This is a genomic window from Pseudomonas sp. PICF6 (assembly GCF_009831705.1).
In the GTDB taxonomy this organism is placed as follows: domain Bacteria; phylum Pseudomonadota; class Gammaproteobacteria; order Pseudomonadales; family Pseudomonadaceae; genus Aquipseudomonas; species Aquipseudomonas rhizophila.
Map to the genome: position 1 here is coordinate 362,124 of NZ_WUUD01000016.1, position 50,062 is coordinate 412,185.

Annotated in this window: 47 protein-coding genes and 2 pseudogenes; 23 read left to right on the forward strand and 26 right to left on the reverse strand. The window is 58.3% G+C overall.

The window, feature by feature from the left end:
- A partial coding sequence (locus GSM73_RS27145; RefSeq protein ID WP_256676798.1) for a right-handed parallel beta-helix repeat-containing protein occupies positions 1 to 1,300 on the reverse strand: 1,300 nt, incomplete at its 3' end.
- Between the two features lie 393 nt (positions 1,301 to 1,693).
- Between GSM73_RS27145 and GSM73_RS09370 the strand changes: the two genes are divergently transcribed.
- The 3 genes from GSM73_RS09370 (at position 1,694) to hemN (ending at position 4,998) form a co-directional block, all read left to right on the forward strand.
- Entirely contained in the window at positions 1,694 to 2,137 is a 444-nt protein-coding gene (locus GSM73_RS09370) for a CopD family copper resistance protein (RefSeq protein ID WP_047225813.1), read from the forward strand.
- 96 nt (positions 2,138 to 2,233) lie between these two features.
- Positions 2,234 to 3,613, forward strand: a complete 1,380-nt coding sequence (locus GSM73_RS09375; RefSeq protein ID WP_160892273.1) for a coproporphyrinogen III oxidase — start codon at positions 2,234 to 2,236, stop codon at positions 3,611 to 3,613.
- On the forward strand, positions 3,610 to 4,998 hold the full coding sequence (gene hemN / locus GSM73_RS09380; protein ID WP_076384477.1) for an oxygen-independent coproporphyrinogen III oxidase: 1,389 nt from the start codon (positions 3,610 to 3,612) through the stop codon (positions 4,996 to 4,998). The genes GSM73_RS09375 and hemN overlap by 4 nt, the downstream gene beginning before the upstream one ends.
- A gap of 75 nt (positions 4,999 to 5,073) precedes the next feature.
- Here the strand turns inward: hemN and GSM73_RS09385 are convergent, their stop codons facing one another.
- The 7 genes from GSM73_RS09385 to GSM73_RS09415 form a co-directional block, all read right to left on the reverse strand.
- Positions 5,074 to 7,731 carry an excinuclease ABC subunit UvrA gene (locus GSM73_RS09385; protein ID WP_160892275.1) on the reverse strand — a complete coding sequence of 886 codons (2,658 nt, stop codon included), beginning with the start codon at positions 7,729 to 7,731 and terminating at the stop codon, positions 5,074 to 5,076.
- A gap of 295 nt (positions 7,732 to 8,026) precedes the next feature.
- Positions 8,027 to 9,013, reverse strand: coding sequence for a phosphoribosyltransferase (locus GSM73_RS09390; protein WP_281459179.1), 987 nt, complete (start codon positions 9,011 to 9,013; stop codon positions 8,027 to 8,029).
- Between the two features lie 68 nt (positions 9,014 to 9,081).
- The gene (locus tag GSM73_RS09395; protein WP_160892277.1) at positions 9,082 to 10,362 is read right to left on the reverse strand and encodes a hypothetical protein; all 1,281 of its coding nucleotides are present in this window, start codon (positions 10,360 to 10,362) and stop codon (positions 9,082 to 9,084) included.
- Positions 10,363 to 10,478: 116 nt separating this feature from the next.
- Positions 10,479 to 11,855 carry an anthrax toxin-like adenylyl cyclase domain-containing protein gene (locus tag GSM73_RS09400; RefSeq protein ID WP_160892279.1) on the reverse strand — a complete coding sequence of 459 codons (1,377 nt, stop codon included), beginning with the start codon at positions 11,853 to 11,855 and terminating at the stop codon, positions 10,479 to 10,481.
- A 335-nt stretch (positions 11,856 to 12,190) separates the two neighbouring features.
- Positions 12,191 to 12,640, reverse strand: a complete 450-nt coding sequence (locus GSM73_RS09405) for a DoxX family protein (protein ID WP_218575656.1) — start codon at positions 12,638 to 12,640, stop codon at positions 12,191 to 12,193.
- 114 nt (positions 12,641 to 12,754) lie between these two features.
- Positions 12,755 to 14,314 carry a GMC family oxidoreductase gene (locus tag GSM73_RS09410; protein ID WP_223194325.1) on the reverse strand — a complete coding sequence of 520 codons (1,560 nt, stop codon included), beginning with the start codon at positions 14,312 to 14,314 and terminating at the stop codon, positions 12,755 to 12,757.
- Positions 14,315 to 14,683: 369 nt separating this feature from the next.
- Complete coding sequence (locus GSM73_RS09415) at positions 14,684 to 15,445, reverse strand: alpha/beta hydrolase (RefSeq protein ID WP_160892281.1); 762 nt, start codon at positions 15,443 to 15,445, stop codon at positions 14,684 to 14,686.
- A gap of 447 nt (positions 15,446 to 15,892) precedes the next feature.
- Here GSM73_RS09415 and GSM73_RS09420 point away from each other — a divergent pair, with 447 nt between their 5' ends.
- Positions 15,893 to 16,459 (forward strand): LuxR C-terminal-related transcriptional regulator, encoded by a 567-nt coding sequence (locus GSM73_RS09420; RefSeq protein ID WP_107322380.1) that lies wholly within the window; start codon positions 15,893 to 15,895, stop codon positions 16,457 to 16,459.
- Between the two features lie 39 nt (positions 16,460 to 16,498).
- Here GSM73_RS09420 and GSM73_RS09425 read toward each other — a convergent pair.
- Positions 16,499 to 16,693, reverse strand: a pseudogene (locus GSM73_RS09425) (Lrp/AsnC family transcriptional regulator); the annotation flags it as partial.
- A 132-nt stretch (positions 16,694 to 16,825) separates the two neighbouring features.
- Between GSM73_RS09425 and GSM73_RS09430 the strand changes: the two are divergent.
- The 3 genes and pseudogenes from GSM73_RS09430 to mdeB all read left to right on the forward strand — a co-directional run.
- Positions 16,826 to 16,963: pseudogene (locus GSM73_RS09430) on the forward strand (1-aminocyclopropane-1-carboxylate deaminase); the annotation flags it as partial.
- Positions 16,964 to 17,034: 71 nt separating this feature from the next.
- Positions 17,035 to 17,529, forward strand: coding sequence for a transketolase (locus GSM73_RS09435; RefSeq protein ID WP_306110012.1), 495 nt, complete (start codon positions 17,035 to 17,037; stop codon positions 17,527 to 17,529).
- Between the two features lie 57 nt (positions 17,530 to 17,586).
- Positions 17,587 to 20,292 (forward strand): alpha-ketoglutarate dehydrogenase, encoded by a 2,706-nt coding sequence (mdeB, locus tag GSM73_RS09440; protein ID WP_160892283.1) that lies wholly within the window; start codon positions 17,587 to 17,589, stop codon positions 20,290 to 20,292.
- 90 nt (positions 20,293 to 20,382) lie between these two features.
- On the opposite strand, the gene GSM73_RS09445 is transcribed toward mdeB, so the two are convergent.
- Positions 20,383 to 22,251 carry a hypothetical protein gene (locus tag GSM73_RS09445; protein ID WP_160892285.1) on the reverse strand — a complete coding sequence of 623 codons (1,869 nt, stop codon included), beginning with the start codon at positions 22,249 to 22,251 and terminating at the stop codon, positions 20,383 to 20,385.
- 182 nt (positions 22,252 to 22,433) lie between these two features.
- The gene (locus tag GSM73_RS09450) at positions 22,434 to 22,877 is read right to left on the reverse strand and encodes a CesT family type III secretion system chaperone (RefSeq protein WP_160892287.1); all 444 of its coding nucleotides are present in this window, start codon (positions 22,875 to 22,877) and stop codon (positions 22,434 to 22,436) included.
- A 600-nt stretch (positions 22,878 to 23,477) separates the two neighbouring features.
- On the opposite strand from GSM73_RS09450, the gene GSM73_RS09455 reads away from it, so the two are divergent.
- From GSM73_RS09455 to GSM73_RS09510, 12 genes are all read left to right on the forward strand, one after another.
- On the forward strand, positions 23,478 to 24,455 hold the full coding sequence (locus GSM73_RS09455) for a sigma 54-interacting transcriptional regulator (protein ID WP_107322385.1): 978 nt from the start codon (positions 23,478 to 23,480) through the stop codon (positions 24,453 to 24,455).
- Positions 24,456 to 24,484: 29 nt separating this feature from the next.
- Positions 24,485 to 24,841: a hypothetical protein gene (locus GSM73_RS09460; RefSeq protein WP_107322386.1), complete on the forward strand. Its 357-nt coding sequence runs from the start codon at positions 24,485 to 24,487 to the stop codon at positions 24,839 to 24,841.
- Between the two features lie 103 nt (positions 24,842 to 24,944).
- The gene (locus tag GSM73_RS09465; protein WP_160892289.1) at positions 24,945 to 25,811 is read left to right on the forward strand and encodes a hypothetical protein; all 867 of its coding nucleotides are present in this window, start codon (positions 24,945 to 24,947) and stop codon (positions 25,809 to 25,811) included.
- Between the two features lie 46 nt (positions 25,812 to 25,857).
- Entirely contained in the window at positions 25,858 to 26,214 is a 357-nt protein-coding gene (sctI, locus tag GSM73_RS09470) for a type III secretion system inner rod subunit SctI (protein ID WP_107322388.1), read from the forward strand.
- Positions 26,215 to 26,221: 7 nt separating this feature from the next.
- On the forward strand, positions 26,222 to 27,025 hold the full coding sequence (sctJ, locus tag GSM73_RS09475; RefSeq protein WP_107322389.1) for a type III secretion system inner membrane ring lipoprotein SctJ: 804 nt from the start codon (positions 26,222 to 26,224) through the stop codon (positions 27,023 to 27,025).
- Entirely contained in the window at positions 27,022 to 27,543 is a 522-nt protein-coding gene (locus tag GSM73_RS09480) for a type III secretion protein (RefSeq protein WP_256676799.1), read from the forward strand. Before sctJ ends, GSM73_RS09480 begins: the two co-directional genes overlap by 4 nt.
- Before the next feature lie 25 nt (positions 27,544 to 27,568).
- A complete protein-coding gene (gene sctL, locus GSM73_RS09485) occupies positions 27,569 to 28,147 on the forward strand; it encodes a type III secretion system stator protein SctL (protein WP_160892291.1) in 579 nt (192 codons plus the stop codon).
- A gap of 101 nt (positions 28,148 to 28,248) precedes the next feature.
- Positions 28,249 to 28,473 (forward strand): type III secretion protein, encoded by a 225-nt coding sequence (locus GSM73_RS09490; protein WP_107322391.1) that lies wholly within the window; start codon positions 28,249 to 28,251, stop codon positions 28,471 to 28,473.
- Positions 28,460 to 28,888 carry a type III secretion protein gene (locus tag GSM73_RS09495; protein ID WP_107322392.1) on the forward strand — a complete coding sequence of 143 codons (429 nt, stop codon included), beginning with the start codon at positions 28,460 to 28,462 and terminating at the stop codon, positions 28,886 to 28,888. The genes GSM73_RS09490 and GSM73_RS09495 overlap by 14 nt, the downstream gene beginning before the upstream one ends.
- A 1-nt stretch (position 28,889) precedes the next feature.
- A complete protein-coding gene (sctC, locus tag GSM73_RS09500; RefSeq protein ID WP_107322393.1) occupies positions 28,890 to 30,965 on the forward strand; it encodes a type III secretion system outer membrane ring subunit SctC in 2,076 nt (691 codons plus the stop codon).
- Positions 30,962 to 31,171 carry an HrpT family type III secretion system protein gene (gene hrpT, locus GSM73_RS09505; RefSeq protein ID WP_177513910.1) on the forward strand — a complete coding sequence of 70 codons (210 nt, stop codon included), beginning with the start codon at positions 30,962 to 30,964 and terminating at the stop codon, positions 31,169 to 31,171. The genes sctC and hrpT overlap by 4 nt, the downstream gene beginning before the upstream one ends.
- A gap of 5 nt (positions 31,172 to 31,176) precedes the next feature.
- Complete coding sequence (locus tag GSM73_RS09510) at positions 31,177 to 31,524, forward strand: type III secretion protein HrpV (RefSeq protein WP_107322394.1); 348 nt, start codon at positions 31,177 to 31,179, stop codon at positions 31,522 to 31,524.
- A gap of 93 nt (positions 31,525 to 31,617) precedes the next feature.
- On the opposite strand, the gene GSM73_RS09515 is transcribed toward GSM73_RS09510, so the two are convergent.
- From GSM73_RS09515 to sctW, 14 genes are all read right to left on the reverse strand, one after another.
- Positions 31,618 to 32,922: a hypothetical protein gene (locus GSM73_RS09515; protein WP_178129670.1), complete on the reverse strand. Its 1,305-nt coding sequence runs from the start codon at positions 32,920 to 32,922 to the stop codon at positions 31,618 to 31,620.
- Positions 32,923 to 33,026: 104 nt separating this feature from the next.
- Positions 33,027 to 33,905, reverse strand: a complete 879-nt coding sequence (locus GSM73_RS09520) for a CesT family type III secretion system chaperone (protein WP_160892293.1) — start codon at positions 33,903 to 33,905, stop codon at positions 33,027 to 33,029.
- Between the two features lie 142 nt (positions 33,906 to 34,047).
- Positions 34,048 to 35,124: a type III secretion system export apparatus subunit SctU gene (gene sctU / locus GSM73_RS09525; RefSeq protein WP_107322396.1), complete on the reverse strand. Its 1,077-nt coding sequence runs from the start codon at positions 35,122 to 35,124 to the stop codon at positions 34,048 to 34,050.
- Positions 35,121 to 35,915 (reverse strand): type III secretion system export apparatus subunit SctT, encoded by a 795-nt coding sequence (gene sctT / locus GSM73_RS09530; RefSeq protein ID WP_107322397.1) that lies wholly within the window; start codon positions 35,913 to 35,915, stop codon positions 35,121 to 35,123. Before sctT ends, sctU begins: the two co-directional genes overlap by 4 nt.
- On the reverse strand, positions 35,915 to 36,181 hold the full coding sequence (gene sctS / locus GSM73_RS09535) for a type III secretion system export apparatus subunit SctS (protein WP_107322398.1): 267 nt from the start codon (positions 36,179 to 36,181) through the stop codon (positions 35,915 to 35,917). The genes sctT and sctS overlap by 1 nt, the downstream gene beginning before the upstream one ends.
- A gap of 7 nt (positions 36,182 to 36,188) precedes the next feature.
- Positions 36,189 to 36,842 (reverse strand): type III secretion system export apparatus subunit SctR, encoded by a 654-nt coding sequence (gene sctR / locus GSM73_RS09540; RefSeq protein ID WP_107322399.1) that lies wholly within the window; start codon positions 36,840 to 36,842, stop codon positions 36,189 to 36,191.
- Entirely contained in the window at positions 36,839 to 37,219 is a 381-nt protein-coding gene (locus GSM73_RS09545; protein ID WP_107322400.1) for a FliM/FliN family flagellar motor switch protein, read from the reverse strand. Before GSM73_RS09545 ends, sctR begins: the two co-directional genes overlap by 4 nt.
- Complete coding sequence (locus GSM73_RS09550) at positions 37,209 to 37,931, reverse strand: type III secretion system protein (RefSeq protein WP_160892295.1); 723 nt, start codon at positions 37,929 to 37,931, stop codon at positions 37,209 to 37,211. Before GSM73_RS09550 ends, GSM73_RS09545 begins: the two co-directional genes overlap by 11 nt.
- A complete protein-coding gene (locus tag GSM73_RS09555; protein ID WP_160892297.1) occupies positions 37,928 to 38,488 on the reverse strand; it encodes a type III secretion system HrpP C-terminal domain-containing protein in 561 nt (186 codons plus the stop codon). Before GSM73_RS09555 ends, GSM73_RS09550 begins: the two co-directional genes overlap by 4 nt.
- 7 nt (positions 38,489 to 38,495) lie before the next feature.
- Positions 38,496 to 38,939, reverse strand: a complete 444-nt coding sequence (locus GSM73_RS09560) for a type III secretion protein (protein ID WP_107322403.1) — start codon at positions 38,937 to 38,939, stop codon at positions 38,496 to 38,498.
- A gap of 2 nt (positions 38,940 to 38,941) precedes the next feature.
- Positions 38,942 to 40,291: a FliI/YscN family ATPase gene (locus tag GSM73_RS09565; RefSeq protein WP_107322404.1), complete on the reverse strand. Its 1,350-nt coding sequence runs from the start codon at positions 40,289 to 40,291 to the stop codon at positions 38,942 to 38,944.
- Positions 40,288 to 41,247 carry an FHA domain-containing protein gene (locus tag GSM73_RS09570; protein ID WP_160892299.1) on the reverse strand — a complete coding sequence of 320 codons (960 nt, stop codon included), beginning with the start codon at positions 41,245 to 41,247 and terminating at the stop codon, positions 40,288 to 40,290. The genes GSM73_RS09565 and GSM73_RS09570 overlap by 4 nt, the downstream gene beginning before the upstream one ends.
- A gap of 17 nt (positions 41,248 to 41,264) precedes the next feature.
- Positions 41,265 to 43,364, reverse strand: a complete 2,100-nt coding sequence (gene sctV, locus GSM73_RS09575; protein ID WP_107322405.1) for a type III secretion system export apparatus subunit SctV — start codon at positions 43,362 to 43,364, stop codon at positions 41,265 to 41,267.
- The gene (gene sctW, locus GSM73_RS09580; RefSeq protein ID WP_160892301.1) at positions 43,364 to 44,476 is read right to left on the reverse strand and encodes a type III secretion system gatekeeper subunit SctW; all 1,113 of its coding nucleotides are present in this window, start codon (positions 44,474 to 44,476) and stop codon (positions 43,364 to 43,366) included. Before sctW ends, sctV begins: the two co-directional genes overlap by 1 nt.
- A 246-nt stretch (positions 44,477 to 44,722) precedes the next feature.
- Here sctW and GSM73_RS09585 point away from each other — a divergent pair, with 246 nt between their 5' ends.
- The 4 genes from GSM73_RS09585 to GSM73_RS09600 all read left to right on the forward strand — a co-directional run bounded on the left by GSM73_RS09585 (position 44,723) and on the right by GSM73_RS09600 (position 48,022).
- Positions 44,723 to 45,259, forward strand: coding sequence for an RNA polymerase sigma factor (locus GSM73_RS09585; RefSeq protein ID WP_025213859.1), 537 nt, complete (start codon positions 44,723 to 44,725; stop codon positions 45,257 to 45,259).
- A 97-nt stretch (positions 45,260 to 45,356) separates the two neighbouring features.
- On the forward strand, positions 45,357 to 45,716 hold the full coding sequence (locus GSM73_RS09590) for a hypothetical protein (protein ID WP_107322407.1): 360 nt from the start codon (positions 45,357 to 45,359) through the stop codon (positions 45,714 to 45,716).
- A gap of 119 nt (positions 45,717 to 45,835) precedes the next feature.
- Entirely contained in the window at positions 45,836 to 46,630 is a 795-nt protein-coding gene (locus GSM73_RS09595) for a lytic transglycosylase domain-containing protein (protein WP_160892303.1), read from the forward strand.
- 54 nt (positions 46,631 to 46,684) lie between these two features.
- A complete protein-coding gene (locus GSM73_RS09600; protein ID WP_160892305.1) occupies positions 46,685 to 48,022 on the forward strand; it encodes a hypothetical protein in 1,338 nt (445 codons plus the stop codon).
- 544 nt (positions 48,023 to 48,566) lie between these two features.
- Here GSM73_RS09600 and GSM73_RS09605 read toward each other — a convergent pair.
- On the reverse strand, positions 48,567 to 49,565 hold the full coding sequence (locus GSM73_RS09605; RefSeq protein WP_160892307.1) for an F-box protein: 999 nt from the start codon (positions 49,563 to 49,565) through the stop codon (positions 48,567 to 48,569).
- Positions 49,566 to 50,062 lie beyond the last annotated feature (497 nt).

Below are 50,062 nucleotides of genomic sequence, written 5' to 3' on the forward strand. Positions count from 1 at the left end.
CGGTGCCGCCAGTCAGTCTGTCGATGCCCGCGCCACCCACCAGGATGTCGTCACCCGCGCCGCCATTGATGGTGTCATTGCCGGCACCGCCGTAGAAAATCTCGTTGGCGGCGCTGCCCAGCAAGGTGTCGTTGCCGGCGGTACCTTGCACGGTGGTCACCGGTACCGTGGCGCTGACATAGCTGCCGTCGCCATAGACCAGCGTTGCGCCCTTACTGGTGTGACTGATGGTGTTGGCGATGATCGCATTGCGGTCGGTGCCGTCTTCGTTGCGTTCGGCAACGCCGTAGGTCGACAGGTCGCTGCCGCTGATGATGTTGCCCTGGATCAGGTTGTCGCTGCCGTTGAAGTAGCGACCGGACACGCCCAGGGTGTCGTCGTAGGACTGGATGATGATTTCCGGTACCGGATTGCCCAGGGAGTTGTTGTTGAGGGTGTTGTCGATGACTTCAACGTGGTTGCTGCCGTAGATGCGGATCCCGGCGCTGGCGTTGTCGTGGATGTCGACGCCGCTGACGGTGACGTCGCTGGACAGCTTGATCAGTACGCCTTCGCCGCCGTTGCCATACACCTCGCCGCCGGTGATGGTGATGTTGCTGGGGGAGGGGATGTCCTCGCTGCCGCGCTGCACCACGATACCGTTGCCGCCGTTGTTGTAGGCAACGTTATTGGTGAGGGTGAAGTCGTGGGTGCTGGTGACAACGTTGAAACCATGGCGGTCATTGTCGTAGGCGACGTTGTTTTCAAAGGTGCTGTCACTGAGGAAGTCAGCAACAAAACCGTCCAGGCCGTTGCCGTGGGACACGCTGTTCTTGATGACCATGTTGACGGTCTGCTCGTGGGGGTCGAAGCCGTACCCGGAGCAATCCTTGATCTCGACGCTGTCGAGGGTGACGTTGGAGTCGTAGCCTTCTTCGCCGGGAATGTAGCCGTTGAACCAGCCGTCGATCTTGCCTGTGGTGTTGTCGCGATTGCCGTCGATGGTGAGATGGCTGACGCCGAAATCGTGGGTTTCTTCACCGTAGGCCGAGCGGATGATGCCGGTGATCTTGGTGTCGGAGCCGTCGGCCACCTTGACGGTGGTTTCGCCCATGCCGTCGCCGTACAAATAGACGTTGCTCTTGAGCATCAGGCAACCGTCGGAGGGTTCCTCGCCGGCCGAAACGATGTAAGTCCCGGTCGGCATGTACACCTGCCCGCCGCCTGCGGCAGCCGCCGCATCAATGGCACTTTGTATTGCCGCCGTGTCGTCGGTGATGCCATCTCCTTTGGCGCCAAAATTTTGTACGTTGAAAATCATGAGCTTATCTCCGTATCGGGCTGGAACCACGGTAGAAGCCAATATTCCATCGGCGGCCACCGTGTTATGACCCGCAGGAGCGCAAAAGTTGTGACCGCATATCGGCTGAGCGTCAAAAAAACGAACGGACTGATCAACGGTCGGAACGACTTCAGCAACAGATAACGTTCTGTTGACGCTTTTTGGGTTGCACAACCCTTGTGGGAGCGAGCCTGCTCGCGATAGCGGTGTGTCAGTCGATGGGATGCAAGCCGAACCGACGCTATCGCGAGCAGGCTCGCTCCCACAGGTGCGGTATCGGATTTCCTTGATTGGCATCAACCCCCAATCCGAAGCCGCGGGATAACCTCGACTAAACCATCGCCCGATGATTCAGGGGCGACCGAGGAGCCCATGAGCTATCCGCTATTCCTGACATTGCACCTGTTTGCCGCGCTGGTTTTCATTGGCACGGTGTTCTTCGAGGTGCTGTTCCTGGAGAGCATCCGCAAACAGCTGCCCGCCAAAGTCATGGTGCTGCTGGAACAGGGCATCAGCCGGCGTGCCCGGCAGTTGATGCCCTGGGTGTTGCTGACGCTGTTCGGTGCCGGCGCTGCCATGGTCTGGCTGCGGTACTGGCCGACGCTTTCCGCGCCATGGGAGTCTTCTTTCGGGTTGCTGCTGGGCCTGAAAATAGCCTTGGCGGGCAGCGTACTCGGGCATTTCCTCTGGGCCATGTGGCTGTTCAGAAGCGCCCGCATGAACGCCCGTTACGTGCAGATCATCCATACCAGCGTGTTCATTCATCTGCTGGCAATCGTGCTGTTGGCCAAGGGGATGTTTTACCTGACCTGGTGAGCGGTTGCGGGACGTATGCAAGGCGCTTGATACAGGTCAAGGCGACCCACCGGGACAAGTCCGACACTGTGCCTGCGCAGCCATTCGGAGATTGTCATGTTTGACCTGTTCCACACCCCCGGTGATAGAGCCCCGCGCCGTACCCCGGCGGTGGCTGATGTCGATTGCCCGGTCGGTACGCGCAAATTCCATACGGGGGTTGGCTCGCTCGATCTGCTTCGGGAGTTGCGCGACAGCCGCCATAAACGGCGGCCGCTGTCCCTGGCGGTGCATCTGCCTTCGCGCTTGCGTTTGTCATCGTGTTCGCCCCTGGCGAGCGTGTGCCGGTGTGGCGAGATCGAGGGCTATCTGCAACACCTGACCTATGAAATCGGACTGGTCGGTTGTCACTTGGGCGCAGGGCGTCGGGTCGAGGCGTTCTGCCTGACTGGCGGTACGCCGGTGATCGCCCATTTGCAGCGGCTGATGGATGACCTGCGCAAACGTTTCGAGTTCTGTGAATACGACAGCGCCGAACACAGCATCGAGGTCGACCTGCATCACACCGACTGGTCCACCATGGGGCTGATTCGCGACCAAGGGTTCACCCACGTCAGCATCGGTGTGCCAGACATTGGCCTGGACAGCGATTTGTCCGTGGATTGCTATCAGAACCCGGCACCGATTCATTCGCTGATCGATGCCGCGCGCACCTTCGGTTTCCGTTCCATCAACATCGATCTCGGTTATGGCCATTCCTGGCAAACGCCCCACAGCTTCGCGCGCAAACTGGCCACGCTGATCGAACTGGAGCCCGACCGGCTGCATGTGTTCGACTACGCCCATGCGCCGTATCGCTATCGTTCGAAAAAACACCAAGCGGCGGATGCCTTCAGCAGCCAGGCCGATACAGACACCATGCGCCAAATCTGTTGCGAGCAACTGACCGGGGCGGGGTATCACTACATCGGGCTGGGGCAGTTCGTCAGGGCGGACGATGACCTGGCCGTCGCACAAGAACACGGGCGCCTGCATCGCAATTGCCAGGGTTTCACCCGACGCGGTTGCTGTGACCACCTGGGTTTCGGCCTGTCGGCCATCACCCAGATCGAACACTTGTACGTGCAGAACACCGATGACCTGCTGGAGTACTGCCAGCAGCTGGACGCCGGGCAGTTGCCTGTGTGTCGCGGCTGGCGCTGTGAAGCGCAGGACCTGCTCAGGGCCGCGGTGACCGAGCAACTTGCCTGCGACCTGGAGCTGGATATCCCGGCCATGGAAGCGCGTTTCGGCGTGGTGTTGCGCGATTATTTCGCGTCCATCTGGCCGCAGTTGGAGGTATTGCGCAGCCAGGGTTTGATCGAATTGACCAGCCGTTTTATCGGCATCTTGCCCGCCGGGCGCCTGAGTGTGGATGCGATCTGCAATCTGTTCGATCCAGTTCCCGACGACGCAGGCACTTTGACCGGCCCCTTTGACAGGTTGACCCCATCATGAATGCTGTATCCGCTTTCAATCGCGCCCTGGTCGAGAAGTACGACCGTCCGGGGCCGCGCTATACCTCCTATCCGACGGCCCCGCAGTTCCATCAGGCCTTTGCCATGGATGAGTACCGCCAGGCCGCCGAGCTGAGCAACCAGGCCCCGGTGCCCAAACCCTTGTCGGTCTACATCCATATTCCGTTCTGCCAGAGCCTTTGCTACTACTGCGCGTGCAACAAAATCATTACTCGCAAGACTCATCGCGCCGCTGAATACCTGACTTACCTCAAGCGTGAGATCGGCCTGCAGGCGGCGTTGTTCGACCGTTCGCGCAAACTGACGCAACTGCACCTGGGCGGTGGCACGCCGACCTATCTGACCCATGAGCAACTGGCCGATCTGATGGAGTGCCTGCACCAGGCGTTCGACATGGACGACAGTGACGCCCATGAGTTTTCCATCGAGGTCGATCCGCGGACCATCGATGCCCAACAGATCCAGGGGCTGCGCCAGCTGGGGTTCAATCGCCTGAGCTTCGGCGTCCAGGATTTCGATGCCCAGGTGCAAGCCGCGGTCAATCGGGTGCAGAGCGAGGCCCAGGTCGTCGAGTTGGTGGAGGCGGCCCGGCTGGCGCGTTTCAAGTCCGTCAGTGTCGATCTGATCTACGGCTTGCCGCTGCAAACCATCGCCAGTTTCGATGTGACCCTGAGCAAGATCATCGCCCTGCGTCCTGACCGGATCGCCGCCTACAGCTATGCGCATCTGCCGCAACGGGTGCGGGCGCAACGGATGATCCGACCCGAAGACATGCCGCCGCCGGAGCGCAAGCTGGAGTTGCTGGAACTGACCATCAATCGTCTGACCGAAGCCGGTTATGTCTACATCGGCATGGACCATTTCGCCTTGCCGGACGACGAGTTGGTGCGCGCTCGGGTCCAGGGCACGCTGCAACGCAACTTCCAGGGGTATTCCACCCATGCCGATTGCGATTTGATCGGCCTGGGTGTGTCTTCGATCGGTAAGGTCGGTGACAGCTATGGTCAGAACGTCAAGGAGCTTTCTCAGTACTACGCTCGCCTGGATCAAGGCCTGCTGCCGGTGCAGCGCGGCTATCGCCTGAGCGACGATGACCGGTTGCGCCGCGAGGTCATCAGCGAGTTGATGTGCCATGGACGGATCGATTTCACCCGGGTCCAGATCAGTCACGGTGTGGGTTTCAACGAGTACTTTGCCGATGCCCTGGTCCGGCTTCAGGAGCTGGTGCGCGACGGACTGCTGGAGATCCACCCCGACTCGCTGGTGCTGCTGCCCCAGGGGCAATTGATGATGCGCAACGTGGCCATGGCTTTCGACGCGTACTTGGGCGTCGACCAGACGGTCCAGTATTCGCGTACGGTTTGACGAGCGCTCCCGCTGGCTGCGCAGCCAGCGGGGATAACCCCCTCGCCGCAGGGCGTGCGCCAGGCAGGTTGCCCTTCAACCTCCAGGCTGCAGCACCCTGCCCAGAAAGGCCGCCGTTCGACTTTCCTGGCATTTCGCGACCTTCGCCGGAGCCCCGCATACCACGACTTTCCCGCCCTGGCTCCCAGCGCCCGGGCCGATGTCGATGACCCAATCACTCTGCGCCACCACGCGCATGTCATGCTCCACCACAACCACGCTGTGGCCTTCATCCACCAGGCGATTCAACTGCACCAGCAAGCGATCCACGTCCTGGGGATGCAAGCCGTTGGTTGGCTCATCCAGCACGTACAAAGTGGCGCCCCGGGCTTTGCGCTGCAGCTCGGTGGCCAGTTTGATGCGCTGGGCCTCGCCGCCGGACAGTTCCGTGGCCGGTTGGCCCAGGCGCAGATAACCCAGCCCGATATCCTGCAGCACTTGCAGTGAGCGCTTCGCCGACGCCTGCTCGGCAAACACCTCCAGTGCCTGATTCACGGTCAGTTGCAAAACCTGAGCGATGTTCAGCCCCTGCCAGTTCACTTCAAGGGTCTGGGGGTTGTAGCGATCTCCGTGGCACGTGGGGCAGGGTGCATACACGCTGGGCATGAACAACAGCTCGACGCTGACGAAGCCCTCGCCCTCGCAGGTTTCGCAACGGCCTTTGGCGACATTGAAGGAGAACTGTCCGGCATCGAAACCCAGTTCCTGCGCCTGAGGCGTGGCGGCGAACAATTTACGTACGTGATCGAACAGCCCGGTGTAGGTGGCGAGGTTGGAGCGCGGGGTGCGGCCGATGGGTTTCTGGTCCACCTGGACCAGCCGCTTGACCGACTCGAGTCCGGCGGTGACGTGGCCACCGCTGGTTTGCAGCGGTTCATCTTCCAGGCTTTGTTCGTCGGCTTCGGCGTTGTGGCTGGCCTGGCCCAGATGGCCACCCACCAGGTCCAGCAGGGCCTGGCTGACGAGGCTGGATTTACCCGAGCCGGAAATGCCGGTCACGGCGCTGAAGCAACCCAAGGGAAAGGCGGCGCTGAGGTTATCCAGATTGTTGCGGGTGATGCCTTCCAGGCGTAGCCAATCCTTGGGTGTTCGAGGCGTGCGCCCCGCAGCGCTGTCCTGGGCAAACAGGTAGGCGCGGGTGCGTGACTCCGGCACCTGCCGCAGGCCCGCGGGCGGGCCGCTGTAGAGGATTTTTCCGCCTTGTTCCCCCGCGTCGGGGCCGACGTCGATGAGCCAGTCGGCGCGGCGCATGGTGTCCAGGTCGTGTTCGACCACAAACACCGAATTACCCGAGGCCTTGAGGCGTTGCAGGGCCTGGAACAGCGCTTCGCTGTCGGCCGGGTGCAGGCCAGCGGAGGGTTCGTCCAACACGTAGATCACGCCGAACAACTGGGAGTTGAGCTGGGTTGCCAGGCGCAGGCGTTGCAGCTCGCCGGAAGACAGCGTCGGTGTGCTGCGCTCCAGCGCCAGGTAGCCGAGACCCAGGTCGATCAAGGTGACGATGCGCTCCAGCAATTCGGTGGCGATGCGTTGGGCGGCCAGGCGTTTTTCCAGGGACAGATTGTGGGTGTGGCGTGCATCAGGCCCACCGGCGTGGGGATTCTCACCCCGGGCGGCGCGTTGCTCGCGGGCCTCGCGGGTTTGCTGGTGGGTGAGGGTTGTTCCCGGTTCCTCGGCTTGTGCCAGATAATCGGGGGCGGCAACGCCCTTGAGCACATCGGCCAGTTCCAGCAACGGCAGGTGGGACAGTTCGGCAATGTCCAGGCCGGCAAAGGTCACCGTCAGTGCCTGGCGCTTGAGGCGTTTACCTTCGCACACCGGGCAAGGGCTGGCGCGCATGTATTGCGCCACGCGTTTGCGCATCTGGGCGCTTTGGGAGTGCATGAACGTGTGCAGCAGGTAGCGTCGGGCGCCGCTGAACGTGCCTTGATAGCTGGGCTCGAGTTTGCGCTTGAGGGCTGCGCGGGTCTGGGCCGGGGTGAGCCCGGCGTACACCGGGACAGTGGGGGTCTCTTCGGTGAAGAGAATCCAGTCACGCTGTTTTTTGGGCAGGTCGCGCCAAGGAACGTCGACGTCATAACCCAGGGTTACCAGGATGTCTCGCAGGTTCTGCCCCTGCCAGGCCATGGGCCAGGCCGCCACGGCGCGTTCGCGGATGGTCAACGAAGGGTCCGGCACCATGGACGCTTCGGTCACTTCATAGACCCGGCCCAGGCCGTGGCACTGCTGGCAGGCCCCCTGAGGCGTGTTGGGCGAGAAATCCTCGGCGTACAGCATCGGTTGGTCGGCCGGGTAGCTACCCGCTCGGGAGTAGAGCATGCGGATCAGGCTCGACAAGGTGGTGACGCTGCCCACCGAGGATCGCGCGCTGGGCGTGCCGCGCTGCTGTTGCAAGGCCACCGCTGGCGGCAGACCTTCGATACTGTCCACGTCCGGCACGCCCACCTGGTCGATCAGGCGCCGGGCATAAGGCGCGACTGACTCGAAATAACGGCGCTGGGCTTCGGCATAAAGCGTGGAAAAGGCCAGCGACGACTTGCCCGACCCCGACACGCCAGTGAATACCACCAGGGCATCGCGAGGGATGTCGACGTCGACATTCTTGAGGTTGTGCTCGCGGGCGCCACGCACCCGGACGAAACCGGTGTCTTCAGGCAATGGCGAAGCGGAGGCGGGACCGGAGCGTGGGGGCATGGAGCGTTCCTTGTTTGCGTCTGTTCAACGCGTGGAGGCTTTCTGGCGAAACGGCGTCACTCGGAGAGTGGAACCTGAGTCACAGCACTGATATTTATGCGACCGGGTTCGTCGATTCTCGTGCAATAAAAATTTTCTCCGAAGCGAAGAGATGAGAAAAGCTTCGCAATTGTCATGGAAACGGACCCCGGATGCCTCGATCAAAGCTGTTCACTGCTCTGTTTGTTGCGCTGCTGTGGATGATAACCAGCGTGGCCCGCAGTGATAACCAGCGGCGTGTTCGCCATTTTCGCGTTCAGGATGGCGCCCCAGGCGTACCGTGTTTCCAATCTGCCGCGCCGATCAATCTTCCCCGGCCGCACCCGGCATCCCACCAGATGACCCGCAGCAAAGGCGCTTGCTGCGCGATCAGGATCGCTTGTGTCGGGTCGCTTTCAACGAAGTGCGTGCACCCCAATTGTACGCATGCCCGGGCTTTGTAGAGGGCAACCTGTTCTGGGCTGTCGTTGCACGAGCGGGTATCTCTCATGATCAGCGGTGTCCCGCCATGGCCGTGCTGGCTTAGCCAGGCTTGAGTACGAACGCGATCCATCTCCGGGCGCCCGGTGATAATCGCCTTCACCCGCCCCAGAGGTGGCAGCTGCTTGAAGGGCTCGAGGCGGTCGCGTTCGCCAAGCGCCGCACTCAAGTCCGCCGCATAACGTTGGAGCGGGATATCTGGAAGCAGTATTCCGTCGAGGTCGATGGCGTACACGTCGTAATCATGGTCATGGGCCATCCTGCCGGTACGCCCGCCACCGGTGTCGATCCAGCGATCGCGATAGGCGCAGGTAAGGGCTTGGCGCTCCCAAGGGAACTGCAAGAAATACCCTCGCCCGTCCAGCCCGTAATCGGGGCGTATACCGCTTAGGTCGTCAAAGCCGACAGTGAAAACCCTCACGATCAATCCCCTGCGCTGCAAGAATGCCAGGCAGTCCTTCAGGGTGTGCCCGGTGCCAGCGATGTCTTCACAGAGCAACACCTTGCTGCCTGGAGGAGGAAGGGGGATCGACGAGTCCCAAATCACGCTCCGATCGACCCGGTAATAGCGCAAAAAGGCCGGTTCAACGCCCGTGGCATGCGAGACCATCAGCGCTAAGGGGCCTCCACCTCGCAATATACCGATGATGCTACTGAACGCTTCTTCGAGAAGCGTAGGCTGTATCGACGCGACCAAGCGATCCATCTGCTCATACGAGATAGGCAGCACGGGTTTGAGCACGTGCGATTTCTGGACAGACACTGTTTTATCCGGTGATGAAAGCGAGTCGTTCGGTGGGTGCTTGATGGCCCTACGGAGCCGTCACAGGGCTATGGGGTTGGCACAGGGTTCGATGTCCAGTCGTTTGACTCACCACCGTCGGCGTCTATTAAGGAAAGTCTGAAGGACAGATCGCGATACTCGCCCAGGGAGTGTCGCGCTTCTTCGGAGAGATCCGAGAACGCCGCTTCGCCGTGCTTGTCGACCAGCTCCAAAATCGCGTCGAGCGCCGCACGGGTCTTTGGGCTGAGCGCTTGATAAGCCTCGGCACCGGCCTTGATCGCTGGATCATCGGGTTCGCCGGGTTCGACGCGACTCAGTCTGGTATCGGAAGCCCGATTGACTGTTTCCAATGACATGTCGGTCAGCGCCAACGAATCCAGGCTGCTTCGCTTAGGACGCGAAGCGCCGATTCCAGCGGTCCGCTGCGGCGGTAATGTGTCGAGTTTGCGCCGGGTATCTTGTTCCTGCTGATCGACTTTTTCTTGTTTGGACTTAAGGGCTTTACGTGCCATGCCGATAGGGGTGTAAAGCGCACTCAAGGCGGCCATTGCTTTCGCCTCCAGTGGACCTTTGCCCTGACGAAGGGCCATCTGATGGCGCGCGGATAGGGCAGAACGTTCTAAAAATTTGGCATCATTTATCGCGCTTCTCCATAGCTCAGGTTCTGATTTTTTTCCCGCGGCAGGCAATTGCTGGTTTTCCTGCACGAGACGTTGGTATTGCTTGCGAACGTCTTGTTTATCCAGTTTTTGACCAACGAACTGTTCATCGATTTTCTCAATCTGCTCTCGAGCATATTCGCTCAGCCTGGGCAGGTCCTGTTTACGGGATTCAACACCCGGCTTCGACAAAAGAAGGTTGAGTTTTTTTGATTTTTCCTTTGCCTCATGATGAGGTTCAGTCGAACGGTTGGCTTCCTTCGACCGTTCCATGAGCACGACGGTTTCGGTGGGACCCGATGCGTAGGATTTATGTTTGAGTTCAAAAATGTCGTAGCGCTGCTGCTCATTCTTTCTTGCATGCACGAGCAATTCACCCGGACTGGTATTGCCTTGACTTAGCAATAGCTTGAATGTTGCCTCGTTGTGCTCAGTTGAGTAGAGGTTCAGCGTCCCATCGGCAATGGCGTTGGCAGCCATATGGGTAATGGCCGACTGAATCATGTCCGGGGAGGTCTCCTTAAAAGCATCAAGGGTCTCTTTACTCAAACGTGCGGGTGAAAGTTTATCGACGTGCTCGGTTTGAGCCGAAGTTTTGGCAGACTCGATGGCTTGCCCATGCCGCAAGCGACCAGGGAACACGGGAGAGCTGCTTGCACCCGGTATCATTTGCTTTCTCTCCTCATGCGCTTATGCAAATTGGTTCGGTCAAATGAGTGGCCAATAGTGTTATGCCGGTTCCCACGTCAGCTGGATAAATTTGCACCGTATAAGTCGGCGAGGATTTACCCGGTCAATCCACCGGACTGAATTCGCCGCTGCTCGGCAACCACTTTCAATAAATCCAGATCAGACTGGGAAATATGACTGCCACGCCGGCTGCCTTGGCCGGACGCTATACTCCCGCGACGAGTCTCGGGGGGCGAAAGAGTCGACGACTGACTACTGAGCTTGCGCTCGATTTCTTGACTGCGGTTGGCGACGTTAGTCTTTAATTCGTCATCAAACCAACGCCTGTTTCCGACCAGCACATAGCTTGTATGACCGCTTGCGTGAGCATCACGCGCCTCCTCCAGGAAATCGTTTAACTTGACCTTGTCCGGTATGACTGCAATGGCGCCAAATTCGCCCAGTGCTTGCGGAGCAATGACGGTAGCTGGAAGGTTACTGTGCATGTTTGTACTTGGGTTGCCTTCGTCCGAGCCATGATGAACCAGGTTCCAGTCTGATGGATCATCAACATTCAGATGTGTTTTCAACTCGCCGCGTAATGAGTGGTTGATGTCGTCAATGACTCGTTCCTCGAGGCGGGTGACATAATCAACAGTCGGGGCGGCACCCGCCGTCTCTTTGACGGCGACATTTTCATATTTCGATCGAATGTGGGCGATACCAAGATCGGTGGGCTGCTCGTTTGGCGCAGCTGGTTTTGCCGAGCCTCGTCGTTGACTCTGTTGCGGGACGTCATCCCATTGCGGCATCAAAAACAGCAAGTCGTAGTCGGCGGTGAAGGGAAGAGCAGGCTTGCCGTGAGGTTTAACGTTCGGTGCCAGCACTTCAACAGCCTGACCGTCTATGGCTATTCGATAGGTGCCGTTTGCGGTTTTATCAGCAGTGAAGTTAAACGTGGTCCCATCCTCCCTGGTACTTGCGAACGCAGGCGGAACAAGCGGTCTTATCAAATTGTGTTGCTTCAGGTAGTCCATGCGTGCTGCTGGCAGTTCCAAAGGCACCTTAACCGCGTGGCCGCTCTCCACGCACCGCTCGATTTGCAGATTCGCTTTTTCCATATCGGCCGGTGTCGTGCTGCCTTTTCCACTGAGCTGCTGATTTGCCGGAATAAAACCGAACAGCGGGCCGACCATGGAACTCTTCCCTTTTATATTAAGCCCCTTGGTGGGATAGCCCATCCCTATCAGCTGTGCGTTGTGTGGATCAACAGGGCGGAAAGCGATAATGCATCGATGCTTCCGAGCGATGTCATGGAGCTGGTGCAAGTGCTGCGCACAGATGCCTGTTTGCTGGCTGACTTTATCGATATCGTCGCGGACGACCTCAGTCAGCGGGCGGGCAGAAACTGCTGTGGTATGCCCGGCCTTAGGGGCTTTATCGGCGTTAAAGCTGAACGTTTGGTTCCATTGCACCGGGCCTAAGCTACTCATTCCATCCGCTTCCAGAATTTAGTTCTCGAGTAGGTGGCGATTTCAGGCATGTCGGTTCCGCACGCCTCGGGCATTTGCTCCTGGAGGTTAGGGCCGGCCGAGTGGAATACCGCCTAACGCATTCATGATCATCTGCTTGTCGCCTTCATAGTTATGCGGCGTGATGCTTCTGGTCCCGGAAACCGTGGGTGATGGCACCGAAAAAAACGCGCCCCGAAGGCGCGCGTTAAAAATTGGCTGGATGCGGCAACCAAAGGAGCTGATGACTGGACTTGCGCGGCTGTTTGATCGGCAGGTCAATGCAATCGCACGCGTGCACCATAAATCTCTGGTGTTCAGAAACGTGATATTCGCCCTTTGCTTTCAACCAATGGCAGCAGGGAACGGACGGCATCGCTGCGCAGGTAAAGCGAAGCCCAGGCCGCAATGCCCAATAGCCCACTGATGATCTGCGAGGCGGAGCCCAATTCACCCAGGCGCAAATGGGTGCAAATGGCACCACCCAGGAATCCTGTCACCAGTATTGCGCCCAACACGGCGGTTCTCGGAATCACATAGAGCACGGTGCAAACCAGGATGATGCTGCCAATGACAGAGGAGAGGTGATCGGGGAATCCGGTCAGCTCCATGTTTTTTGCGAGAACTTGGGGCACGAAAATATTCACACCGGCGTCGGCAAGTAATGCCAACACCACCAGAGCGCCCAGGACTCTGCCCGTCCAGTGCGCGACGCTGGTTTTTTTCTGCATATCTGAAATCATGATTAGGACCGTGGTAAAACTCATTGGGTGGGTTGACGCACACGCGTTAATTCAAGCAAGGCCCGGTTCTCCCGCAGGGTTCGGCGCAGCCCTCGGCGAGTGGCCGGCTCGAACACAGTCACCGGCGCCTGCTGACGCTCAAAGCTCGTAAGTGGTCCATATAGCCTCCACGGCCCGCTCACCGATCACGACGCACGGAGCCATCGTATTGCCGCTCGTGACATGCGGCATGATGGAGGCATCGGCAATGCGCAGGCCCTGGACTCCATAGACTCGCAGTTGACCATCGACCACGGACATCGCGTCCTGGCCCATTTTTGCCGTACCGCATTGGTGCCAGTAAGTAACGGCAGCGTTGCGAGCGTAATGTTCGAGCGATTGGGTGTTGAGTTTTCCAGGCAGGCTTTCACGTTTGACCAAGCCCTTGAAGGGCGCCTGCGCGCCCAGTTCCTGGACAAATCGGATGTTTTCCAGCGCGTTGCGCCGGTCGGTCGGATGCGACAGCGTGTTGGGTTCAATGATGGGGGCATCGGTCACATTCGGGCCGCTGAGCTTGACCCGGCCGCGACTTTCCGGATGGGCAAGGCCAGCGAACATTGTCCAGCCATGTGCGGGAACGCCGAGTGAGGCGTTCTCTGCGCTGGGCACTGGAAATTCAACTTGGCAGTGGAACATATCGGGGAGATGCAAAGCGCTTTCGCTGCTCCAGTAGAGCGTCGCCTCCGAGCCGCCGTAACCCACCGGCTGTGGAGCCGCGTATTCGAAAATAACGGCAAAGGACACGTGGTCCTGATGATTGGCGCCAACGCCGGGGAGATGCTGGACGAGCGGAATACCATGGCGCTGCAGTTCCTCCTCCGGCCCCACGCCTGATTGCATCAGGACCTTGGGGGTGTTGACCGCCCCCAACGAAAGAATGACTTCGTGATCGGCGTAAAAGCACTCGATCTGCCCATCTTTTATGGTTTGTACGCCGATGGCGCGTTGGTCCCTGAAGAGCACGCGACTGACAAGCGTATCAGTCAGGACCGTGAGGTTGGGCTGACCACAGCGTGGAGCGACGTAGGCGCGGTAAATGGAATTACGCCGGCCGTCCTTGACGATGAGGTCGTTCAAGGCTGCACCTCCGCGGCCTTCCATCATGGCGCCGTTCGGGTTCTCGAAAGCCGGTATACCCATGCCGGCAGCCGCACTGATCATGGCGTTGGCAATCGGTTGGGCGTCTCGCACAGGCGCGACATGAACCGGTCCGCCCTTGCCGCGACGCACCGGATCGCAGGTGCCCTGATAGTCTTCCACGCGTTGATAAATTTTCAGGACCGACGCGTAGTTCCACGCCGGGTCGCCACTGAGTGCGGCGAAGTCTTCCCAGTCGTTTTTATGGCCGCGGGCCCACAGCATGACATTGACGCTGGACCCGCCCCCCAAGCCGCGGCCCATATTCAATGGGATTTTCCGGTCGTTGAGATGAGGGTTCGCGGCGCCCACGAAGTTCCAGTCGCGCTCGGTGCCCAGGTTCAGCGGCCAATTCCCCGGTTCCAGCACGTGGGGGTGGTCATCGCTGCCTCCCGCCTCGATGAGCAACACTTCCACCTCGGGATTCTCGGCCAGTCGTCCGGCCACGACGGAGCCGGCGGTTCCCGCGCCACAGACGATGAAATCGAAATGGTGTTTATTCCGTGCGCAATTCATAGGCATGAGCGAGGTTCCTTGGTCGGGGTGGTATCGCTCGCCAGGTTCAAGCGTAGATCGAGGTGCAAAATCATTGCTGGGGAGAACATGCGGTGAATCTCGCTAGGGTATTGATAGGGGAAGCCGGGCACGATGACGGGTCAATCGACTGCCGTTTTGTTTGCTGGGCAATGAGTGACGGCAGGGGGGCAAAAGGTTCCAACGGATGTTTGCCGGCGGCTGGGTAGCAGGAGGCGAAGCTCAATCTCGCCAGATGTGATGACTGCTGCGAGGGAAGTGCGTTGCGTCCGAGCTTCCGCCACCCTGTCCTGAGACCGGTGGCAATCCATCCTGACGCAGCACTTCCCTCGATCCCGGCGCAGAAGAGGCCTGAAATTATTGGCTCTTCTGAACAGCCTGGATGATGACTTTTGCAACATCTGCCGGGCGTGACTGTTGCGGCACGTGGCTGGCGTCGATTTCGGTGACCTTGGCACCGATCTTCTTGGCGAAAGCTCGCTGCAGATCAGGCTGGATCATCCGGTCTTCCTTGGCCACGACGTACCAGGATGGCTTGCCTTTCCAGGCGGCGGCGCTGGTTTTGTCATCGAATGCCGAGGCGCGGATCGGCCCTTGCGTCGCGGCCATTACCGCGGTTTGCTCTGCGGAAAGATCCTGGGCAAAACCGGTGGCCATGCCCTCGGCGGTCATGTACAAGAAACCGTTTTTGTCGGCGGCGATGTCTTTCACGCCGGACGGAGCAGGGTAGTCCTTGCCCAGGTCTTTACTGGCTTGACCGGCATCCGGAGCGAACGCGGCGACGTACACCAGGCTGCGTACTTTCTTGTCGGTGCCAGCCTCGCTGATGACGGTACCGCCCCAGGAGTGGCCGACCAATACGACATCGTTCTCCTGGTTGTTCAGGACACGCTGCGTGGCGGCGACATCGTCAGCCAGCGAGGTCAGCGGGTTTTGTACCACGGTGACCTTGATGCCTTCCGCCTGCAGCAGCGGGACGACCTTGCCCCAATCGGATCCGTCGGCGAAAGCGCCATGGACGATGACGACAGCAGGTTGCTGCGCCGCGGCATGGACCGCGCCGCCGAACAATGAACAGGTCATGGCGAGTGTGAGGGCAAGGGCCTTGGGTTTGAACATGATGCGATCTCCTGTGTGGGGTGAGCGCAGTTTCAGCAATACTCGGCGGCTGAGGTATCGGTCATTTATCCGAGGCGGTGAATAATGTTCAATCGAATGCCCGGAGGAAACGACATGTCGGCAGGTGGCGCGGCTGCGACCCTCAAAGCCCTGACGCTGGGGTGGATTGGAGGCTAAGTCGAATAAGTCTTTTGTTTCAATCGCTTGGCAGCATCGTTGGTTTCGGCAGGTTCACGTGCGCGCGGGTGGAATAAAGCTTGGGCAGGCGCCAAGTTATTTTTATTGCGTGACTTCTAATTTATTTGCAATAAAAATCGTTTTTATGATCATTGGCAAAATATTGTTTCGTATTTTATTGAAAAGATGCAACACGCTTTTTATTGAATCTACCTAAGATTAAGCAGCGGACCTGTCGAACAAGCTGAATAAAATAACCAGGAGCTGAGCATGATGGACCTGAACGGTTTTAGTTGCCTGTCAAGCAATGCCGAGAGCCACGTCATGGCGGCTCATCATGTCTGGCTCATTCCTGGAGCACTTCCAGACGACGGTTTTGAAAAGAACGCGGGGGTGCCTCATTGGACATCGCGCGCCTGTGGCCAGGCTGTTGGGTGCTCGTTGGCAGCTCAGGGGGCGGTGCAGTCTTATGAGCGGCTCGATGGCCGCGGCTACGTCCGCGGCTTCGAAGGTGATGCAGTGCAGGTCCGCTATCGGCTGCGGGTTGCAACACTGACCTTGCAAGCATTGCGCAGCCAGCCACCGCGGCAACCCGGCTTGAGCGAGAAGGGCAGGCGCGCCATGGCCGTCTCCAGAGCAAGCAGCAGCCCACTCTCCGAACGTGAAACACAAATCTTGCGCTGCATCAGTGAGGGCGGCAGCAACAAGGAAGTGGCGCGTCAGCTTGGCATCAGCCCGAGTACGGTGCGCACTCACGTCGAAAGCATGTTCCGCAAACTGCAATGCACCACTCGTGCAGCGGCCACACTCAAGGCGCTGAGCCTGGGGTTGATCTGATTCAGAGCGAAGACGGCATCTGGCGCATCCCCATGAATTGTCCAACCGCGCGACGATGCCCCTGATCAGCCCTGCCTGCTTGAGCCGTTCGACACGTCTCAGGCACGCCGGGGCGCTCAATTTCACTGTGTCGGTCAGTGCGACGTTGGAGATGGGTGCATCGCGCTGCAAGGGTTTGAGAATCGCGCAGTCGGTGCGATCAGGCTGCACGGGGCAGGGCACGGGAGGTATCAGGTTTTCGTTGTTTTTTTATTGTGCTGGTGATGACTGGAGAGCAATAACACCACGAAAATACTGGTCAGATCGAAATAATGTTTTTTAATCGGCGATCAACTTGCAACACATGTTTTAGATTTTTTTCTTACTATTTATTCATCGAAGTCGCTGCACGCACTTGGATATCCAACTCGTAGCGAGTTCCCTGAGGGGGCAAAAGTGCTTTACGCGCATTTGGGTGGAGTGTCTGCCCTCAATGCCTATAGTTTCCTGTTCCGTAACGGTTGAGATGTATCGGCGCACGACAATCGAGGAGCGAGCCTGGCGACAGGTTCGCTCTCCAGGATCAGGTCGTGCAAATGGGTGCAGATTATCGGGGAGTGAGTGCAATGGATGCGATGTCGCAAGCAGCAGCCTGGATCAAGGAGCCTTCGGCGGATGTCGGGGTGGTTATTGTCATCAGCGCGTCGTTACCCAAATACATCATTGATCAGGTGCATGTCGCAATAGACGACTGGGACCAGGTTGCCTATCTGGCGGTCCAGCGTCCGGCAGAGTTGATGCTCGACTGGCTGCAGTCAGGGGCGAAGCCGATGCAGTCGGTAACAACTTCTCGCTGTCAGGCCAAGCAGCTACTCAGTCCAGTGTGTCCAAATTGCTTTTTGTTGGATGTCGAAGTCGAAGCAGTCCCAGGCCTCGCCTGGCTGGGGTCGGTCTGTGGTCACAAGCTGCGAGTCCTTGAGTTGAGCATCGACGGACCGTCCAGCACGGACATGGACCAACAGGTCGAGCGGATTCTGTCGGCAGCTCAAACCCTGGCCCGGTGCCTGCTGCAAGAGCGATGCGTGCTCTAGCCTAGGGCGTCATCGGTACGCCTTCGAAACACTCCCTGAACCACGCAGGAGTAGTTCATGAACTCGTTCGTCCTTAAAAACACCTTGCCAGGCCAGGCCGAGGAAGATGCGCAGGAGCTCGCCGAGTGGCACGATGCCTTGCTTTCGGTCATCGCCCACCGCGGGGAAGCCCAAGCGGGGCGGGTGCTCGACCTGCTCGTCGCTGTCGCTGGTCGCGCTGATTTAGGCTGGCGGCCCCGCTTGGGTACACCCTACATCAACAGCATAAGCGTCGAGCAACAACCCGCGTTTCCAGGAGACCTGGCCACCGAAGAGCGCCTGGCGTCGATCATTCGCTGGAATGCTTTGGCAATGGTGGCTCGGGCCAATCAGGTGTATGGAGAACTGGGCGGACACATTGCCAGTTATGCCAGTGCAGCGGATCTATTCGAGGTCGGCTTCAATCATTTCTTCAAGGCGCGCAACGAAAACTCCGCTGGCGATCTGGTGTTCTATCAGGCGCACTCGGCGCCCGGTGTGTATGCCCGGGCCTACCTTGAGGGGCGCCTTGATGAAACAGACTTGCAGCATTATCGGCAGGAGATCGGTGCTCGCGCAAAAGGCGCCAGGGGCTTGTCCAGCTATCCGCATCCCTGGCTGATGCCGGACTTCTGGCAGTTCCCGACCGGTTCCATGGGGATCGGCCCGATCAGTTCGATCTACCAGGCTCGCTTCATGCGCTATCTGGACCATCGCGGCCTGAAGAACACCCGCGGCCGGACGGTCTGGGGCGTATTCGGCGACGGCGAAATGGATGAGCCAGAAAGCATGTCGGCGCTCACACTCGCCGCGCGTGAAAGGCTCGACAACCTGGTCTGGGTGGTCAATTGCAATCTGCAGCGCCTCGATGGTCCAGTGCGAGGCAACGGCCGAATCATCGACGAGCTGGAGGCGTTATTTGCAGGCGCCGGCTGGAACGTCATTAAGTTGGTCTGGGGCTCGGATTGGGATTCGCTATTTGCGCGCGACCACGACGGCGCCCTGGTTGAGGCATTGTCGAATACTGTCGATGGTCAGTTTCAAACGTTTGCCGCCAAGGACGGGCGTTTTAATCGCGAGCATTTTTTCGGACAGAGCGAAGCGCTGGCGCAATTGGCTCGAGGCATGACCGACGAGGATATTGATCGCCTCAAGCGCGGCGGTCACGACATGGTGAAAATTTTTGCCGCTTATCACCGGGCCGCGCTCGAAGACACAAAGCCGACGGTGATTCTCGCGCAGACGAAAAAGGGTTTTGGCATGGGGGAGGCCGGGCAGGGCAAGATGACCGGGCACCAGCAGAAGAAGCTCGACAGTGAAGCGCTCCTCGCTTTCCGCAATCGCTTCAATCTACCACTGACCGACGACCAGGCGACCTCCCTGGCGTTCTTCAAGCCCGACGCCGACAGCGCGGAGATGCGTTACCTCCATGAGCGCCGTCGGGCGCTGGGTGGCTACCTGCCGACACGGCACTCGTCGTGTGACGACGATAGGGTTGCCGTGCCCGAGATCGATCGTTACGCCAGTTTCGCCATCAATGCCGGAAATAAGGAAATGTCCACGACCATGGCCTTCGTGCGCATGCTCAACGGGCTGCTGCGAGACACCACGCTGGGTCCACGCATTGTGCCGATCGTGGCGGATGAGGCGCGCACATTCGGCATGGCCAGCCTGTTCAAGCAGATCGGTATCTACTCCAGCGTAGGACAACGCTACGAGCCAGAAGACATTGGGTCTATCCTCAGCTATCGCGAAGCGCAGAATGGCCAGATTCTCGAAGAAGGCATCAGCGAGGCCGGGGCAATCAGCTCCTGGGTGGCCGCCGCCACGAGCTATTCGGTGCATGGGTTGCCGATGTTGCCGTTTTATATCTATTACTCGATGTTCGGCTTCCAGCGCATTGGCGATCTGATTTGGGCGGCGGCCGATCAACGTGCTCGCGGCTTTCTTCTCGGCGCAACCGCCGGTCGCACGACGCTGGGCGGCGAAGGCCTGCAGCATCAGGACGGCAGCAGCCATTTGATGGCCGCGACTGTACCCAACTGCCGCGCCTATGATCCGGCGTTCGCCGGTGAGTTTGCGGTGATCCTGGATCACGGCATGCGCCAGATGCTGGAGCGCCAGGTCGACGAGTTCTACTACGTCACCTTGATGAATGAAAACTACCCGCAGCCCGACCTTCCAGGTGGTGTTGAGCAAGACATTCTCAAAGGCATGTATCTGTTTGCCCGGAACGAATTGCAAGACCCTCGTGGCAGCGTCCAATTGCTCGGATCTGGCACTATCCTGCGCGAAGTGATCGCGGCCGCCGAACTGCTCGCCAACGACTGGAACGTTGACAGTCAGGTCTGGAGCGTCACCAGTTTCACCGAACTGGCACGGGACGCGCGCGAGGTCGAGCGCCACAATCGACTGCATCCTCAACAGCTTGGGCGCAGAAGCCATCTACAGGCGTCGCTCAATAATGCGACGCCCGTCGTCGCCTGTAGCGATTACGTCCGGGCCGTGCCAGCGCTGATAGCCAGCTACATTGAAGCTCGCTACACGGTGCTCGGCACCGATGGTTTCGGCCGAAGCGATACCCGCGCTCAACTGCGTCGATTCTTCGAAGTGGATCGTCATCAGATCGTTCTGAGCGCCCTGACCGCGCTGGTTCAAGCACAGACACTGGCGCCGCAGGTGTGCGTCGAAGCGATTGCCCGGTACGCCATCGATGTGGATTGCCTGGCGCCGTGGGAGGTGTGAACAGGGGGGCGTCGATAGCACTTCAGCCTGCAGCACTGATGATATGTCTGCAGGCTGGAGTGTTCAGCTATCCGGATGCTATCGAGCCGCTCACTTCTGCGGCACAGCCTCAGGTGGTTGTGGGTCCGCCACGTCATCCGCGTTGTTCCCCACGCGAGCGGTAACCTGCTTGATTGCAAGCTCGGTGAGTTCGGTCGGCGCCTGGGATGCTATTTGCAACCCTCCTCGGATACGGTGAAAGGTGTTTTCCGCGGTTCTGCCCCAGGTTCCCGGCATGGAACCGTGCGGTAGATCGGCCCGATCGGGCGAGCGGATGTTCTGCATTGCCGTTTGTGTGCGTGGGAAGTTGGACGTGGGTACTTGAGCGGGGGCGCCCGGTCCGGGCAGCTCTTGCGTTTTTCGCTCCTTTTCAAGCGCCGCCAGACGAGCCTCGGTTTCAGCACCCGCCTGAAAGCTCGCATAGGCCGGAATAAGGAGAGCAGGCGAGCCCAATGCGGCCAAAAGCACCTGGCCAAACTGCTGCGCCGGCGTGTCTGAGCCAAAGGCCCGTGCCGCTGAGCTGACGCCCATGGCGCTGCCCAACCCGGCAAGTGAGCCGTAGGTTTTACTGAACAGGCTTTGACGAACCTCAGGATTGCTCGGGTCGCTGGCCAACACCGCGTCCGAAGCCGCTTTTGCCAGGCGATTGGCCAAAGGTTTGTCGACTTCCTTGAAGGTGTGGGTCGGCAATTCACGTCCGCGTCGATCAGCAACGGTGCTGCGCAGTTGCGCGCCCGATTGCACGCCGCCCATGATCAAGCCACCCGCCATGGAGGCCAGCGTGCGGGGACCAAACTGCTCCACTGGGATATGCGGCTGGGCTAACCCTATCCCTTGCCGGATGCCTTGTGCCAGGCCAAACGCGCCGAAGGCTTCAGCCTCGCCAATGCCGGTTCCATTCTTGTTGGCTTGCTGGGCGTTGAGATGGCGACCGCGCAGTTCATCAACCTCCTGCATGGCGGCGTCTTTTTGCTCTGCGGTCAGGGGCTTGAGCTCGCCATCGACAATAGCCCGGGGATTCGGGTTTGGAATGACCTCTGACGCTTTCACCGGTTTAAGCGCCCACCCCCCCATCATCTCTTGACTCATGGGCTTGAGCAGGTTGGTGCCTACTTCATGTGCCGCCGCCATCACGGGCGCGGTAGCGAATGCCTGGGCCTTCAGGTCCGGGACCGCAGACTCTACGACCGCGCGCGCAAAGCCGAACGCCAGGCCCGATGCGAGCATTTGTGGCACGGCGCCCGCGACGACCGCCTTGGCAGTCGCCCCCCAGCCGTCGTTGTGCTGATGGAGCTGCTGAAGCTTGGCGGGAAGTTTGGCGTTATCCAGCGCATCTTTGAATTCGCCATCGACTGAGGTGTGCTCGACCAAGTCACTGAGCATCGTGCTGATACGTTCCCAGTCCTCTGACGGTTGCTTCAATTGCTTCAGCGCGCTGACCGTTGCGTCCGCTTTGGTCAAGGCCGTTTTCAACGCGTCGGGTATCAGGTTCACGGTCTGTTGGGCATGAAGCGCGAAGGCGTTTTCGCTACGTTCTATGTGCTGTCGGTCGGCAGCCGACAGCTGTGGATCGGTCAATGCCTGTTCGTAGAGAGCGACGTGTGCGCCAAGCAAATCAGTTTGTGCGCGCACTGCCTGTGTCAGCACCGTTTGGTAAGCCTCCAGATCCGGTGGTTGTTGTGGATCCTCAGTCAGCTTTTCCAACTCATGGATCAGCGTCTGTTGCGCTTGCTTGGCATCGGCCAGTAAGCGTCCGGTCATGGATTCGGGCGCTTTCCCATTGGCTTTCGCAAATAGCTTGTCATTTATGTCAGCGTAGGCAGTACCGGGGTGCTCCTGCAGATATCTACCTTCCAGAACCATGCGCTGCTTGGCTACCGCGGCGTCAAAGCCGGACCGCCCCAATTGGGGAGCCAACAACGCGGCCTCCCTGGCTAGCGCGGGGGAGGGCTGTCCTGGTTGTGGCGACTGATGAGCTTGGGGGGCTGGGTTGTTGACGGGCGCGCGAGGGCGCATGGGCGTCAATGCGATATCTGTCCGCGGTGTGGACTGTGATCGTGTTGGGGTGAAGGGAAAAAAATTTCCTGCCGGTAGCGTCGGACCTAGCATAAACCCCCCAGACTCGTGCGCGCTGAAGGTGCGCGTTTTGCGCCCTCATCGAGAAAGTAGCTGTGCTGCCATGATTGCGCATACTCAGCGATATGCCCCAGCAACTGCACGAACTGTGGTGCGCCGATCTGGGTCAGCTCAACTGTGCAACTGAACTGTACTTGGCCCGTGTCGTCGTTGTGTGAAAAGCAACAGGGACGGTCTGCGCTGAATAAATGAAAATTGACATTCATAAGCTGAAGCAGGACGGCATCTCTGCGTCGATTCGGTAACGGGCCGAAGTCTGCGTGAATCATGACGGTATCGGCTAAGTTGGCAAAACTGAAGGCAATGCCTTTCACGTTTAGCTGAACCCGATCTAAATCAATCGCAGCCACAGGGATCTGAGAAAGCTGACAGATATCTGTAACAAATCGATGGTAGCGCTCATTACTCATTTTTTTATTCTCTGAGCTGTTAGAAGGTGAAACAGTTGTTCTTTTTATTGCGTCGAACTGTCTCAAGTACTGAGTGGCGCATGCCGTCGACCAGGTTCCATGTTTTTTTAAAAAATAACGTCAAACGTAAAATGTTTATCGAACTTTCTCGAGGGCTCCGGTCAAACCCCGTTGTATCCAAACTGTGAAGTAATACCATTAAAATGAGCGTCGGCGATTGACAGGGTTTGGGCGAGCGGTATTCTCTGCCGCCCTAAAGCACCAGTTGTTTAATGGCTTTCAAGAAGAAGCACTGACAACGACCAGAGAAAACGGGTCGGTACGATAGTGCCAAGTGGCCATTCAAATTGTTTCAAAAAATATCACTTACGCTCGATGGAATAACTGATCGCAGCGCGCGTCACACACGCACTTTTGGATCTGCCGTGGCATTTGATCAATAAATAGACTGTAGGCGCTATGCGCGTGCAGTCGTCAGGCTTGGTGTAACGGGTCTGTCCGACCTGCGATCATCACTAATGATCGCGCAGCTTATGGCCATGCTTCGCCTCGTGCTTGCAGCGGGAGGGCGTATGAAGTAGTGCCGATCACGGGGTTTATATGGGTGTGTGCGATTACTTTTACTGCGGACCTGACAACATTGCCGAAGCGCCTGATATCAAGGTCATCGCCCAAAGTACTTCACTGCTTGGCGTCGACCTGTTGCTTTCTGGAGAGACGGGGACCGGCAAGGACACCCTGGCTCAGCGCATTCATTCAATGTCTGGGCGCAAGGGTGCGTTTGTCGCGATGAACTGTGCGGCAATCCCGGAATCATTGGCTGAAAGTGAATTGTTTGGTGTGGTCAACGGTGCGTTCACCGGGGCTAATCGCTCGCGAAAGGGCTACATCGAGGCTGCGCAGGGCGGGACTTTATACCTCGACGAAATCGATAGCATGCCGCTCAGTTTGCAGGCCAAGTTGCTGCGGGTCCTTGAGGTGCGAGCGATTGAGCGCTTGGGCTCTACCACGGTCATTCCGTTGGATATTTGTGTGATTGCATCGGCTCAGCGGCCCTTGGCCGAGTTGGTGGAGCGGGGCGAGTTCAGGCGCGATCTGTATTTTCGGCTCAACGTGCTGACGATCCAGTTGCCAGCGCTACGTGACCGTCGCGAAGACATCGTTCCGCTGTTTTCCCAGTTCGTGACCGCAGCTGCGCAAGATCTGGGGTGCGAGCCTCAGGCTATATCGCCCGAACTCATGCAAGCGCTCTTGGGTCATCCCTGGCCGGGCAATATCCGCGAGTTGAAATCAGCGGCCAAGCGATTTGTTCTTGGCTTGCCGTCGATAACCCTGAACTCAAGCACGGAGATCGAGGGGCGCACGCTCAAGGCACAAATGCGGGCTATCGAACGGATCCTTATTCAGGAAGCCCTCAAGCGTCACGGGCACTCGATTGATGCTGTGAGTGTGGAATTGGGCATACCCCGTAGAACGCTCTATCACCGGATCAAGTCGCTGGACGTATTTGGCAAAGCGTCTTCGCTTGAAAAAAATCTGGAACCTGATTTAAAGAACTTTCCACCCACTATTACCTAGCGAGCCCGCTAGAGTATGAGGAGTTTATTATGCCAGGTATCTCGAGCAACCCTTTTAGCACCATCACCAATACGCTGGGTAGTGCGGCAAACATGGGTGTCAACGCATTTGCCGGTGCCAAGCAAGAAGCTAATAGCGTTAAAGCCAACGCTGCTACGCAAGGTCAGTTGAGTCAAGCAGCTTCAGGGGGTGAATCAATGAGCGCCCAGCTGGACGTTATGAAGCGCAACGATAAGGAACAGGCCGGATTGATTAAGTTGCAAGGTGATGCGGCTTTGCAAACGATGAGGCTAAATACAGCGAGCGCTATCGATTCCGCTCGCTCCGACGCAGCGAGCAAGTCTATTTCCAATATGGCTGGGCAGGCTAAGGCCATCAGTTACTAAAGATCCATCCTCCCTCCTTCCTCCCCCCCCCTTTTTATTGTTGTGGTGATCAAAGGGGGGGTAACATTCAGCGAGAACCTTAAAGTTTATGAGTAATATAAGCATGGCAGTACCGCTTGTCGGCGGGTTAGGTATCACTAGTATTTCTCAACCTAAACATGCCGACTCATCAAAAGTCTCACCTTCTTTATCGGGTGTCGTGACGGAGCTTGCTAACTCCCTGATGCCCGGTGGAAAAGTTGATCTTAGTAGTCCATTGGGAAAGATGGTGCATGACAAACTTTCCGAAAATAAGGGGATGGGGCTTATGGGGTTGGCAGCAAACCCTCAAGAGACCCTGAAAAATGCCATGATGGACATTGTTAAAGATAAGATGGGGAGCAACTTTATCGCCAATGCTGGAAGCAGGGACAGTCAGGACCTTATGGGGCAAGTTGTGAGTGGGTTGGGGCAATCTGCGCTGAATAACGCTCTACAGCCCAAAGGTGACGGCACTACCTTTTCCAAGGAAGACAAGCCGTTGCTTCAGCAAGTGGCTGATTATATGGATAAGAACAAAGCCGCCTTCGGAGCGCCAGATTCTGGGTCATGGAGCAAAGAACTGGATGAAGACAATTATCTGTCCAAGGGCGAAACCGCCAAATTCAAACAGGCACTCGAGCAAGTCTCTCAACATATGACAGGCGGGTCCAATAGAACCGATTATCCGGGTAGTGAAAGGATGATGGGAGGCGGACAAGGTGGTTTCGGCAGCAGCCCTGCGCTATCGACTGGTGGCGCGAGTGAGATAGACCAATTGCGCCAGATGTTAAATAGCAACGAAGGCATGGAGGCTTTTCAACAAGGGTTGCAGTTGGGGTTGGGAATCGCTTCCGGCACGCCACCTGGCCTTGCGATGAATCAAGGCGAGCATACGGCTTCCCAGGCTGCTCGGAACGTCCTTGACGTGATGCGCGCCAGCGTAACGTAGTCCTCAGTTCAATAGTCCATCGTCCACGTCCTACAGGAGAAATCAGGTGACCATTTCCAACGTGAATTCATTCAGGAGCGCTGCACCTGAGCATGAGCTGGAGATGGTTTCCGCTCCTGCTCAAGCTGATGTCGACTTATTCGATAGTGCGATGCGCAGCAATCGAGAACCTGGCGGTATGGCGAGTAACCTGATGAGCGCAGTATCGGATCGTCTCACTGGTCAAGCCGAGCTGGCGCATCAGGCTGAACGCGCGATCAAGTCCGCCTCGGAGTCAACGGATCCGATGGATATGCTCAAAATGAATGGCGCCCTTTCCGAGTATGCATTGCAAACGGCGCTCACCACCAAGGTCGTCAGTAAAGGCGCACAAGTGCTGGATAAACTGACTAATCTGCAATAGGTTCTTCGTGAAAGTATCCGGCTTATTAACGGTTCTGGCTTTTCTGGCGCTCGCCGGATGCAGCGACGACACCGTCTTGTTCAGCGGCATGACTGAGCAGCATTCCAACTCAGTAATCGCCAAGTTGGCTCAGGAACATATAGCGGCCCGTAAGCAGATGGAAAAAGCCGGCGTTACCGTAATCGTCGCCAATAGTGATGTGAACCGTGCGGTGAGGGTGCTTGATGCTGCCGGTCTACCTAATCAGACACGGACCAGTCTTGGCGAGATATTCAAAAAGGAAGGGGTCATCTCCACACCGCTGGAAGAGCGGGCTCGCTACATTTATGCGCTGTCGCAAGAATTGGAGTCGACGCTGTCCCAGATTGACGGGGTCATCGTGGCTCGTGTGCATGTCGTCTTGCCGGAGCGCATCGCACCGGGCGAGCCGGTTCAGCCGGCTTCCGCCTCGGTGTTCATCAAGTATGCGGCGTCGACGCTGGATCCGGACAGTGTGCGCGGGCGTATTCAACAGATGGTTGCCAGCAGCATTCCAGGGATGAGTCAGGACAGCAGCTCCGCAAAGAAATTTTCGATTGTATTCGTGCCATCGGTGGAGTTTCAGGACCCGGAGCATCTTGTGCCTTTCGGACCGTTTCTGATTGACAGCGAGGATGCCGGCTTCTGGTGGGTGATGGTCATTGCCTTGCCGCTGTGCCTGGTGTCCATGGCGGGGGGCGCAGTCCTGATGTTGCGTCCAGACTGGCGCCAGGCTTTGTTTGCACGCTTGCGCGCCAGGCGTAGGCCAACCGGCTTGCCCGCACAGCTATGACCGATGAGCAATGGGTCGGGTGGTGGTGCTGCACGTGGCGCTGGATGCACCCAAAGTGGAAGTCCAGCGTGTGGGAGCAATGGGGGAGTGATTTTGATGTTGGCATGGGCGTCTGGCGCAGCCGACACGACGCGTTGCTGGCCTTGCTGGGCATCGCTCCTTCGGCTCCGCCCGAGCCGGACCCCAACGTTATCGAATGGCTGTCTTTGACAGATGCACAAAGGTTGCAGGCTTTGGCTCTGGTGCGCGCAATCTGTTTTGCCACGCCAAATGATCAGTTGTCCGACGCGCAGTGGTTCTGGTGTCGGGGTATCGCCAAGGCGCTACGCCCTGGGCTGTGGTTGACTGATGAGGTCACGGACCCACGCGCAATGCTGGCCGGCTGGCTGGGCGAGCGATGTTGGTCGCGCTTGCGCCTGTTGTGGGCGCCCGACGAGACACTCGAGCCCGCTTTTAACCTTCCCACGCGCAAACTCGATGCGCTGTGGCGTTCTGTGTTGTGGAGGGTTTGGGCATGACGGGTACACAGGTTAAAGGTCGGAAATGCTGATTCGCCGAAATTTGTCCTTGGGCGATCGCGAGGTGAAGCGCGAGTTGGTCGTCCGTCGAGAGCAGTTTGCTGACTACCGGACAGCCGTCGATGTGATGTCGCGAGCACGGGCCGAAGCGGATGCGATATTGCTGGAGGCCGGACGCCGGCAGCAGGAATACCTGGATCGAGCGTTAGCTGAATTCTGGGGGCAGGCCAGTTTTTTCTTGGAGGCGCTGGAGGCTGAGCGCCAACAATGCAGGAACAGTGTGATAGAGGTTTGCCGGGAGCTATTGAACGTCATCATAGGCCGGCTGTTTGATGAGTGCCCGCCCGAGGTGCGTGCCAGCATTCTGCTGGAACATCTGGCGGCCAGCCAGGTATACCCGGCGGTTAGCGCCACTTTGAAGTGCCATCCCGAGCGTTATGGCGAGGTGCAGGCTTGGCTTGCAGCCAACAACGCTTCCGTTCTGTGGCAACTAAGAGACGACATTACGATGCCGATCCAGTCCATTCGCCTGAGCACCGACACCGGCGAGTACGACATTGATTGGACCGGCTTGCGGCGTTCGTTTCAGGTCGCAGATGCATGACATTCGACATATCACCGCATGTTTGACGTCGACCATTTTCTTGGAACCTCAAAGATAATTGTCGCCACTCATATTGCGTAAATTCCCTGGGAGATGCACGCATGATCAATTCCAAGTCCCTTCTAAATCAATTGGAAAACAACTTCTCCAATGCAATTGGAAACTATGATGACGCCGCGATGAACGCTGCTGAAAGTGCCGATGTGGAAGACATGAGGGCGTTCGTTCAAGCGACCCAGTCGCTGTCCACCGCGGCCACTGTCATGAGCGAAGGTATGCGCGCTCATCACGGCATGAACAAAGCGATCATCGATGGAATTCAGTGAGTTCAGCGCGCGACTGAATCTGTGGCTCGATGAACCTTCGGCCGCGCATCTGGACTGCTGGGTTGACGATGCAAATGTGCAGCTTGCCCGGGTAGAAGGTGGGATCCGCTGTAGCATCGACGTGCTGGATCCGTTTGACGCCAGCGCTCCTGATCGATTGATGGGCATCCTGGGGCAGGGCGGTGCGAGTGTCGCGTGCCGTTGCCCGGGGGCGTTGGGTACCGACCCGCAAAGCCAGTGTCTGGTGCTGTTGCACTGGATGCCCCCGCCCAGCTCGGTCGAGGCCTTACTGGGGGTGCTACAGACTCTGGCAAACCAGCGCGCCGCCATGCTTAGCCTGATGCACAAAACCTTATTTGATTCGTCTACGGCCGAGTCCCGTCTAGCAACTACTAATTGGCGCACTGGAGTGTGATATGCGTAAGGCCTACCGGTGGATACCGTGGCTGTTATTGGGACTGAGCGCCCCGGCGTTCGCGGCGATACCGCCAGCGTGGAAACAAACGGCCTATGCGTTCGACGCGCAACAGACCGAGCTTTCAAGCGTTCTTGAAGCATTTGCCCGAGAGTTTGGCGTTAACCTTGAGATGGACCCCGTTGAAGGCATCGTTGAGGGGCGTATCCGCGCGGATAGCCCGCAGGCGTTTCTTGATCGATTGGGCCAGCAGCATCAGTTCCAGTGGTTCGTCTACAACAACACCCTCTACGTCAGCGCCGCCCGTGACCAGATAACCGAGCGAATCGAGGTGTCCCCGGACGCCGTTGATGACCTCAAGGGCGCATTGACTGAACTCGGTTTGCTCGATTCACGATTTGGCTGGGGAGTCCTGCCGGATGAGGGCGTGGTGTTGGTCAGCGGACCTGCGCGGTATGTTCAGTTCATTCGCGACTACAGCAGCAATGTCGACAAACCTGAGGAAAGGCAGGACGTCGTGGTGTTGCCGTTGCGTTATGCGAACGCCGCCGATCGCACCATCAGTTACCGGGACGAACAGCTGACCGTTTCAGGGGTAGCCACGATTCTCAAGGAGTTGCTGGACAGTGGCCCGCGGGGCGGGTCAGGGAGTGTTTTCAACGGGCTGCAAGGCGCGGCGCTGGGAACTGGTACAAGCGGCGGAAGCAGTTTTGCAGGTACTCCGAGCTTGCTGAGCGGTTTGGCCGACGATCAGTTGCAGCAAACGTTGGATAGTGTGGCTACCGGCTTCGGGGCACAAAGCAAGGGGCGCTCCGCTGGCAGGTCGCGAATACGGGTCGCCGCCGACGTACGCAACAACGCGGTGCTTATCTACGACTCACCCAAGCGCAGGGCCTTGTACGAGAACCTGGTCAGGCAGCTTGATGTGCCGCGCAACCTGATCGAAATCGATGCGGTGATCTACGATATCGACCGCGACGAGTTGAACGAGTTGTCCAGCAACTGGAATGTCTGGGCCGGAGGGACCAACGTCAGAGGGTCCTTGCTTGAATCAGGCAGCTCCACGCTGTCGGCCGAAAACGCCGGACGGTTCGCCCTGGCGGTCCGTACGCTGGAAGCCAAGGGGGCGGCGACAGTGATCAGCAATCCTTCGATCCTCACTTTGGAGAACCAGCCCGCTGTCATCGATTTCAGCCGGACCGAGTTCCTCACCGCGACGGGGGAGCGTGTTGCCGATATCCAGCCGATTACTGCCGGTACCAGCCTGCAAGTGGTTCCGCGCTCGATGCAACACAATGGCAAGACGCAGGTGCAGTTGATCCTCGATATCGAAGACGGACAAGTCGAAGCATCGCTGCTTGATGACACCAAACCCAGCGTGCGTAACGGCAGTGTCAGCACTCAGGCGGTCATCGCCGAGCGGGGATCGTTGGTCGTTGGTGGTTTTCATTCTCTGCAATCGAGCGACAAGGTAAGCAAAATCCCTTGGCTCAGTGACATTCCGCTCATTGGCAAATTGCTGTTCACGTCCAGTAGCCGCAGCACCAACAAGATAGAGCGCTTGTTCATTCTTACGCCTCGGTTGGTGGGCAACCAGGTTGACCCGGCCCGGTATGTAGAAACCGGTAACCCGGAAGATATCGATTCCGCCGCCCGGCGAATCGACGGTCGCCATGGCGATGGGCAACCCACTCGCGTTGATATTCAGCGCGCGTTCACTCAGTTGTTGAGTGATGTGCAACCGACTGGCTTTACCCCGAGTAACGAGCCTTTATTCATGCCGGCCACTTTATGCGCGACGCAACAGGGCCTGGTCATCGACGCCGATCGCAGCCAGTGGTATGGGCGCAACGCCTGGAGTATTGGCGTGGTGGTCGCGCGCAATACTGGTGATAAACCGCTGCGTATTGATGAAAGCAGTTGTGGCGGGCGCTGGGTGCTGGGTGTCAGTGCATGGCCTCGCGCTTGGTTGCAGCCTGGGGAACAAAGCGAAGTCTATGTCGCGGTGCGTAATCCCCAGTCGCTCAAGAGCAACGTGACCCTTCGCGACTCATTACTCAAGGAGGCAACCCGATGACCAAGATGAACTGGGCTGCGTTCGGCCTTCTGTGTGTGATGCTCTCCGGTTGCTCGACGACCTCGGGCGGCTGTTCGGGACAGTCTTGCGACCGTCCCGACTCCAATAATCGGGAGCTGGTGATCTGGTGGCCAGCGGACATGCGTACTGGCCTGGAAAATCCGCAGGACACCGCGGACTATACTGTCGTGCCACTGCGGGATTGAGCACCATGATACAAGTCTCGGGGAAAGCGGAGTTCTACGAACGGGTGGCTGCTGGGCAAACAGCGGTATGGCCGGTAGCAGCGGGTGTTTCTTTCGTGAGCCGGCATGAGCACCATGATTGGGGTATAGCGTTGCACATCGACAGTCGCGCGCTGCAGCCCCAGCAATTGCGTGAGGCGCTGGAACGGCGCTTCACGCAATCCTACCTGTTCCCTGACTATTTTCTGTTTCTCGATGCCCACCGCGATTTCGTCGTCTGGCATGCGGTGCCGTCATCCTCCCATGGTCGCGCGGTGCTCGATAATATCTGCCAACATCAGTTGCTGTTGGCAGGTTTGAGCCCCTTGGACTGACCTGCGATCAAATGCGCCAGTAATGTTTACTGGCGCATTTTCCCTTCCTTTTGCAATCCCTGAACTGTTGGCCGCGCTGCGTTACGTTGCGGCTCAAGCTGGTTGTTGCCCGGCAGCAGCCGTCGCCGCTTGTTTGTCGACAGCCTTGCGCACACTCGCGTGGGATTGGAACGTTTGATTGACCGTGCGATAGGCCAAGCCCATCGCCGCTGCGGTCCCCATATTCCCGAGAAAGCCGGAGAGGGCGGGCGGAACCTTGTCACGCAATGCTTCGCCGGTGGCCATATTGATTGCGCCAGCCAGGCTGGCCCAGGCGACTCGGGCGGGGGATTGGTCCAAGACCCGGCCATAATCCTTGAGCGGCAGGTTCGGCTTCAACTCTTGGTTGGTGCCCACCTGACGCGTGTCGAAATGCCGCTGCAGATGGTTGTCGAGGGTCGCGACAACGGTGTTGAATGCCGCGCGCGTGCCGGCGAGGGACTGAATGGAAGAGGCCAGTGCTTCGCCCAATAGCGGTTGCTGATCCGGCCCGAGCAGTGCCGGACTCGTCAATGTCTGGCCCGGTGGCAAGACCTGTTCACTGATGGAGTCGAGCATGAAACCCATGCTCAAGGTCATGGCGCCGTAGGCCCAGCCGAGCGTCGGCATATTATCCTCGTCGACCCCGTAGGTCTTGGTGTTGTCCTGGGGGGCGGTCATGCTGAAGGTGGCCTGCATGGTTTCGCGAGAAAGGGCATAAATCACGTCGCGTAGCTGAGTGGCCAAAACCCTCGCACTCAGCGCACCGTCACCACGCGCGGCGCCCATGGCGCCCATGCCCAGATAAAGCGCTTCAGCGACGATCTGGTTGCGTGTGATGTTGCGCGAATCGCGCTTCATCTGCAGGCGCAGCGTGTCTTGCTTATCGGGCGTCAGAGCGTTCCATTTCGCTTCGCTAAGGGCGAAGTGTCCACGTACCGCATCGCTGGAGTCGGCGGCGAGACGATCCAGGCGCGGTTGGCGTACGTAGAGCTGGGTGGCAATGTTCGTCAATGAGACAGCGGCCTGCAAAGTCAGCATTGCCCCCGGGCTTTTTTTCGCCAGCCCCTCGTTGAGCGCACTGTAGGCATGCATGAACGCCAACTCGCGAAGATAGGTAGGCGCTCCGCAGTTGACCATCTGTTGAACCGTATGGCCCGCAGCGGCAAGCGTTGTGCGAAAGGAAGGCAAATTAGCCGCGCTGTCGCTCAACGCGAGCTTTGCTCCGCGCTCGACCTTGTTGCCCAGGGCCACGCCGTGTTCCTTGGCGCTTTCCCAGAGCGCGCCCGTGGCTCTGCCGGCCGGCGCCAGATAGTCGCGATGGAAGGCCTGGCTCAGTCCTGTCACATGTGCGCGGGCGCGCGAAGTGAAGCCAGGCAAGTGAGCGGGTGCCTCGCCGCGCTCCACAGCATTAATATCAGCGGTGGGATGTCGATGCCGCAGCTCGATTTGCGGTTCTGGCAGGATACGTCCCAGGTTAGGTGTTATCGGGTCCATGCAATATTCCTTGCTGGGCGAATGGCCGAGGTCTGCATGAAGCTCTCGGCCAGTTGACCGAAGTCCAGCAGCCATTCGGCAAATGCCTGACCGTCCAGCCCCGTGCTATTCCAGCGCGCCTGTAAGGCGCTGCCGTGTGGCGCGAGGACCACGGCAGATTGGGTCAGCATCATCAGGTGCAGGTTGGCCAGTAGCGCGCGTTCGCGTTGCGTCGCCGTGTTCAGCGAAGTCGCCAGCGGCGTACTGATCAGCAGATGTTGGCGATCACTGTCAGCGATCACTTCATAGGCACGCCCGTTGGCCTGAATCACGCCGACGGTCAATATCTGCTCGAAGGGCGGGGCGGCGATGTCCAAGTGCTGCAGCGCAGCGATCAGTAATGGACGATGCCATTCCCGATTCATCGCTGCCTGCGCCTGTTGCTCCGCGTGCTCACCTTGCCTCGGTGCCGTGGTGACCGGTCGAGGTGCGCCGCTTTGGTTGCCTTGAAGTGCGGTGGCGCCCGCCACGAGGCTCTCGGCGACGGACAAGAGATGGCTCAGTTCATCGGCAAGCATTTCACGCTGATGTTGCGGCTGCGAGATAAGGCGCAGCACGAGCACGGCGTCACCGCTGTCGTTCAGGCTCACACTGCTACTGCTCATTGCCGATATGGCGCAATTGGACCGCAGCAGCAACTCGCTCCAAACCTCAACCGGTAAACCGTTGGGGCGTGGCAGAAGACCCAGCACCACCCACTGCTGCACAGGCGACGTCTGCCAGAGCGACAATTGCAAGGTCAGCCCCGGCAATGGCAGTTGGGCGCTACGGGAGAACGCTCGCGCCTGCACAGAGGGAATGCCGAGCCGCTCAGCGGCCTCCAACAACCATGTGTTCGTTTGCTCTGAGAGCGGGATTGATCCCGGAGATTGGGAGCGCGAGCTCGACGAATGCATGGGGAAAACTTCCAGAAGTTTTGACCGCCATTAAAGCGCGCAGGTATTAAAGTTTTATGACTGGGATGATGGGTCAGTGGGTTTCCAGCTGGATGATTTCTTCTGTGACTTCATCAAGCTGGCGAATGACTTGGTAGATATGGGCGACCTCCAGCAAGGTTTCGCGCGGTATATGGCGACCTGTGCGAACGATGTACAACGCGCGCGCCAGCCAGACACATTGGACCACCGGGATCTTGGCGTTCTGGGCGCGCTTGATCAGCGCCAGAGCATCATCGTCTTGTCCTTTGCAATGAATCAGCGGCAAAGGCGTCTGGCCTGGTCGGTAGTACAGTGCCACGGCGTAGTGGGTCGGGTTGACCAACAACAAGTCGGCGTCCTCCACCGGTCGGGGGGCGGTGCTGGGTTCGGAGTTGAGCAGTTCGTGCGCCAGCTGACGACGATGGCCTTTGACGTGCGGATCGCCTTCGGACTGCTTGTATTCCTGCTTGATGTCTTCGTGGCTCATGCGCAGTTTCTTGGCGTGAAAGTATTTTTGCAGGGCAAAGTCGACCATGCCGATCACCAGCAGCAGGCCCAAAGTGTTGCGCAAGATGCTCTGAAATACCTCCAGCAACGAGCGCCAGTAGGTGACGAGATCGGTGTCGGCCAACAGCACCAGCTTGCCCAGGATGGGCATGATCGAGACATACAGAATGACCGCAATGGCCAGCGCTTTGAGGACGCTCAGCAGCAGGTTCATCAGATTCTGTTTAGAGAACATCTGCTTGATCTGGCCGATTGGATTGAGCTTGCCGAGATCGACCTTCAGGGCCTTCGGCGCAAAGAGGAAGCCGATCTGCATCCAGGTGCCGGCCAGACGTATCAGAATCGCCACGCCGACGCTGGCGACGATGAAGGAAACAAGTGTCCACAGCGCTGTGCCGCTGAGCTCAATGGCAGTACTGGCGAAGGGGTCGTTCAGTCGTCGCAAGGGTAATTCGGTGAGGTGCTGCAGGCGTGTCATGCTTTCCTCGGCCATGCCCAGACAGACTTCGCTGACCACCATCAGCACCAGCAGTTTGGCCAGGTCCTGGCTCTGCCCAACCTGGCCTTTTTCCCTCGCGTCGCGTTCTTTCTTCGGCGTCGCCTTTTCGGTTTTTTCGCTCACGGGACTTTTACCAACAGGTTCAGCAGAAATTTCAAATCGAACCAGCGATCGAGTTCGGCGTTGCCCAGATCCAGGAGTGTGGGCAGATACACCAGCAGAAACAGCAATCCGATGACGCTCTTGGCCGGCATCGCCAGAATCGAAACATTCAGTTGCTGGGCATAAAGACCGACGATGGCGAAAGCGGCCTCAATCAGCAGCAACAGGCCTATGAACGGCGCCGCGTAAAGCAATGCGTGCTGCATGGTCCTGTTCAGCTCGCCAAGCAGTATGTCCAGCCCCTCTACCGTCATGTTCGGCATCCAAGCGGTGGGCGGCCAAATGATGTAGCTGTCCCAGATGACCTGGGTAATCAGCGAGAGGCCGCCGGACAGGATGACTAGCATGATCAGCACTTCCTGCAGCAACTCGCCCAGTGGCGTCGCGTCGGGCCCCAGGGAAGGGTTGATCTGGCCGCCGCTGAGAGCGCCGCGCTGGCTGTCGAGCAAGGCGCCTACCGTTGCGAACATCCAGAACGGCATATACAGCAGCAACCCCAACAGCACGCCCAGGACCATTTCCTTGAGCAACAAACCGCCGATCATCAGCCAGTTCTCATGTTGCCCAGACAACACCCGACCGATGCTCGGCGCTGGAACCATCGCAACCGCGCAGGTCACGGCGTAACGCAGCGGCCCCTTGAGGTATTTGAAGCAAAACGCTGGCACCAGCATCATGCACGGCAGAATCCTGGCCATGGCTAAAGCGATACCGAGCATCAGTTCGAACAAATACTCGGCATTGAATGGCATCAAACGGCGCCTCCGGTGCGCGCGATCAGGTCGAACGCCATGTTGATGAACAGGATCAATTCAACGCCGATCCAGCGGCCGGTCGCCGCCAGGGTCACGCCCACGGCGACCAGTTTGATACCAAAGGGCAGGGTCTGGTCCTGGATCTGCATCAAGGCTTGCACGAGAGACGTCAACACGCCTACCAGCACCGCGACCAGCAGCGGTGGTGCGGTAAGAATCACCACCAGGTACATGCCCTGTTTGAACAACTCCAGCGCTTCCACGGCAGCCTCACAGATAGGAATAGAACAGACTGTCGAGTAACCGCGTCCAGCCCTGGACAAGGACGAACAGCAGCAATTTGAGCGGCAGCGAAATGGTCATCGGCGAGACCATTTGCATGCCAAGCGCAAGCAGCAGGTTGGACACGATCAGATCAATGACGATGAACGGAATGTAAATCAGAAAACCGATCTCGAACCCGGCCTGCAGCTCCGACAATACGAAGGCTGGAATCGCCAGCAGCAGATCCTTGCTGCTGGCTTTTTCGGCCAGTTCCGCAGGCCACATACGGTGGGTGTTGTCGACCAGATGCGCCAGGACGTCCGGATCGGTGTTACGGCTCATGAAGTTTTGCAGCGGGGCGATGACCGTGTTCACGCTGGCTTGAAGTTGTTCGGTAGTGCCTATCTGCAAAGGATTTTCAGCCACCCGTTGCTGGATTTCATAAGCCACCGGAGCCATCACGAACATCGTCGCCGCCAGGGCAATGCCATACAACGCCATATTGGGCGGAACCTGTTGCACGCCGATGGCATTGCGCGTTATCAGCAACACCATGGAGATTTTCAGAAATGCGGTGCAGACAATCAAAAACAACGGGATCAGCGAGAGCGCCCCCAGAAACAGCGCGAGCATGATCGGGTTCATGCCATCCAGAATCATTGATCAAATACCAAGCGAGTGATTTGCATGCCCAAGCGTCCATCCACGTCTACCAGCTCACCGTAGGCGACCACCCGCTCTTCATGGCACAACGTCGCTGCGCCCGGCGCCATGCCCGTGACATCCACCACGGAACCGGCCGCCAGGCGGCCGAGCGCTTCGAGGCTCAGCTTCACTTCGCCGCACCGTACGGTCAACGCCAGGGTCACACCGGCCAAGGGCGATGGCGGCTGCGGCGCAGCGTCTTGCGGGAGGGCGTCGTCTGGCTGCGCCGGATCGAGCCGTTCCTGCTGGTCGTCGTTCGCTTCCCGGGCCGCCAAGTCATCGTTACTGTCGAACTCGTACAACGGTTCTTCATCCTGCAGTTCATTGCTCATGAATGGAGCCTTCTTCGTGAATCAGCCTGAGCTGTAAGTGATCATTCCGGTCTTCGCTACAAACCGCCCACCGCTGGTTGCCCAGTTGCAGGTTTCCCCGACCTTGAACGTCGAAGACCGCCTCGGCAGGCAACAACACATCACCTGGACGTAATGAGCGCAGCTGATTGACCAGCAAATCCATGCGCCCAACGATGACCGGATGAGCCAGGACCCAACGCTCAGGCACGGTTTGCTCGATAAATCGCCACGGTGCGTCATTCAGTATCTGCAGCAGCGATTCGGCGCCGAGGCTTAGCGTTCCGTAGGTTTTCTCGCCATTGCGCTCAATGAGCACGCGACAATCCCAGCGGTCATCCAGTACCGGTTCCTCGGCGAGTGGCGCCAACGGTGCGAGCAGGTCGGACAGCACCGGCGCCAGCTGTTGATTGATCAACTGCCAATACCACGCTTGTGGCAGCTCGACGGTGAGAACGGGTACTTCACCGCACAGACTCAGCAGGGCATCGGCGTTCGATAACAGCAGGGGGCCGTGTCGGCTGGACAAGCCTATCCAGCGCTCATCGGCAATGGCGCCGCAGGGTGTCAGCGGACCGAGCGTCATGCGTATCTTTTCAGCTCCGCTGGTGAACTCCAGGAAACGGCCGCGCCCCAAGGTCAGGGAGGCCATTGCGGCCGTGCTCGACAGGCGTCGCAGGCTGAGTTTTTTCATGCAGGCCCCGTCGGCTGTAATCTCAGCTCGACGTCATGGTCCAGCGCCTCGGCGAACGCTTGCTGGCAGGCGCCATGGTGCTTGGTCAATCGCTCCAGGACGTCTGCGCGTTCCAGACCAAGCTCGATGTCCCAATGGCTGTCTCGTTTCTGGGCACGAATCTGGACCTTGCCCAGATTGGGCATGAGCAGGGTGGCGCTGAAAGGACGATTGCCCTGTTGCGGCAACTGCAGCGCCAGTTCATCAATCAACTGTGTCGGTATGCCGTCGAGCGGCGCGAACATCGAGAACGGGCTCGCACCATTGCCCGAGCTGCCCTGGTCGTCCGAGTAGGCGGGCGGCGGTGGCACAAGCATCTGCATGAACAACATCGCGTCGGCGTCCAGCGGCCTGGCGCCGTCGTTGGCAGACCTGACCTCGACCGGACGGTTGCGCTGGACCTCGGTGCCTTTGCTCGACGGCGCCGAGGATGCCGCAGCAGTGGGTTTTGCTGTAGGCGCGGCAGGTGCCTGTGGAGTAGGGCGTTGGGGTGGCGTGTGCTTGATGGGGCTAGTCATGTCTCACTTATTCCTCACTGAGTGTCTCGCTCATGCAGGCAAGTTTTTCCACCGCGCGTTGCCGTGCCTTGACGTCCAGCTGTGCTTGTTGCAACGACTGTTCCTGCGCTTCGATGTGCAAGCGCAACTGGCTGACGTCCTGGCGGATCTGGGCGAGGCGATCAAGCATGCGTCGCTCCTTTTCGTGCCAGCGGTCGATATCAGCCAGTTCCAGAGTGGTTTGCAGGTGGGTATCGGCTAACGATCGCCGCTGGCGCTTCTGATTGGTACGCTCCTGGTTCATTGAGCTTTCGCTGACCAGCAGTTGCTCGCGCAACCTCGCCACCTCTCGTGCAAGGCGCGCACGGGCACGTTCGGCACTGGCCTGGCGGTGCTGACGCAAAGGGCCGAGCAGGCCGATGACGCGCTCCAGCGCCTGGCGCTCCGGGTCCGTATCGAGATCTTCGTCCAAGGTCAGTCCACCAGTTGCGAGGTAATGTGATTGAGTTGGGCGAGTGTTTCTTCAAGCGCTACCGGCCCGCGCAGGTCCTGGCGAAGGAAGCGGTTGATGCTGTCGTTCAGTTGTACCGCCAGATCAGTGACCGGGTCGGCGCCGGCCTGGTATTCACCCAGGCGCAGGAGCATTTCCACCTGCTTGTAGGCCGCCATCAACTGGCGCAGACGATTATTGGCCTGGACATGCTCGCGGCTGGTGACGTTGCCCAGGATCCGGCTGATGCTCGCGGACACGTCAATGGCCGGATAGTGTCCACGCTCGGCCAACTTGCGCGACAGCACAATGTGCCCGTCGAGCAACGACCTGACTTCGTCGGCGACAGGGTCGTTCATCGAGTCGGCCTCGATCAGCACGGTGTAGATGGCGGTGATAGAGCCGTTCTCGCTCATGCCGGCGCGCTCGACCAGTTGCGGCAGCAGGGTGTAGACCGAGGGGGGCAGGCCGCCGCGTCCGATCGGTTCCCCGGCGGCGATGCCGATTTCGCGTTGAGCACGGGCAAAACGGGTGAGCGAGTCAATCAGCAAGAGCACTTTCATGCCGCGCTGACGGTAGGCTTCGGCGATAGCGGTAGCGGTGAAAGCGGCGCGCGCACGCTCCATGCTGGAGCGATCCGAGGTGGCACAGATCAGGACCGAACGTTGGCGTAGTTCATCATCCAGTTCATGGTCGAGGAACTCGCGTAGTTCGCGTCCCCGTTCGCCGATCAGGCCGAAAACGATGACGTCGCAATCCATATTCCTGGCCATCTCCGCCAGCAGCGTGGTCTTGCCGCAGCCCGCTCCGGCGAACAATCCGACACGCTGCCCTTCGCCCAATAGGATGGCGCTGTCGATGGCGCGAATACCGGTGGGCAGCGGGTTGCTGATGCGTGGTTTTTGCATCGGCGGGAGGGCATCGGCAATCACCGCCGTGGTGCTGCGACAGTCATGGACATCGGCAAAAGCGCCGAGGCCGTCGCCCAGCAACGGTCGACCAAAACCATCGAGCACGCTCCCGAGCAACTGATCATCCACCCCTATGCGATGAGCTATTCCAAGTGGTTGGATACGGGCCCCGACTTGAATGCCGGCAGGGGTGCCCAGGGCGCTGAGCAGCGTGCATTGGTCGGTAAAGCCGACGATCTCCGCCAGCATTGAGCTGCCGTCCGCCTTGCTGACCTCGCAAAGATCGCCAATCTTGGCCGCAGGCACCTGGCACTCGAGCAGGATCCCGCTCACCGCCGAAACCTTGCCGCTGATCCGCACCGCCGAACAACTGGTCAGCCGCGCGCGCTGTTGTCGAGCCCATTGTTCAAGCGCATCGGTCACCAGCTCACCTCGATATGCTGGTCACCATCGAAGATGATTTTGTGCTCTTCTATCCGCGTCAGACGCAGCCCCTGCACCACATCGCCAACATAAATTTGCAGGCCGTCGGCGGTCACCAGGTGAGCGTTGTTGCCAGCGATAATTTGCACCAGGGTGAACGGCAAGCTGGTCCCGACGATGCCGACTTGATCGACTATCGGGACCGTGGTGGGGTAGCGCTCTTTGAAACTCTTGAGCATTCGCTGATAGACCTCCAGCGCTTCCTCCTTGAGGTTGCCTTTGAGCACCAACCCTTCCTCAAGCTCCTCGACGGTGACCTCCGTGAGCAGGCGTTCTGCCAATTGAGTGGTCAGGAGCCGGCGGACCTGTTCGCGATTTTTCAGATGTGTGCTGCCGGAGGATGAGGAAGGCCCGGTAGCAGGGGAAGGTTGCGCCGGGCTTTGAGGCGCCTTGGCGGCGGTAACCTTGACGGCGCTCGGCGGGGCTTCGGACTGGCTAAGGCCCCAGGCGCCACCGACCAGGCCTACGACCACGCCTGCGATCACCGCCGATACCAGCTTCAAGGATGGCACGCCTGGCATCGATTTACGCGTGGGAGACGCTGACGACTGAGGCGGCTGGCCGTTGGCATCCGCAGGCGTGACCAGAGCCGGTACGTCAGGCCAGGGCTCTTCGGCGGATGCCAGGCACAGCCAGACGTTTGCGATGGCGAACGGTTGGTTCGGCGTCAATGTCATAGCGTTTGACGCACGCCCTTCGTCGTCGTTGATCGGCATCTGTTCGGCAGCCAGGTTCCAGCCTTCCTCGGTTCTGCTCAACCGACAGTGGAGCGAGGCGATGCCCGGGTCGTACAGCGCCAGATCATGGTCGTCGTTGGCGCCGATCACCCATTGGTCACCGACCAACGGCAATGCCGCGCCCTGGTGCAGCCCATTCAATACACGTAGTTCAAACATCGCGAAGGCACTCGACATCAAGCCGCATAGTCGTCTTCCAAGGGCAGGAATTCATTTTCCAGGTCGAAACGGCCGAGGACCTTCACCTCGGAGGCATTGGTGATCTCGGCAAAGGAGAGCACCGGAACGTGATGGAACTCGTCCTGCAATAACGTCCGTAGCGGAGCGCGCAGATCCTGGGCGACCAACATCACCGCGCGTTCTGACGAGCGCTGCGGGAAAGCCATGCGCAATTGTTGAACCAGCATCAGGCTGGATTCGCTGTTCAGGGCAAAGAACGTCTCGGTTTGCGTCTGACGCAGGCTGTCACGCAGGATGCCTTCGCTCTCAGGGGTGAATAGCCAGACGAGTAACCCCTCCTGGCTGCAATACTGGTTGTAGATCAGCGACTTGAGGGCGATACGTACATAATCGGTGAGGGCCAGGACATCGCGCTCATGTTGCCCATGTTCGATCAAGGTTTCGGCGATCACCCGGATACCGCGCAGCGGCACGCATTCGGAAGCCAACCGCTGCAGCACCTGAGAAAAACGCGCGAGAGGCATGACGCGCTGCAGCTCCTGCGCCAGTTCCGGTTGTTCTGTTTCCAGCCAACCGAGGATCGCTTTGGTTTCCTGCAGCCCGATGAATTGCGGCCCGCAAATCTGTAGCGCGCGCTCCATGCGTTCGATAATCAGCGTACTGGGGCTGATGGGCTGCGTATTACTGTTGTTCAACAGCTCCGCATCGGTGGGTACCCAGATCCATTGGCTTTCCTGCCGTTCCGAACTGCCTTTGCTGTATTGCTGGTCGTTCTCAATGGCCTGTGAGGAGCCATCGATAGCCACCAAGGTCTCGCTGAACGTGGCCCTGAGTACGGGGACCTCATACACCGTAAAGCGGAATTCATCCGGCTCCAGATGCGCCTGGTATTCGATGATGAACGAGGGCAGCGTCAGCCCGAAGTTCACCACTAGGCGATTGCGCCGTTGACGAATTTCGCTGACCAGGGCTTCGATCCGCTCAAGACTCTGGCTGGGATGAAATTGCAGGACAAACTGGCGGCTGGGCAGGAACATTCGCAGGTCTTCCTGTCCGTTATTTTCCGGGGTTGTTGGGGCCGCTTGATCTTGATTGCCCTTGGGCTTGGCGCGATTGATCTGCAACAGGCCGCCGCCACAACAGATGATGGCGATCGTGACGAACACCATGGTCGGCATCCCGGGCATGGCGGCGAAGCCGAGCATCGCCGCCGAGGCGATGATCCAGGCCTTGGGCTGGCTGGTGATCTGTTCGGCAATTTCACGGCCGATATTGGCCGGCCCGGCGGCATCTTCGTTCGGCACGCGAGTGATGATCATGCCGGCCGTCACGGAGATCAGCAGCGCGGGGATCTGTGCAATGAGGCCGTCGCCGATGGTCAGTACCGAATACAGCTGCACTGCATCGCCGGCAGTCATGCCGTGTTGTATGACTCCAATGGTGATACCGCCAATCATGTTGATCGCGACGATGATCAGGCTGGCGATTGCGTCGCCGTTGACGAACTTCATTGCTCCGTCCATTGCGCCAAACAGCTGGCTCTCCTTGCCAAGCTCCGAGCGCCTGCGCTTGGCCTCGTGGACGCTGATGAGGTTGGCACGTAAGTCGCTGTCGATCGACATCTGTTTGCCGGGCATGGCGTCAAGCGTGAAGCGTGCGCCTACCTCGGCCACCCGTTCCGACCCCTTGGTGATGACCATGAAATTGACCACCGTCAAAATCATGAAAATCACCATGCCGACCGCCAGGTTGCCGCCCACCACGAATTGTCCGAACGCTTCCACGATGTGGCCGGCGTCCTGGTCCAGCAGAATCAGGCGTGTCGTGGCAATCGACAGCGCCAGGCGAAACATGGTTGTGATCAGCAGCACCGAAGGGAACGTCGAGAAGGCGAGTGGGCGGGGCAACTGCATGGCCAACATGATCAGCAGACAGGAGATGCAGATGTTCACCGCGATCAGAATGTCTACCAGCCAGGTGGGTATCGGGGTAATCATCATGAACACAATGGCCAGCACGATAAACGCACCGACGACTTCTGAGCGGCGCATCGCCGCGAGTGCCAAACGGTTTAGCAGGTCGATAATCAGATTCATCAGGCCGAGTTCCCCTTGAGCTGGTTTTGCTCTTGCTGAGTGAGTTCGGCCATCAGCAACAACAGGTTCCCCAAAGCATTCTGCCGGGACTTGAGGTCTTGCCACAGCAAGATAGGCAGCTGTTGGAGCATCGGGCGCAGGCCGTTGAGAAACGACAACTGATGCTTGAGTTGCGCGCCGCCGATAAATTGCGTGAGTTGCAAGGTTTCCTGCAGGTTCATGCCCTTGCCCGAGAGTACGAGCAGGTGTTTGAGAAACGTCGGTGCGCTGACCTGCAGTTGCGGGTTCTTGTCACGCATGCGCCCGAGCAGGTGTTCGCAGCTTTTAAGCAGCGTCGATACATGCTTGGCGGTATTCACGCCATGCATCAAGGTGCGTAATTGCTGGCGAGGACTCGATGGATTGACTGAGGCAAGGTCGTCGGCAATGGCACGACGCAGGTCGCGCAAGGTCGGCTCGAACTGCGCTTCGCCATCCTCCTGACCCAGTAGCGTGTCGATGAGGCTGGATATGGTGGGCTGGCCTACGACGCCGTTGTAATACAATTCCCGCAGATTCTTGCGTCGCTGCGAGTCCAGCCCCGATCTGGAAAAGGCCCGGGCAGTATTGATACCCGCGCGGGCTCTGTTGCCATGGCGCTGCCGGAGTGCGCTGGCGTGATCCGACAGCACCTGGTGCTCATCCCGGGCACCTTCGTGATGCGCTTGTTTCATGGCTGCTTGCAGCATGACGTGCGCTTTGGCCGGGTCCCCGCCAGCGAAGGCGAGCACCCGGCCAAGCAGCGACTCATCAGAGCGTTGACGTTTCAGGGTCTGGCGCAGGGTACGCACTGCTTCATCCAGCCTTTTGTCATTACTGCCCATCAGCATCTGATAAAGCTCACCGAGCTTCATCGCCTTTGATTGCAAGACGGTACCGCCGATGACCAGCTCACGCTGGCTGAGCTCTTTGCTTTGTTGGATCAATGCCGAGGTGAATCGCGCCACCTGGTGCGGCGTGGTGCCCTGATCTTTTGCGATGTGCGACGCCGTCTGCGTAGCGGATAACGCTGGGCGGGCGCTTGCCGGATTGACCGAATGAATCGCGACTGGGGTGAAACCGGGGATTTTCATGGGACGGCATCGATGCAAAGAGTCATGCGCAATGAGTGGCGCAAACCCACCATCGGGTTCCTGAACTCAGAGCTTTCGCGCGGGCGTGCATAAATGCGCGACGACTTCGATCGGTTTATGCAAAAGATTGCACGAACAGAAAAAAACTTAAAAAAATCTTCATGAATAACAGTGCCTTAGATCGCGCAAACGGTTGGCACGCATATCGCTCTTACAGCCGGACTTACCGCCAAATGGTTATTGTCCATGTGTGTAATCAACTCGATCACTTATCCGGCTCCGGCTTCTCTCCTTCGTCAGCTCGACCGCAGGATGGTGCAGAAGGTGCGGTTGTTTATCAGGGCAAAGGTCGCGAACCCTGATGATGCGGAGGATCTGCTCCAGGCAACCTTCCTCGAAGCGCTACGTAACGAGCACAAGTTTCGGCACGACTCGCTGCTGCTGACCTGGCTCTGCGGCATTGCCTTCAACCTCATTCGCAGTCATTTCAGGCGCCTCTACAACCAGCCGTTTCATGACGACCTGCAAGAGTGCGGTGTATTGGAAATGGCCGACAGTCGCGATGTTGTGTCCGAGGTCAGTGGCTTGCGTCAGCTGGTGCGAGTCTTTCGTGCGATGGAAACCTTGCCGCCGAATATGGAGGAGGTGATTCGGGTCGCGATGGAAATGGAAGGTAATTACCTGGAGACCGCCGCTCGGCTGGATATACCGGTTGGCACGGTGCGTTCGCGTTTGTCGCGGGCCCGCGAGCAACTCAAGCGGCGAGTCTCCAGCGAGTACTGAGCCCAAGCGAATCTGCGCCACGGCGACAAGAACAGGGAACCTCTTTCGCCTCTGGCTCCACGCATTATTTAGATCCCATCTTCAAGGAGTGCCCGGTATGCGAATTTGCATCGCTTACAGCCAAGGGCCTGATGACAATTCGAAGGCCGGACAAGTTATTGCACGGATTGCGAACTGGACATTCGAGACATCATCGGTAAGCGCCGGGAATGTGCAGGCGAACCTGGCTTCCAGCCGAACATTACTGGTATTCAGGCCAACCAGCATTGAGCTGGTATTGCAGGAAACGACCAGAGCGCTCGTCGAAAAATCACCTTCAGCCAAACGTCAGTTTGATCGACTGATGAGGCGATTATTCGATACCGGCGCTGTTTCGCAGCCCACACATCAAACCGCTTTGCCTGAGCACTACGCCTTCGAACCGATCGCCACCATGTCAGCGAACCTGGAGCATTGATTTTGAGCCTGTCTATCTCTCCCATTCGTAGCTCCACCCCCGACACGCTCCTTGCGCCTGAAAACCACAATGAGCGGTTTAGACGGCACGTCGGTTCAAATCCCGAAGTGGCTGGCGATATGTTCGCGGCTCGCCCCGAGCGGCCGATCAATTTCGGCCCGCCGCCGGAGGTGCCTAACGGGCCTGTGCCTGCACAGAAGAGTGATACCGAGCAAACTGAGCTGATGATGCAACTGATGGAAGTCATCATGAAGGCCATCATGCAGTGGCTCCACGCCTTGATGAATCAACAGGAAGGGGGCGGGGGAGGTGGGATTGCCCAACCGGGGCATCCCCCCCACAACACGTTGATGGCGCAACCGGGCGGTTCTGCTGCGCCTGGCGGTGGAGTCAACAATGCCCAGGCCGGTGGCGTGGCAGGCAGTCCGGCCTTGAGCGGTCAGGGTGGGTTGCACTTGCCCGCGCAATTGGAGCCGTATCGCCAGGATATCGTGGATGCCTCCAATGCTACGGGTGTTCCAGGCAACGTGATAGCAGGGCAGATCTGGGCGGAGTCCAGAGGCAACCTGAATTCCAGCAGCACCAATGTCAACGGCAAGACCGACGCTGGCTTGATGCAAGTCAACGCCGACACGTTCGCTCAATTGAAGAGGGACAATCCGGCGCTGCTTGGCAATGCCGACGTCAACAACCCCCGGGACAACATCATGGCGGGTGCCCTCTATTTGCGCGATCAGACCAATGCTTTCGGTGGCGACATCAGCGCAGGACTGCGCGCCTATAACTCCGGCCCCGACAAGGTGAATCGCAACGATTTGGCGGATACCGGAGGGGTAGGGGATCCCGGTTATCCGGCCAACGTATTGAAGTTCGCCGAGATCATTGGAAGCGGCAGAGGTCAACTGCCTGGCTGATAGACACGTCGCGTTTGCGCAGAACATAAACCCGCATGTAAGGAGTAGCACCTCATGGGTATCAATAGAGCCGAATCGCCCGTGTCACTGCGCACACTAGAGAGCCGTCATGTTGACGATGCGCGATCAACGCACCTGGAGCGAACAGGGGACGTATCGTCTGTTGATGGAGACAACTCTCCAGAGCTGATCGCGCTGAAGGACAAACTTGACGGCCTGTTCGAACCCCATCGGACGGCTGAGAACCATGAGGCCATCAATGCCTTGATTCATGATCGGGCCGTTGAATTGAAGGAAATGGGAGAGACGCCGGAGACGGTCGAAGCGTTGCTCGACAAAGCGGCGCGCATGGATCGTGTAACGGCTCCGGTGCAAGGTGGGGTGGCTTCCGTACCCTTTGCGGCGGCCTCGGTTGTTTTGGACAAGGCGCCCAAGGTGACGGCTCATGTTGCCGATAATCCAGCCTTGACCGGCTTTGTGGCGGGCGCTTTTTCCGGTGCGGTGGATGCAGTAGGCGGTGGTCTGCTGGCGAGAGCCACGCACGACACTTATTGGCTAAAGCCGCCGCCGGAAACCCTGGAGCCGGTGATGCAACAAGCGCTGACCAGCAAAAAGGAGGAAACCAGGGTGAGTAACGCTGGGGAATGTGCGCTGTCCTGGCAGACTTTCAGTGCTCGCAATGCTGTGCGCTTGGTGGTAGCGGGTGCCATGAATGCCACAGTCGGACCGAAGGCTGCCTCGGCGGTTGATACGGCTATCACCTCAGCGGGAAGTTTGGCTGCCGGCGCAGGTTATGCCCATCTTATGAATAAAAACGACTTGCAGGCCCATCGTGCCGGGCCCGCCTATCTTTTAGGTCGTACCGACTGGAAGACTCAATATCAAGCGCTGAAAGAAAGTACACCACTGAGCCCGTTGGCAAACGGCGCCAAACGTATGGCCAAGCTTCCCCTGAGCTTGTTGACCGATGTGACACCGGCTTTGAGTGGCGCGGTATCCTTTTCAAGTCTGGTCTCCAACGCAGGCGTACTGGGTGGCGGTTTCGCTTTGACATCGCTGGCTCGCGATGCGGCCAAAGACCTGGCAACCCAGAAAGGTCTGGGGCCAGGAGAGGTCGCTGTGGTAGACCACACGGTTAACCTCGCCATGTCGGCACTTACTTTTGGTTCTTATGGGGTGGCCAGTGTTGCAACCGAGCCCCTCAGCGATGCGGCCGTAAAAGTATTGCAAGAGGATGTTCCCGCCAAAGCGCAGGAAGTTGCTGATGCAACTCTCGAGACCGGCAAGGCGCTGGCGCGAGACGCTGTCACTACGGCGAGAGAAATAACGGACCGCGTGCTGGAGCATCGCAGACTCAGAGAGGGGGGCGGTGCGACGGAGAATCCCGTCTGATTCACGCGTCTCGGATGATGTCGGTAGGCGTAGTCAGGTGCTGCTGATTGGATAAACACTGAGGCTACCAACTATAAAAATACAAAAAACGGGAAGAGCAAATGGCATCATGCGTCTTATTCAAGGGCGGCAGAGAAATCGAATTGAATGAGGAACCTTTCAACTAATAGGCACCACTCATTTAGTGCGATGTCATCGCGAAGACTACGTTTCATCACTCATTAATAAAGGGGGTGGCATATGAAAAAAGCAACTTTTAAAGCTGTTGGTTCGGTTAAAGCCTACCTGGTATTGGCTATCTCGGCTGCTGGGTTCGCTTCTCAAACCGTAATGGCAGGTGGTATTAGTCCAGGCTGGTAAATATCCAGTTTCTAGTGCTATGAGTATGCGCTTGGCATTCATGCCAAGCGCTTTTTTTTGCCGCAGCAAAATGGCGGGGCATTTTTAAAGCTGTAAATATCTGGCTAAATGCAAGGCGTCAGGGTGATAGGCACCATCCTGTATTTTTAGCCTCAGATGCCCATTATGCGATCCTATCTACCTATCAAGCCCAGCGTTGAAGCTTATTCAGTCTGGTCATAAGCTCATCCTGCTCTGAGGCACGCAGCGAGGCAACTGCTCGGGTCGCGGAAGATAACGGGTTGATCATAGGAATTGAAGGTGTGTAGTTCGTTGCATATAAGTTTTCCATTGCGCTTATATGTTGCTCGAGCGCGGCGCCTCGATCTTCCTCGGGTAGATGTTGCAACCCATGCAGGTTCATATTTCTCAAGGTCCAGGCCATCTGGTCTTTTGTTGTTCTCATTCCCATGGGCTGGGCCGATGTGACGACTTCACGCAACTTGCTTGATGCAGCCAAGCCTGTAGTGGCCAAGACCGGCGCGCGTGTGAAGTTCAACAACGACGCCATTGCGCCCGCGAGTTTCATGCTTTGCCGGGGTGAGGTATCAATTAATGATAGAGTCTGCTCGATCGTTTTTTTCAAATGCTCAACGTCTCGAGTACCCTCGCTTAACTCTGAAAGTTGGCGTTGCAAATAGGTTGCCAGGTGGCGACTCAGTTCTTGATGATCTGCAGAGTGGAGGGATGAGGCTAATAACCTTAAGGCATCGTCTATTGCCTGGGGGGCAGCGCGTCCATGACCAGCATTGAACTGGCGGAACAATTTCTGCAATTGGTCATGCTCCCGGCCGGCGTTGGGTAAGGTCTGGTGATAAGCACGCGCTGTCCTGGCGAGCGCAGCCTTGTCTTTTGCAGGCAAATGACTGGCCACCTCCAAAAGCATATCTTGCGGAATATTGCTCCAAGGGCTGGACCCGAGTGAGTGGCCTGTAGATGAATGATTAAACTGAATACCCGTCAAGAGTGACTCGCGTGGATGGTTTGCAGGGGCATCCGATCGTGCCGGCGCTGTTTGCCTTCCGGTAGGTTGCACATCGTGTGGACGGGCGGCTGGGCCGGCGGCAGGAGCCTCTGGCGGTAATGGATCGATCGAGGTGGCGTCGCTATGATACTTGCGCACGCCGGAAATACAGTTGCCCATTGTGATTACTCCCTGTGTATCAAATCCAATGAGTGGTTCCAGATTCTCTGCGAGTTCCCAAACCGATCACAGCTACAGCAACTGTTATGTAAGGACAGGGACCGCGGGAATTTCGCAGAATGTAACGATGAAGGGAACTCACCGCAAACAAGTAGCCACTCACAGCCACGTGATTCGCCTGAACCCAGGCGTTATCTTTAATGTTGTTACTTTTACCGTTGGTTACATTGCGCCTCTGCCACCGGGAAAAATCTCAACCTGATTCATATTTGATTTTTAATAGGTTCAATGAGAGGAAAGCAAATGTCAGCTCGAATTCCAGGCGGGGTATATTTCCCACCGGTGAGGCATATCGACGCTCATACTGAAACCCATGTGAATCAGCAGGAAGCTAGTTCGAGGGAGCCTCACGACGCTGCCTCACCGCCGTCCAGGCGCTTTGAGCGCGGCCGTATCAGTCCTTTTCCTGTGGGAGAGTCCAGCGTTCCAGCCTCCCG

Bases quoted from the DNA above. Each gene is read 5' to 3' on its own strand.
- hrpT (WP_177513910.1), top strand. From the start codon at position 30,962: ATGACCAAGATGAACTGGGCTGCGTTCGGCCTTCTGTGTGTGATGCTC.
- GSM73_RS09555 (WP_160892297.1), bottom strand. From the start codon at position 38,488: ATGACTAGCCCCATCAAGCACACGCCACCCCAACGCCCTACTCCACAG.
- GSM73_RS09415 (WP_160892281.1), bottom strand. From the start codon at position 15,445: ATGTTCAAACCCAAGGCCCTTGCCCTCACACTCGCCATGACCTGTTCA.
- GSM73_RS09455 (WP_107322385.1), top strand. From the start codon at position 23,478: ATGGGTGTGTGCGATTACTTTTACTGCGGACCTGACAACATTGCCGAA.
- sctW (WP_160892301.1), bottom strand. From the start codon at position 44,476: ATGAAAATCCCCGGTTTCACCCCAGTCGCGATTCATTCGGTCAATCCG.
- sctV (WP_107322405.1), bottom strand. From the start codon at position 43,364: ATGAATCTGATTATCGACCTGCTAAACCGTTTGGCACTCGCGGCGATG.
- GSM73_RS09490 (WP_107322391.1), top strand. From the start codon at position 28,249: ATGATCAATTCCAAGTCCCTTCTAAATCAATTGGAAAACAACTTCTCC.
- sctR (WP_107322399.1), bottom strand. From the start codon at position 36,842: ATGATTCTGGATGGCATGAACCCGATCATGCTCGCGCTGTTTCTGGGG.
- GSM73_RS09545 (WP_107322400.1), bottom strand. From the start codon at position 37,219: ATGAGCAATGAACTGCAGGATGAAGAACCGTTGTACGAGTTCGACAGT.
- GSM73_RS09600 (WP_160892305.1), top strand. From the start codon at position 46,685: ATGGGTATCAATAGAGCCGAATCGCCCGTGTCACTGCGCACACTAGAG.
- GSM73_RS09435 (WP_306110012.1), top strand. From the start codon at position 17,035: ATGGGTGCAGATTATCGGGGAGTGAGTGCAATGGATGCGATGTCGCAA.
- GSM73_RS09605 (WP_160892307.1), bottom strand. From the start codon at position 49,565: ATGGGCAACTGTATTTCCGGCGTGCGCAAGTATCATAGCGACGCCACC.
- GSM73_RS09450 (WP_160892287.1), bottom strand. From the start codon at position 22,877: ATGAGTAATGAGCGCTACCATCGATTTGTTACAGATATCTGTCAGCTT.
- GSM73_RS09400 (WP_160892279.1), bottom strand. From the start codon at position 11,855: ATGAGTAGCTTAGGCCCGGTGCAATGGAACCAAACGTTCAGCTTTAAC.
- GSM73_RS09510 (WP_107322394.1), top strand. From the start codon at position 31,177: ATGATACAAGTCTCGGGGAAAGCGGAGTTCTACGAACGGGTGGCTGCT.
- GSM73_RS09395 (WP_160892277.1), bottom strand. From the start codon at position 10,362: ATGATACCGGGTGCAAGCAGCTCTCCCGTGTTCCCTGGTCGCTTGCGG.
- GSM73_RS09405 (WP_218575656.1), bottom strand. From the start codon at position 12,640: ATGAGTTTTACCACGGTCCTAATCATGATTTCAGATATGCAGAAAAAA.
- sctT (WP_107322397.1), bottom strand. From the start codon at position 35,915: ATGCCATTCAATGCCGAGTATTTGTTCGAACTGATGCTCGGTATCGCT.
- mdeB (WP_160892283.1), top strand. From the start codon at position 17,587: ATGAACTCGTTCGTCCTTAAAAACACCTTGCCAGGCCAGGCCGAGGAA.
- GSM73_RS09370 (WP_047225813.1), top strand. From the start codon at position 1,694: ATGAGCTATCCGCTATTCCTGACATTGCACCTGTTTGCCGCGCTGGTT.
- GSM73_RS09495 (WP_107322392.1), top strand. From the start codon at position 28,460: ATGGAATTCAGTGAGTTCAGCGCGCGACTGAATCTGTGGCTCGATGAA.
- GSM73_RS09420 (WP_107322380.1), top strand. From the start codon at position 15,893: ATGATGGACCTGAACGGTTTTAGTTGCCTGTCAAGCAATGCCGAGAGC.
- GSM73_RS09480 (WP_256676799.1), top strand. From the start codon at position 27,022: ATGACCGATGAGCAATGGGTCGGGTGGTGGTGCTGCACGTGGCGCTGG.
- GSM73_RS09385 (WP_160892275.1), bottom strand. From the start codon at position 7,731: ATGCCCCCACGCTCCGGTCCCGCCTCCGCTTCGCCATTGCCTGAAGAC.
- GSM73_RS09375 (WP_160892273.1), top strand. From the start codon at position 2,234: ATGTTTGACCTGTTCCACACCCCCGGTGATAGAGCCCCGCGCCGTACC.
- GSM73_RS09410 (WP_223194325.1), bottom strand. From the start codon at position 14,314: ATGCCTATGAATTGCGCACGGAATAAACACCATTTCGATTTCATCGTC.
- GSM73_RS09570 (WP_160892299.1), bottom strand. From the start codon at position 41,247: ATGTTTGAACTACGTGTATTGAATGGGCTGCACCAGGGCGCGGCATTG.
- GSM73_RS09550 (WP_160892295.1), bottom strand. From the start codon at position 37,931: ATGAAAAAACTCAGCCTGCGACGCCTGTCGAGCACGGCCGCAATGGCC.
- GSM73_RS09590 (WP_107322407.1), top strand. From the start codon at position 45,357: ATGCGAATTTGCATCGCTTACAGCCAAGGGCCTGATGACAATTCGAAG.
- hemN (WP_076384477.1), top strand. From the start codon at position 3,610: ATGAATGCTGTATCCGCTTTCAATCGCGCCCTGGTCGAGAAGTACGAC.
- sctC (WP_107322393.1), top strand. From the start codon at position 28,890: ATGCGTAAGGCCTACCGGTGGATACCGTGGCTGTTATTGGGACTGAGC.
- GSM73_RS09595 (WP_160892303.1), top strand. From the start codon at position 45,836: ATGTTCGCGGCTCGCCCCGAGCGGCCGATCAATTTCGGCCCGCCGCCG.
- GSM73_RS09465 (WP_160892289.1), top strand. From the start codon at position 24,945: ATGGCAGTACCGCTTGTCGGCGGGTTAGGTATCACTAGTATTTCTCAA.
- sctL (WP_160892291.1), top strand. From the start codon at position 27,569: ATGCTGATTCGCCGAAATTTGTCCTTGGGCGATCGCGAGGTGAAGCGC.
- GSM73_RS09585 (WP_025213859.1), top strand. From the start codon at position 44,723: ATGTGTGTAATCAACTCGATCACTTATCCGGCTCCGGCTTCTCTCCTT.
- GSM73_RS09460 (WP_107322386.1), top strand. From the start codon at position 24,485: ATGCCAGGTATCTCGAGCAACCCTTTTAGCACCATCACCAATACGCTG.